This window comes from Rhizobium anhuiense, assembly GCF_003985145.1.
Lineage (GTDB): Bacteria > Pseudomonadota > Alphaproteobacteria > Rhizobiales > Rhizobiaceae > Rhizobium > Rhizobium anhuiense.
The window spans coordinates 1-55609 of the sequence record NZ_ML133545.1; the positions used below are offsets into that span (position 1 = coordinate 1).

Sequence of the window (55609 nt, forward strand, 5' to 3'; positions counted from 1 at the left end):
AGACGATCGAGATCAAGCTGCCGGCAGTGGTCACCTCGGACCTGCGCCTGAACGAACCGCGTTATGCCTCGCTGCCGAATATCATGAAGGCGAAGAAGAAGCCGCTCGACAAGAAGTCTCCTGCCGACTTTGGCGTCTCCACCACACCGCGCCTCAAGGTGTTGAAGACCGAGGAGCCGTCAGGCCGCAAGGCCGGCGTCAAGGTCAAGTCGGTCGCCGAGCTGGTCGACAAGCTCAAGAACGAAGCCGGCGTGCTTTAAGCCAGAACCAGGGAGCCCTTATCATGACCATTCTTCTTCTGGCTGACCACGACAATGCAAGCCTTTCCGACCAGACCGCCAAGGCGTTGACGGCCGCAACCAAGATCGGCGGCGACGTGCATGTGCTGGTCGCCGGCAAGGGCGCCAAGCCCGCTGCCGATGCGGCTGCCAAGCTTGCCGGCGTCTCCAAGGTGCTGCTGGCCGAAAGCGATGCGCTGGCCAACAATCTGGCCGAACCGCTGGCCGACCTGATCGTCTCGCTGGCCGGTAGCTACGACACGATCCTCTCGGCTGCGACGTCGGTCGGCAAGAATGTGCTGCCGCGCGTCGCTGCCCTGCTCGATGTCGCCCAGGTCTCCGAGATCATCGAGGTGATCTCTGCCGATACCTTCAAACGGCCGATCTATGCCGGCAATGCCATCCAGACGGTGCAGGCAACCGATGCCACGAAGGTCATCACCGTGCGCACCGCCTCCTTCGCCTCTGCAGCCGAAGGCGGCTCCGCGCCGATCGAGACGGTTGCAGCGGTTTCCGATCCCGCTCTGTCGCGCTTCGTCGCCGATGCGCTGTCGGCCTCCGACCGTCCGGAACTGACCTCGGCGAAGATCATCATCTCCGGCGGCCGGGCGCTCGGCTCTGCCGAGAAGTTCCGGGAAGTCATCCTGCCGCTCGCCGACAAGCTCGGGGCTGCCGTCGGGGCAAGCCGTGCGGCCGTCGATGCCGGTTATGCGCCGAACGACTGGCAGGTCGGCCAGACCGGCAAGGTGGTGGCGCCGCAGCTCTATATCGCCTGCGGCATATCAGGCGCCATCCAGCATCTGGCCGGGATGAAGGATAGTAAGGTGATCGTCGCCATCAACAAGGACGAGGAGGCGCCGATCTTCCAGGTTGCCGACTACGGACTGGTCGCCGATCTCTTCGACGTCCTACCGGAATTGCAAAAGGCGCTCTGAGCGCGTCAAATGCTTTTCTTTCGCACGTGCGAATGACTGGAAAATTATCTTTTATCGGTCTACTACTGCTGCCGGGCGATCCTTCGTCCGGCAGTATTGCTAGAAAAATGCGGCAGCGCGGGGGCGGATGCCGTGCGGGGGTTTGGAGATGAATGCGGTGTTGAAGAATATTGGTATCATCGGTGCCGGCCAGATGGGTTGTGGCATCGCGCATGTTTCGGCCGCCGCAGGTTACAGGGTTCACATCTACGACCTCTCCCAGGACCGCATCGAATCCGGCCTCGCCACCATTAACGGCAACCTCGCCCGCCTGGTGACCAACGGCAAGATGACCGAAGAGGAACGCAAGTCGACCTTGTCGTTGATATCCGGCTCGTCCGACGTCAATGATCTCGCCCCGTCCGATCTCGTCATCGAAGCCGCCACCGAGGATGAAACCGTCAAGCGCAAGATCTATGCGCAGGTCTGTCCGGTCCTGAAGCCGGAAGCGCTGCTTGCCACCAACACCTCTTCCCTTTCCATCACCCGGCTTGCCGCCGCCACCGACCGGCCCGAACGCTTCATGGGCATACATTTCATGAACCCGGTGCCGGTGATGAAGCTGGTCGAACTGGTGCGCGGCATCGCAACCGATGAAAAGACCTTCTCCGCCGCCAAGGAATTCGTCGGCACGCTGGAAAAGACCATCACCGTTGCCGAGGATTTTCCGGCCTTCATCGTCAACCGCATCCTGCTGCCGATGATCAACGAGGCGATCTACACGCTCTATGAAGGCGTCGGTACGGTCGACGCCATCGATACGGCGATGAAGCTCGGCGCCAACCATCCGATGGGGCCGCTGCAGCTTGCCGATTTCATCGGTCTCGACACCTGCCTGTCGATCATGCAGGTGCTGCATGACGGTCTGGCGGACTCGAAATATCGTCCCTGCCCGTTGCTGGTGAAATATGTCGAGGCCGGCTGGCTCGGACGCAAATCCGGCCGCGGCTTCTATGACTATCGCGGCGAAGTGCCGGTCCCGACGCGTTAAGCGGCCATCACCAGAAAGGGCGAATAGACCGAGCGCCCGCTAAATGCTTTCCTTGCCGGGAACGGGAGGAAACGCCATGTCGACCGAAACACCCATGTTCCTGCTGCAATGCTGCGTCCTTATCGGAATCGCCGGCGTCTTTCTCATGAGAGGAGATGGGGACTCCTGATCAACGTCGTTACGACCCGATCGCACCCTTGATTAGCGCCTTCGCGTCTTCGCTATCCCACGCGGCCGGGCCGTTCATGGCGGAGATCAGGCAGCCCTTGTCGTTGAGCAGCAGCGTCACCGGAAGGCCGAAGGCAAGCCCTTCCTTCTTCAGGCTGTTGAAGACGCCGATCGTATTGTCGCGGTAGAGCTGCAGCGCATCGACGCCGGTTTCAGTCAGGAAGGTCTTCGGCTTCTCATCGTCGCCGGTGTCGATATTGACCGGCACGACTTGGAATTTGTCGCTGCCCATCTCCTTTTCGAGTGCGTTCAGCGCCGGCATTTCCTCGCGGCAGGGCACGCACCAGGTGGCCCAGAGATTGAGAAGCACGGTCTTGCCGGCGAAATGATCGAGCGTCAGCGGCTTGCCATCCGGCCCGTTGAAGGAAACCGCCGTCAGCTTGCGCGGCTCGGTGGCGGCAACCATGGCGGCCACCTGCCCCTTCATCAGCGGTGTGAGGCTGGCTGCGCGTTCCCTGGCAGACTTGCATTCCGCAGAAGCGGTTTCACCACCGCCATTGCCAATCCCCGTCTCCTTCACGTATACCGCTGCCGCACCGGCAACGACACCCGCAACGGCGGCCATCGCGATCCATTTCAGGGATGGCGGCCCGAGGGGTTTTCTTGTCGTCATTTCATTCTCCTGGACATGCATCCTCAAGGCGGACACCTCATGGCCGACGACACCACGGACACCAAATCCTCCAACCAGATGTGGGGCGGTCGCTTCGCCTCCGGCCCGGACGCGATCATGGAGGAGATAAATGCCTCGATCGGTTTCGACAAGAAGCTATTCGCGCAGGATATCCGCGGTTCGATCGCCCACGCGACGATGCTCGCCCATCAGGGGATTATTTCATCAGACGATAAGGACAAGATCGTTCACGGGCTAAACACGATCCTGTCAGAAATCGAAAGCGGCAATTTCGAATTCTCGCGCCAGCTCGAAGACATCCATATGAATGTCGAGGCACGCCTGGCGACGCTGATCGGACCGGCGGCCGGCCGGCTGCACACCGCCCGCTCGCGCAACGATCAGGTGGCGCTCGACTTCCGTCTCTGGGTGAAGGAAGAGCTTGAGAAGACCGAGAAGATGTTGACCGGCCTGATCGCCGCCTTCCTCGACCGCGCCGAAGAGCATGCCGAAAGCGTCATGCCCGGCTTCACCCACTTGCAGACCGCCCAGCCCGTTACCTTCGGCCATCACTGCATGGCCTATGTCGAAATGTTCGGCCGCGATCGCTCCCGCGTGCGCCACGCCATCGAGCATCTGGACGAAAGCCCGATCGGTGCTGCCGCCCTTGCCGGCACCGGCTATCCGATCGACCGCCACATGACGGCCCGGGCGCTCGGTTTCCGCGAGCCGACCCGCAACTCCATCGATACGGTCTCCGACCGCGATTTCGCCATCGAATTCCTGTCGATCGCAGCGATAACAGGCATGCACCTGTCGCGTCTGGCGGAGGAGATCGTCATCTGGTCGACCCCGCAATTCGGTTTTGTCCGTCTCTCCGACGCGTTTTCGACCGGCTCGTCGATCATGCCGCAGAAAAAGAACCCCGATGCAGCCGAACTGGTGCGCGCCAAGACCGGCCGCATCAACGGCTCGCTGGTGGCGCTGCTGACGATCATGAAGGGCCTGCCGCTCGCCTATTCCAAGGACATGCAGGAAGACAAGGAACAGGTCTTCGACGCAGCCGAGAGCCTGGAACTGGCAATCGCGGCCATGACCGGCATGGTGCGCGACCTGACCGTCAACACTGCGCGCATGAAGGCAGCGGCCGGCTCCGGCTATTCGACGGCGACCGATCTTGCCGACTGGCTGGTGCGAGAAGCGGGCCTGCCCTTCCGCGACGCCCATCATGTCACCGGCCGCGCCGTGGCGCTTGCCGAAAGCAAGGGCTGCGATCTTGCCGAACTGCCGCTCGCCGATCTGCAGGCGATCCATTCCGCGATCACCGACAAGGTCTATGACGTGCTGACCGTCGAGGCCTCGGTCGCCAGCCGCAAGAGCTTCGGCGGCACTGCGCCGTCTGAAGTGCGCAGGCAGATCGCCTTCTGGCGCGCCCGCAACTGAAGAGCAAAGGGCGGGCCGAAAAGCCGCCACGCCCTTCCTTCAGGCGCGGAAAGACCTCCAACAATCAGGGTGCACAAGGCGGATAAACTTCGCTATGAAGATGTCCATCATTCGAGATGAATGACGCCAGCACATGCCGCAGAAGAGGATATCCATGCAGAAGAGCTTGCCGCACCTCGTCCGCCTGACGGTGGTTCTCGCCGTCATCGGCCTTGCCGTTGCCGGATGCGGGCGCAAGGGCGACCTCGATCCGCCGAGCGCTGCGGCAACCAAGGAAGGCGACGTTTCCAAGCCGACGAAAAAGCCGGGAACCGTTGATAAGCCCTTCCTTCTCGACCCCCTTCTTTAAGGCATAAGCTCGTGAACCATTTCGAATACCGTGACGGCGTCCTTCATGCCGAGAATGTCTCCGTTCCCGAGATCGCCAAGGCGGTCGGCACGCCGTTTTACATCTATTCCACCGCGACGCTCGAGCGCCATTACCGCGTCTTTTCGGAAGCCTTCGCCGACATGGACTCCATGGTCTGTTATGCGATGAAGGCGAATTCGAACCAGGCGGTGCTGAAGACGCTGGGCCGTCTCGGCGCCGGCATCGACGTCGTCTCCGAGGGCGAGCTGCGCCGCGCGCTTGCCGCCGACATTCCGGCAAACCGCATCATGTTCTCAGGGGTCGGCAAGACTCCGTCCGAGATGGATTTCGCGCTTGAGGCCGGCATCTACTGCTTCAACGTCGAATCCGAGCCTGAGCTCGAAATCCTCAACCAGCGCGCCGTCAGCGCAGGCAAGAAAGCGCCGGTTTCCTTCCGCATCAACCCGGATGTCGATGCGAAGACGCATTCCAAGATCTCGACCGGCAAGAAGGAAAACAAGTTCGGCATCTCCTGGGAGCGCGCCCGCGCCATCTATGCCCATGCCGCCAGGCTGCCGGGCATCGAGGTCACCGGCATCGACATGCATATCGGCAGCCAGATCACCGAGCTCCAGCCCTTCGACGACGCCTTCAAGCTGCTGCACGACCTTGTCGCGACGCTGCGCGCCGACGGCCACACGATCCACCACGTCGATATCGGCGGCGGTCTCGGCATCCCGTATAAGGACGACAACAATCCGCCGCCGCTGCCGGATGCCTATGCGGCAATCGTCAAGAACCAGCTACGCGGCCTGGACTGCAAGATCATCACCGAACCCGGCCGGCTGATCGTCGGCAATGCCGGTATCCTGGTGACCGAAGTCCTCTATGTGAAGGATGGCGGCGAGAAGACCTTCGTCATCGTCGACGGCGCCATGAACGATCTCATCCGCCCGACGCTCTACGAAGCCTATCACGAGATCCGCCCGGTGACGATTTCGGCGGCCAACGCTCCGCGCATTCGCGCCGACGTCGTCGGTCCGGTCTGCGAGACCGGCGACTATCTGGCGCTCGACCGCGAAATGGCGATGCCGAAGCCCGGCGACCTGATGGCCGTCAGCACTGCCGGCGCCTATGGCGCAGTCCAGGCCGGCACCTATAACAGCCGCCTGCTGGTGCCCGAAGTTCTGGTCAAGGGCAGCGATTTCCATACGATTCGCCCGCGCAGAACCTACGCCGAGCTGATCGGCCTCGACTCCGTCCCGGCCTGGCTGGATTAACGCGTCGGCCCGAAAATCGGAATCGATTCTCGGAAAGCACGAAGCGTAGATTCAAAATGCTAGAGCGTCCTTTGTGCGTCCGAAAGGACGCACGGCGCTCTAAAGCATGTCGCGCAAAAGTGCGCAGCGGTTTGCGATCACGACATGCGTGAAACAAAGACTTAAAGCGCCAGGAGCGATCTGAAAGATCGCGACGCGCTTTAAGCAGCCATCACTTTTTGGCGAATAAACGTGAAAAGCCGGTATTACCGGCCGCTCGCCCTCGCCTTCGCCACAAAGAGTGTTATCCTTTCGTTCATGAGCGTATTGCCCCGCAATCGCCGGAAGCGCCCTCTGTTTCAGAACGCCAGATCGCGGAGACCGGACCGATGACAAGCCCCTCAAGGCAGAAGAAAGGTGCGTTTGCGCTCCGTCCTTCGCTTGCCCGGCTGGTGACGACCAAACGTCTGCTGGCGCGCGTGGTGCTGTTTTTCGAGCAGTTGCTGCCGCCTTTGATGCCGGTCCTGGCGGTCGTTGCCTTTTATCTCTGCGCCTCCTGGTTCGGCGTTTTCCGCAGCGTGCCGGACTGGCTGCGCATCCTGCTGCTGATCGCCTTTGCCGCCGCCTTTCTCGCCTCGCTCATCCCCTTCCGCACCCTGCGCTGGCCGAAGGTCGCCGAAGCCGATCGCCTGCTGGAGGAACGCAACGGCCTGCCGCACCAGCCGGTCACCGTCCAGGAAGACGAGCCCGCCTTCGATACGCCCTTCGCCCGGGCGCTCTGGCGCGAGCACCAGACGCGCATGGCCGAAAAGATCGCAGCGCTCGATGCCGGCCTGCCGCGACCTGATATCGCCGCGCATGACCGTTTCGCCCTGCGCGCCATCCCGGCGCTGCTGCTGGTCACTGCCTTCGGTTATTCGCTGTCGATCAACGGCGGCTCGATCAGCGACGCATTGCAGGCGGCACCCGAGCAGGTGGTCAGCGATCCGGCGGTGCGCATCGACGCCTGGGTGACGCCGCCGTCTTATACCGGCCGTGCGCCGATCTATCTGACGGCCGATGGCAGCGAGCAGGCGCCGATCGGCATTCCGCAGTTTTCAGGCCTCACCGTCCGCGTCAGCGGCGGAAAGACGGCCGAAAAAGTGGTGTTCCGCAAGGCCAATGGCGAGGCGCGGGATATATCAGTGCAGGCGGATAGCAAGCCTCAGCAAGCGGCGGCAGCAGGCGGCGAGCAGCCGAATGCCGCACCCGCCAGCCAGGCCCCAGCCAGCCAGGCACTCGTCGCGCAGACGCATGTGATGAAGCTCGAGGAGAATGGCGCACTCGAAGTCAACGGCCGCCGCTGGAGCTTCGACGTGCTTCCCGACAAGGCCCCGGAAATCGCCTTCGACGGCTTGCCGAAGCCCAGCGTCAATGGCGCGCTTGAAATCGGTTTCACCGTCAAGGACGATTACGGCGTCCAGGAAGCGCATGCGGAAATCGTTCCCGTCGACACCGATCCGACGGCGACGCCGCTCTATCCGCTGCCGGAATACCGGCTGGATATCCCCCGCCGCAACGCCCGCGACGCCAAGGGCGTGACCAGCCGGAACCTGAGCGAACATCCGCTTGCCGGCAAACGCGTGCGCATCACGCTCGTCGCCAAGGATGCCGCCGGCCAGACCGGCCGCAGCCCGCCGCATGAGATGATAATGCCGTCGCGGCGCTTTAACGAGCCGCTCGCCGCCGCCGTCGCCGAAGAACGGCAGGTTTTCGCCCTCGACACCCGCAAGATGCCGCAGGCGATCGCGCTGAACGAGGCGCTGACCATCCGTCCCGAGGAGACCATCCCCAAGCTTACCAACTACCTGCTGCTCGAATCCGCCTTGACGCGCATGAAGCTCGCAAAGGGCGAGGATGCGCTGAAAGATACCGCCCAATATCTCTGGGAGATTGCGCTGGGCATGGAGGACGGCGATCTTTCGCTTGCCGAGCGCAAGCTGCGCGAAGCCCAGCAGAACCTCGCCGACGCGTTGGACCGCAACGCCCCGGATGCCGAGATCAAGAAGCTGATGGACGAGCTGCGCAAGGCGATGCAGGACTATATGAGTGAGCTCGCCCAACGCATGCAGAACGCGCCGATGCAGCCGAACCAGAATGCGCAGAACATCCTGCGCCAGCAGGATCTGGAACGGATGATGGATCAGATCGAGAATCTCGCCCGCTCCGGCAATCGTGACGCGGCCCAGCAGATGCTGTCGGAATTGCAGCGGATGATGAACAACCTGCAGGCGGGCCGGCCGCAGCGCGGCCAGCAGAGCCAGGAAAACAGCGAAGCCCGCAAGCAGATCGACAAGCTCGGCGAGATCCTGCGCGACCAGCAGAAGCTGATGGAACAGACCTTCCGGCTCGACCAGCAGCTCAGGGACCGCATGCAGCGCGGCGAGCCTGACATGGGCGAGAGCGATCCGCTGCTCGACGAGATGAACCCCGGAGAGAACGGCGAGCCGCAGGATCAGCAGCAGGGCCAGCAAGGTAAGGAAGGCCAGCAGCCCTCCGACCAGATGACGGCCGAACAGCTACGCGAGGCGCTGAAGCAGCTGCGCGCCCACCAGGATGCACTGGGCAGGCAGCTCGGCGAATTGCAGAAAAGACTCGGCGAGATGGGCATGAAGCCCGGCCCCGGCTTCGGCCAGGCGCAGCGCGAAATGGAAGGTGCCGGCCGTGAACTCGGCCAGGGCCGCGGCCAGCCGGCCATCGAGGGCCAGGGCCGCGCGCTGGAAGCGCTTCGCCAGGGCGCCCGCGACATGATGAACCAGATGATGCAGGCGCAGCAGGGCCAGCAGGGTCAAGGTCCGAACGGCCAGGTGGGCCAGGGCGACCAGAATGGCCGCGACCCGCTCGGCCGGCCGCGGCGGACCCAGGGACCGGATTTCGGCGATAACAGCGTGAAGGTGCCCGACGAAATCGACGTTCAGCGGGCGCGAGAAATCCTCGACGCGATCCGCGAAAAGCTCGGCAACAATCCGCCGCAGGAAATGGAGCGGCGGTATCTCGAACGATTGCTGGATATCCAGTAGGCCTCACGCCACCGGATCTTGGATAGGATGATTTTAGGCCGGACGGCCTAAAATCTGAATCCGGATCTATCAACAAATAGAGCGGGATACCGTTCGAAAACCGCTCACGCCTTCCAGCATCGTCCTCTACGCGACGAGCGCCCGGGCGACCGCCTTGCGGATATCGGGAAGCGCGAACGGTTTGGCGACGACATCGATGATCTTTTCGGCAAGATCGTCGGCCCGTTCGCGCTGTTCGGCATAACCGGTCATCAGCAGGATCTTCAGGCTGGGAAAAGCGTCTTTCGCCTGATGGGCGAGTTCAATACCGTCCATCACAGGCATGCGGATATCTGAAAGCAGCAGATCGTAGACCCCATCCTTGAGCTTTTCCAGGCCCTCGGCCCCGTCGGCCGCCTCATCGGTCTCGTGGCCATCAAGCCGCAGGGCCCGGGCTACAAAAGACCGCAGGGAATCCTCGTCTTCCGTGATCAGAATTCTTGCCATATGTGCATCGCTCCGTGTCAGCCCCGCGACGGAAATCACCAGACTTTCCTTTTCGATCGGTAAAGATGACGAAGCGATGGACGAGATGGTTAACAACCCGTCTCGAACAGTAAGATAGCACCACGGGGCGCGCAAAAGCGCTGCAACATTTAGAGCCTTTCCGGGTTAGATTGCAGCATTCTGCCGGTGCAGGTTTTTGTCAGGGCAGAGGCGATTGGCGACGGGCATACCCCAAGGTACGTCCGAGCCGATCGCCTCTGATCCTGGCGCAAAGATGCCCGGCCCTTCGGGTTGGCTGAGGCGGGCCGGCTGATCGACCGGCCATCCGACTCCGCTTGAGCCAACCGAATGCTGCAATCTAACTCGGAAAGGCTCTAGCTGTCGCTCAGGCGTCCCCGGTGACCACGCCGACGAAGGGCAGTTCGCGAAAGGCATAGGCGACATCCATGCCATAGCCGACGACAAAATAGTCAGGGCATTCGAAGCCGACATAATCGGCCTCCAGCTTTTCCTTGCGCTTCACGCGCTTGTCGAGCAGCACGGCGATGGTGACGTTGCGCGCCCCGCGCTCGAAGAGCAATTCCTTGGCAAAGAGCAACGTCCGGCCGGATTCGAGGATATCGTCGATCAGCAGGACATCGCGGCCATGCACGTCGCTGTCGATATCCTTGACGATGCGCACGCCCTGCGAAACCGTACCGATGCCGTAGCTCGACAGCGTGATGAACTCGACCTCCGGGGCAAGCCCGGTGTCATGCAGGGCGCGGATCAGGTCGGCGGCAAAGATGAAGGACCCCTTGAGCACGGCGATGACCAGCAGGTCCTTGGTCGGGCCGTCGGCGATCTCGCGCGCCATCGAATGATTGCGCTCGGCGATCTGCTCGGCGGTGAAAAGCGGCTCGATGTTTTTTCCGCGCACGACAGGCATAAGGGCTTGCTCCATGAAAAGAAGGGTAAGCCGTTAGCACATATGCGAGCCTGAAACAGCCTCGCCAGCCATGAAATTAACGGGATTGGCGCGACCCGTGGCAAGAAAACCGGCCATTCCATGCCCGGCGCGCTCTATGGCAGGAAGGACAGCCGGACCTCCGGCATCTTTCCGCCGGCATGCTGGACGCGCGCCGAGAAGCCCCGGCTTTGGCCGCTATAGATGACATCGGCCGGCGGGTTGATGACAACGCTTGCGGTCAGCCGCTCGTCGGTCACGAGGTCGGCACGGATCGGCTGCACCGTCTGCGTCGTGCCGCTGTCGTTTTCGATGATGCCGTTGATGACGAGCACCCGCATGCCGTTCGCATCACGCGGCGTCACCGTGACATGGCTGAAATGCAGCGGCACGCCGGAATAGGCTCGCTCGCCGGAAAGGCCGGAAAAACCGCCCGCGAGCCCGAAGACGAGCACGATGAGCCCCAGCACCAGTGCTGCGAAGCTGCGCATCGACGCGCGCTGCAGCCAGGATTCCACTGTCTGCAGAATGGAAGCGGCCATCGCCGGCAGGAGCGGCGGCTGTGCGGCCTGTGCCGCAGCCATGCGTTTGCGGTTGTCGTTAGGGGTCCTGGCAGTGTATTCCCGAGGCCGCACTTTGCCGAGGGTGACGAATTCGGCGTCGGAGATATCGGCAGCACGCGCCGAGCGGTACTGGCGGCTGGCGGGTTCGGGCGGCAGGAAATCATAGGCCTGGCTCGGTGTCCGGCGGCTGAAGGAGGATGCTTCCATGGTGGCTGCCTCGCAGATGTCCACATGGTTTCGATGCCAGGGGAAATCTTGGCATTGAAACGAATCCCGCTCAGTCGTAAATTTTAATGGTTAATGCTTCGCAAAGATTGCCATCAAACGGGCGTCTTTCCGGCAAAATTTACCGGCTGTTAACGGTGTTGGTTAACAAGTCACGCGGTGAAACCCACAACAGACTGAGCTGCCCGTTGATCCACTTCGAGAATGTCGGTTTGCGCTATGGCATGGGCCCGGAAATCCTCCGGGACCTGACCTTCGACATTCCGAAGAAATCCTTCCAGTTTCTGACGGGGCCATCGGGCGCCGGCAAGACCTCGCTGCTGCGGCTGCTCTTCATGTCGCTGCAGCCGACACGCGGCCTGATCCGCATGTTCGGGCGCGACATTTCCGAAATCCCCCGGCCCGAGCTGCCGTTGTTGCGCCGTCGCGTCGGCATCGTCTTCCAGGATTTCCGCCTCCTCGATCATCTCACCACCTATGAGAATGTCGCTTTGCCCTTACGGGTGCGCGGCAAGGATGAGAGCTCCTACAAGACCGACGTCCTGGAACTGTTGAAATGGGTCGGTCTTGGCGAACGCATCAACGTGCTGCCGCCCGTGCTCTCCGGCGGCGAGAAGCAGCGCGCCGCCATCGCCCGGGCGCTGATGGACCGGCCGGAGGTGCTGCTTGCCGACGAACCCACCGGCAATGTCGACCCGCCCATGGCCAAGCGCCTGCTCAATCTTTTCCTCGAGCTGAACCGCCTCGGCACCGCGGTCGTTATAGCCACCCATGACCTGGCGCTGATGGAGCAGGTGGAGGCCCGCCGCATGATCCTCTCGGGGGGGCATCTCGATATCTATGACTGAGCCCCCATCCGGAAACCGAGACAAGGCGCCTGGTAAGGCGGAGCAGAAGCGACCGGAAATGCGCGTGCGCCCGACCGCGCCGATCCTGCCGCCATCCAACATCCAGGGCAGCGCGTTGATGGTGGTGATATCGATCATGGCCTTTCTCGCCTGCCTGACGCTCGGCGGCGTCAGCATGGTGCGCTCGACGGCGGCAAGCTGGGAGAGCCAGATCTCCCGCGAGATCACCATCCAGATCAAGCCGGACGACAATCTCGACATGGAAAAGGCGCTGACCCAGGCGCGCGACCTGGCGCTGACTTTCGTCGGCACCAAGAGCGGCCAGATCGTCGACGAGGCGGCGACCGCCCGCCTGCTCGAGCCCTGGCTCGGCCCCGGCCTCGATCTCAAGGATCTGCCCGTCCCTCGCCTCGTCATCATCACCATCGACGAGAGCAATCCACCGGATTTCGATTCGATGCGGTCGCTGCTGAAGGACAGTATCCCGCAGGCCACCCTCGACGACCACCGCACCTGGGTCGACCGGCTGGTGTCCATGGCCCACACAACTGTCATGATCGGCACCGGTATCCTGCTCCTGGTCTTCACGGCGATGGTGCTCACCGTCGTCTTCGCCACGCGTGGCGCGCTGTCGGGTAACCGTCACGTCGTCGAAGTGCTGCATTTCGTCGGCGCCGAAAGCTCCTTCGTCGCCACTGAATTCCAGAAGCATTTCCTGAAGATCAGCCTCAAGGGCTCGGCAATCGGCAGCGCGCTTGCCGCGCTGTTCTTTGCCAGCGCCGGGTTCTGGCAGAGCCGCACCCTCGCCACCCCCGAAACCGACCAGGCGACCGCGCTCTTCGGCACCTTCTCGGTCGGTGTGCTTGGTTATGCCGGCATCTTCGCGACGATGATCGTCATCGCGCTCCTGACCACCTTCACCGCTCGCCTGACCGTCATGCGGACGATCTACGAAATCGATACACTGCGCTCGGACCCGACACGCACCGACGGCATCGCAAGTTGATCGTGACCATGCCGTTTTACCACGAAAGCGTCTGTTCTGCGCCGCAATCAGCGTATAATCACGATTCATGACCATGGGACATACGACACCCAACCCGACTCAGCAGGACCCGGAGCTTGACCGCCCGGCGGGTGTGCCGCCGCGGCGCGGGCCGATCCGCCGCCTGCTGCGCTGGGGCGGCTTTGCCTGCGTGCTGGCAATGGCCCTGGTGTTCGGCGGTTTCCTGCGTTTTGCCGATTCCGTGACGACGCTGAAGCCGCCGGCCGAGCCGAAGGCGGATGCGATCGTCGTCCTGACCGGTGGCTACCAGCGTATCGACCAGGCCGTGGAACTGCTGCAGAAGGGTGCCGGCAAGCGCTTGCTCATTTCCGGCGTTCACCCGACGACGACGCCGGCGCAGATCCGCAGGATGACCCAGGGCTCGGCCGATCTCTTCTCCTGCTGCGTCGATATCGGCTATGATGCGATCGACACGATCGGCAATGCCGAGGAAGCTTCGAACTGGATCCATGCCAAGGGATACCGGAGCGTTTTGATCGTCACCAACAACTACCACATGCCGCGAAGCCTCGCGGAGCTCTCCTATGTCGATCCCGACATCGACTTCATCGCTTATCCCGTGGTCAATTCGGATTTGAAGAGCCGCAACTGGTTCACCGACCCGAATGCGATGCGCGTCATGCTTGCCGAATATGTGAAAGTGCTGCTGACCGGCGCCCGCAACATCACCGGCTTCGGCCGTCACACCGGGCTGCGCTCGGCAAATGCGTCCGGCCCGCAATAGACGCGCCGCGCGTCGAGCCGAATTCGCGCGACGCGCTTTAAGCCTTGTTTTATGCAAGTCGTTGTCCCAAAACCGCTGCGCAGTTTTGGGCGACATGCACGAGCCTTTTGCATGAGGGCGTCATCAAACGCTTTTTATGACAGACAATATCGTGTAGGCCGGTCGCGTGAGCATGCCTCGGGAAAGTTTCATGATCGCCCTGCGTTCCGTTCTCTTCAATACGATCTTCTACGCCAACCTCATCATCCGGATGATCGTGCTCTCGCCATATTATTTCGTGGTGCCGCGCAAGATCGCCTATGCGATCCCGAAGAACTGGGCCCGCTCCAACCACTGGCTGATGCGGGTGATCGTCGGTACGACCTTCGAGATCGAGGGGCTGGAGAACCTGCCGGGTGACAGTTACATCCTGGCGCCGAAGCACCAGTCCTTCTGGGATACCTACGCGCTGCTGCCCTGGCTGAAGGACCCGGTCTATATCCTGAAGCGCGAACTGATGTGGATTCCGCTCTTCGGCTGGTATGCGAAGAAACAGCGCATGATCCCGGTCGACCGCGGCGCCCGCGGCAAGGTGATGGTGGAAGTGCTGAAACGCACCAAGGACGAGCTTTCCACCGGCCGGCAGCTGATCATCTATCCCGAGGGCACTCGCCGCCCGCCAGGCGCCGAACCGGTCTACAAATACGGCATCGCCCGCATGTACCGCGATCTCGGCATCCCGGTCGTTCCGGTCGCCATGCATCCCGGTCTCTTCTGGCCGCGGCGTAGCATTCGTCGTTATCCCGGCCATTTCAAGGTGAGGATCCTGCCGCCGATCATGCCGGGAATGGATCCGGACGCCTTTTTCGCCCAGCTGATCGAGGTATCGGAGCGGGCAAGCGATGAGCTTCTGCTCGAAACCGTCGAACGAAATCCGCATCTGCCGCTGCCGCCGACGGCGATCGAAAGGCTGGCGGAGCTGCGCAAACTGAACGCCGCGACCGTCTAGATTAAGATCAGGCGGCGCGCAGCCGTTCCACCTCGTGGACGACCTGCTCCAGCCAATGGTCGCGAATGCCCATCTGCTTCAGATGCGTCAGCGTGTTGAAGACATAGGCATCATTCGGACCGGACTGGCCTTTTGCTTCGTTCACCACCCGTGCCGCGGCACGCGCATCGAGGGCGCCGGCATATTGCTCATGGTCGCGGTCGATGATGTAGGCGACCGCTTCCACCCGGCGCCGGCCGGCAAGCTGCAGCCGCACCCGGCGCTCCAGGTAGACATTGGTGACCAGCTCGCGGGCGCGGAGATAATCGATCACCTCATCCCATTTTTCCGCGGAAATGCGGAAAGCCATGCCGCGGCAGGCGCCACCCCTGTCGAGGCCGAGAACCAGGCCAGGATTGTCGCGTGTGCCGCGATGGACAAAGGAACGGACACAGAGTGAACGCCTGTAGCCATAGACCAGAGCCTCTGCCCGCTCCATGAACTCGAAGCCCGGATTCCACATCAGTGAACCGTAGCCAAATACCCAAAATTCGTCCATATCGCACGCCAAGACCGGGAATCACATTCGCGATTCACCATTGGAGAACATCATGGCAGCGTCAAGCCGATCCGGCAGCAGCCAATCCGGCAGCGGCAAGAAATTCTGGTTGCTGGGTGGAGGCGTCCTCCTGGCGATCGCGCTTTATACCGGCGGCTGGTTCTATGCAGCGTCGGCGCTGAAGACCACGGTGTTGAAGGCGATCGCGCCGGGCGGAGAGGCTGGCGTCAGCGGCGAATGCTCCGATATCGAATTCCGCGGCTATCCCTTCCGCATCGGCCTGTTCTGCTCCAGGATCGACGTCGACGACAACGTCAACGGTGTCTCCGCCACCTTCGGCGCGCTGCGCTCGGCAGCCCAAGTCTATGCGCCCGGCAATATCGTGTGGGAGCTCGATTCGCCGGCCGAGATCCGCACCGGCAACGGCCTTTCGATCTCGGCCCAATGGACGAACCTGCAATCGAGCCTTGCGACCAGGCTCAGGGGCATCGACCGCAGCTCGACCGTCATCGAGGGGCTGAAGGCGATGGCGGTCTCCTCTTTCACCGGCCAGACCATCAGCTTCGATGCGGCCCGCACCGAAATCCATCTGCGTCAGAACGGCGCCGATCTCGACGGCGCGATCTCCGTGCAGGATGCGAACACGGCGATCAAGGATTGGCCGCAGATCTTCCCGAAACTGTCGGCCAGCATTGACCTGACCGTCGCCGGCAAGGCCGGACTGATCGACGGCAGCGACCCGAATGGCCTCAATGGCGCCACCGGTGAACTGCGCCGCATCGTCGCCGACATCGGCGACGGCAAGGTGATGACGCTCACCGGCCCCTTCTCCTTCGACGAGCAGGGCTTCCTTTCGGGAAAATTCAAGCTGGAGATCGAACAGCTCGGTCCCTGGAGCGACAGCCTGAAGCAGGCCTTTCCCGACCTCGCCTCGACCGTCAACACGGCGACGAAGCTCTTGAAGGCGCTTGCCGCCGGCAGCGACAAGGTCTCGGTCGATCTCGTCGTCGATCGTGGCAACGCCACCGTCAGCGGCTTCATCCCGCTCGGCCGGATTCCGCCGATCTGACCTATCTCGCCTTTCAGGCTATCGGCTTGATGAAGAAGACCTCCGGCACCGATTGCAGGCCTGGCAGCTCGATCGCACCGGTTTCAGTAAATCCGTTGCGGCGATGCCAGTCCTGGGGGCCTGCTTTCATCGCATTCGCTCGACGTCATCAGCAGACGGGCGCCTTCGCCACGCATCGCCTCTTCCCAGGCGAGAAACAGCGCGGTGCCGACGCCCGACCGGCGATGGCCGGGCAGGACGCGGATCATTTCCATATAGGGAACCCTGCCCCAGAAGCGGGAGAAGCGCAGAAAGCCGACGATCTCGCTGCCCTCCTTGGCAACGAGGTATTCGCCGAGCGTCACGCAGCGCGATACCCATGCTTCACCGGAACTGGCATCTTCGCGAACCAGCCAATCGGTATCCGCGTGGCTCGCGTTCGCCACTTCCACCATCGCGGGGCTACTTCTTATCAAGCGCGTGGGGGCGGCCGAAATCAGGCGCGTCGACATCCTGGCCGGCCTGGACGATCGAGCGGCGGATGGCGCGCGTGCGGGTGAAGAGTTCGAAAATCTTGTCGCCCTCGCCCCAGCGGATGGCGCGCTGCAAATAGGCGAGATCCTCCGAGAAACGCGCCAGCATTTCGAGGATCGCATCGCGATTGTGCAGGCAGACGTCGCGCCACATGGTCGGATCGGAGGCGGCAAGGCGGGTGAAATCACGAAAACCCGAGGCGGAATATTTGATGACCTCGGACTCCGTCACCGTCTCCAGATCGTCGGCAGTGCCGACGATATTATAGGCGATGATATGCGGCAGGTGCGAAACGATGGCGAGCACCTTGTCGTGATGCTCGGCATCCATCTCATCGACCTTCGAGCCCAGCGCTTCCCAGAAGCTGCGCAGCCGCTTCAGCGCCACCTCGTCGGTACCGGCGACCGGCGTGAAGATGCACCAGCGGCCTTCGAAGAGGCCGGGAAAGCCGGCATCCGGGCCGGATTTTTCGGTACCGGCCAGCGGATGGCCGGGGATGAAATGCACATTATCAGGCATATGCGGCAGCATCTGTGCGATGACCGAGGCCTTGGTGGAGCCGACATCGGTGACGACAGCCCCGGGCTTCAGGCTTCCCGCAATCTCCTTCGCCACGCTTTCCGAAGCGCCGACCGGCACCGAGACGATCACCAGATCGGCATCCTTGACGGCATCCTGCGACGACGTCGTGTAGCGGTCGCCAAGGCCGAGTTCTTCCGCACGCTTCAGCGTATCGGCGCTGCGGGTGGCGACGACGATCTCCCTTGCAAGGCCGAGCCGTCTGATATCGTAGGCAAGCGAAGAGCCGATCAGGCCGATGCCGATCAGCGCGATCCGATCGAACTGCACGCTCATGACTGATGTCCCATAAATTCGCTGAGCGCGGCAATGACGCCGCGGTTGGCCTCTTCGGGACCGATGCTCATGCGCAACGCATTGGCGAAGCCATAGCCGCGGACGGCACGCAGGATGTAGCCGCGGCTCGTCAGGAACTCGTCGGCATCGGCGGCGCGCTTGCCGTCGATCTCGGGGAAATGGATGAGGACGAAATTGGCGACCGACGGCGTCACCTTCAGCCCGATCGCTTCGAGCGCCCGGGTGAGCGTCTCCACCCACATCTGATTGAAGGAGACGGCCTGCTGGACGAAGGCTTGGTCGCGGATGGCCGCGGCGCCGGCGGCGATTGCCGGCGCGTTCAAATTGAACGGCCCGCGCACGCGGTTCAGCGCGTCGACGATCTCGGCGGGCGCATACATCCAGCCGACACGCAGCGCCGCAAGACCATAGGCCTTCGAGAAGGTGCGGGTCATCACCACGTTGGCATTGGAGGACACGACCTCGATGCCGGCTTCATAATCGTTGCGGCGCACATATTCGGCATAGGCAGCATCGAGCACGAGGACGACATGTTTCGGCAGCCCGGCCTGCAGGCGGCGGATCTCGCTGACGGGAACATAGGTGCCTGTGGGATTGCCGGGATTGGCGATGAAGACGATCTTCGTCTTCTCCGTCACCGCGGCAAGGATCACATCGACATCGACGGTACAGTCCTTTTCCCTGACGACGACAGGCACGGCACCCGCGCCCAGGATCTGGATCTTGTAGACGAGGAACCCGTGCTCGGTGATGATGCCCTCGTCGCCGGCGCCGAGATAGACATGGCAGAGCAGGCCGAGCAATTCGTCCGAACCGTTGCCGCAAAGGATGTTTGCCGGATTGAGACCATGCACGGCGGCGATCGCCTCGCGCAGCTCGACCGCCTGCCCGTCGGGATAACGCGCCAGAGTGTCGGCAGCCGCCTTGAACGCCTCGATTGCCTTCGGGCTGGCGCCGAGCGGCGTTTCGTTGGACGAAAGCTTGTAGACGCGGGCAACGCCCGGCGCATGTTCCTTACCCGGCACATAGGCTGCGATATCGAGAATACCGGGACGCGGAACGGGCTTGCTCATCTCAACGCTCATGGGTCGACCTTGGAATTGCCGGAAATCCGGGCTGAAAAACACCAAGTGGCATTAAAGCGGAATGCGATTGTTGTCGAGAGGTATGGGCGTGACGCAAGCAGCCTGAGAAGGCTGAGAGCGGCGTCAGCGGTTGCGTGTGGTCGGCACGCCATGCGGTGCGAGAACCGGCACGAAGACGCGGCGGGAAGCCCGCGCTGCAACCGGCAGCCCCTGATAAAGCCGCTTCTGCGCCTCGACGATGATGACGCCCGAGAAGGCCGGCCACAGCGTTCGGCCGATCCGCTCGAAGGCACGGCGAAGGCGCAGAATGGTCCTGAGCTTCGAAGGTGGGAAGAACAGCGCTTCAGCCGTCGCGCCCGGCGTGAAATTCGTCTCGCGCAGCAGATGCGTCAGCTGGCCGCGCGAATAGGGCCGGCCCGAACCGAAGGGTGTATGCTCCATGCGCGCCCAGACGCCGCGCCGGTTCGGCACGACGATAACAAGCCGTCCGCCCGGCGCCAGCACCCGCCAGAGCTCCTTCAGCGTCTCGCGCGGACTTTCGGCGAATTCCAGCGAATGCACCATCAGCACCCGGTCGATCGAGGAATCCGGCAGCGGCAACTCCTCGTCAAAGACAAGCGTCGTCGACGAGAGCGAGCCCATCGGCCAGTTCACCGCGCCCTGCCCGGCCGGCATGAAGGCGAAGGTGCGCTCGGTATCGGCCTGGAAACGGTCGAGGAAGGGCACGGCATAGCCGAGACCGACCAGACGCTCCTGCGGCAGCCGCACCCAGAGCGAGGATAGCGCCATGGCGATCGACTGCTCGGCAAGACGTCCGAGCTCGGAATGATAGAACTGGCGTAGGTCGACGATATCGGCGTGCATTGCGACAAATGTTATCAGCGGGCGGTTGGACTTCAAGGCCGGAACCTCTACATTCCCGCGAGACTCCTGAGACAAGGGATTATTGAACGATGAAACCTTTGGAATTAGACGTTTTTCTCTGCCGCACCGACAATTTCGGCGTTCTCGTGCACGATCCGGAGACAGGCTTGACCGCGGCGATCGATGCGCCGGAGGAGGCGCCGATCCTGGAAGCGGCGACTCGCCGCGGCTGGAAAATCAGCCATATCTTCACCACCCACCACCACACCGACCATGTTAGTGCCAACCTGGCGCTGAAGGAGCAGTTTGGCTGCGAGATCATCGGCCCGATCAACGAGGCCGTCGCCATTCCCGGCCTCGACCGGACGATGGCCGATGGCGACAGCTTCCTTTTCGGCGATCACACGGTCAAGGTCATCGAGACTCCAGGCCACACCGCCGGCCATATCTGCTATCACTTCGTCGACGACAAGCTGCTCTTTGCCGCCGACACATTGTTTGCGCTCGGCTGCGGCCGGCTGTTCGAACGCCCGGCCGCCGACATGTGGCATTCCCTGCAGAAGCTCGCCGTGCTGCCCGATGAGACCGCCGTCTATTTCGGCCATGAATACACCTTGTCCAATGCCCGCTTCGCGCTGACGGTCGATCCGGACAACGAGCGCCTGAAGAGCCGCGCCGCCGAGGTCGAGGCCCTTCGTGCCGACGGCAAATTCACCATTCCGACGACGCTGGGACTGGAAAAGGAGACCAACCCGTTCCTGCGCGCCGCCGATCCGGCGATCCGCCGCAATCTGATCATGGAAGGCAAGACCAACGAGGAGGTCTTTGCCGAGATCCGCAAGCGCAAGGACAATTTCTGATGTCGCCTCAGGACATCATCCGCGAACTCGGCATGCAGCCGCATCCCGAGGGTGGCTGGTATGTGCAGACGTTTCGCGATACGGCGGGCGGAGAACGCGGCCACTCGACGGCGATCTATTACCTGCTGACCGGGGGCCAGCGCTCGCGCTGGCATCGCGTCCATGACGCGGTTGAGGTCTGGCATTATTACGCCGGCGCGCCGCTCTTCCTGCATCGTTCGGAAGACGGAACCGCAAGCGAGACCCTGACGCTCGGAACGAACCTGTCCGCCGGCGAGCGGCCGCAGGCGATCGTTCCCGCCAATTGCTGGCAATCGGCCGAAACCCTCGGCGATTTCACCCTGGTCGGCTGCACCGTCTCGCCCGGCTTCGAATTTTCGAGCTTCGAGATGGCGCCACCCGATTGGAAGCCCGGCGCTAGAGCATGATGCCGAAAAGTGTGAGCGGCTTTCGGACGACATCATGCTCTAACTATATAATTTAGAACAGGATTCAGAATTTAGGCCAACCGGGCGTAAAATCTGAATCCTGTTTTAAGGCCTACTCTGCCGCAGACTGCGCCGGAACCTTGCGGCGGAACATGTCCTGGGCGGCCAGCACCGCCCCGCCGGTAACGAGCAGGCAGGCAAGAGCAATGCGCCAGCTCGGCTCGGCAAATCCGAACAGCAGCAGGATCAGCGTCGAAAGCAGAGGCGCGGCATAACTTGCCGCGCCGAGGATCTGAATGTCGCCGTTCTTGACGCCGTGATCCCATGCATAGAAGGCAGCACCGACCGGAAAAAGCCCGAGCCCGGCGACGGCAACCCATTCGAAACCCGTGGCCGGCCAGACGGTCGTCTCCAGGCCGAGATGGCAGAAGAACGACAGGATGGATGTCGCAAGGCAAAAGCCGGTGACGACATCCGTGGAGACGGCATCGAAACGCCGCGTCAGCAGCGAATAGCCGGACCATGTGAAGGCGCACAGAAAGGCGGCCCCGTAGCCGACGGCATAGGCGCCGTCGAAATCGATGCCATTGCGGCCGACGATCAGGAAGGTGCCGCAAAGCCCGGCAAGCGCACCCGCCAGATGATACCAGCGCATCCGTTCGCCCGGCAGCAGCGCCGAACCGACGACGATCAACAGCGGCCAGAGATAGGCGACCAGCCCCGCCTCCACCGCCGGTGCGTTGCGGAGCGCGGTGAAATAGAGGAAATGATAACCGAACAGCCCTGCAATACCCGTTATCCAGACCTTGGCCGGCTGCTTCAGCAGCGCCAGCCGCGCGGGGTTGAGGACAAGCACCACGAGGCCGGGGATGCTGCCGATCGCAAAGCAGATGGCCGCAAGCTGGAACGGCGGCATCTTGCCGGAGGCGGCCGTGAACAACGCCAGGAACGACCACATCAGGATGGCCGTAAAACCGATCAACGTCGCGCGAAGCCTCACCCGTCCCCCTTCACGGAGACAGAAGCTCCGTCAGCTGTCGCTGCCGTATTTGACGGCAGTGATCGTCACCATTCCATATTCGGTTGGAATACGCACATAGACGGGAGCGTATACATTTGCCGCGTCCGACTTGGCAAACCAGATTTCCATGCGGTTGCTCTTGCTGAGATAGTCGATGTCCTTGCGGCCCTTCTTGTAGCCGGAGCGCGGCACGAAGCGCACGCCGCAGACAACCGCCTTGCCTTTGAAGCCGTTGGTCGAAAAATCCTCGTCGCCCTTCGGCGAAAGCACCAGATCCATGCGCGTCTCGCCGTCGAAGATCGGCAGCGTCTGCGAGCAGACCTTGGTATCGCCGGTGAAGACCAGGCCGGAGATCGGATCGAGCACCGATCGCATGTCGCGCGGCGTGACGTCGATCCAGTTCTTCGGACGCTTCGGCGCCGGTGTCGTCGTCGCCGAAACGATGTTGCCGTCGCGGTAACTGACCTCGTAGACGCGGGCCTTCTTGCCGCTCTTGTAGTAGAGCGAATATTTCTGCGCCTGCAATCTGTCATTGCGCACGACACCGCTCACGCTGGTCTTGGCCGAAATCGTCGTGACGAGATCGGCAAGGCCGGCAGAATTGATACTGCCGGCGATCTTGTAGCTGTGATCGTCCTCGATCTGCGTCAGGAAGGCCGCGCGCGCGATCGGCAAGCCGGCGAGCGTCACCCGGTATTCCGTCCGATGTTGGATTTCGGCCGCCGATGCCGGTATGGCAAGCAGCGCGGCGATGGCCGAAATGAAAATCCGTCTGCCCGAATGAGCCATGAATCAAGCCTTGTCTTGGCGCGCGCTGGCAGCCTTGTTAAGCGCTCTATACTCCTGCCGTGAAGGGAAGAAAACAGCAGCTTTTTGACAGAATTGCGGGAAAGGCCAAGGTTTGGCTTGACGCAAGCAGCCTGTCTGACTATAGAACCGCAACTTTCCAATCATGCCTGTTGGATTGCGCGCCTGGTTTTGCCGGGAATGTCAATTCGATGGCCCGACAAAAACAAGAATAGGTGTTCCATGTCCCGCGTGTGCGAATTGACCGGCAAGGCCGTCCTGACTGGTAACAATGTCAGCCATGCCAACAACAAGACCAAGCGCCGGTTCCTGCCGAACCTGTGCCAGGTCACGCTGATTTCCGACGCTCTCAACCAGCGTTATCGTCTTCGCGTTTCGGCTGCTGCCCTTCGCTCCGTCGAGCATCGTGGCGGCCTCGATGCCTTCCTGCTGAAGGCTGGTGAAAACGAACTCTCGATGCGCGCGCGCCTGCTGCGCCGTCAGATCGTGAAGAAGACCGCCGAAGCCGCTGCTGCGTAAGCTTCTGCCTTTCTTTCATACGGCTTCAAAAGGCTTGAACGGATAATACCGGACAAGCCTTTTGCTTTGTCGGTTTACTCCTCCAACTGGTGGCATCACCCAGGATAAAAAAATGCTGAAGACCCGCTATACCATCGCCTATGTCGCGCTGATGACGCTCGTCGTCGTCGCCTCCAACTTCCTCGTCCAGTTTCCGCTGAACGCCGAAGTCGCCGGCATCAACCTTGCCGACATCCTGACCTGGGGCGCCTTTTCCTATCCGATCGCCTTCCTGATCACCGATCTGACCAACCGCCAGTTCGGCCCGCAGGCGGCCCGTAAGGTCGTCTTTGCCGGCTTCGTCGTTGGCGTGACGCTCTCCTTCTTCACCTCGGTTCCGCGCATCGCCATCGCCTCCGGCTCGGCCTATCTCGCCGGCCAGTTGCTCGATATCGCCGTCTTCAACCGCCTTCGCCGCCAGGCCTGGTGGCGCGCGCCGCTGGTCGGCTCGCTGATCGGCTCGGCGCTCGATACGGTGATGTTCTTCTCGCTGTCCTTCGCCGCGTTCTTCGTCTTCCTCGGCCCGAACGATCCTTTCGCGCTGGAAGCAGCTCCCGTCCTGGGCGTCTTCGCCACGGAGGCTCCACGCTGGATTTCCTGGGCGATCGGCGATTTCGCCGTGAAGATGATCGTCGGCCTCGTCATGCTGCTGCCCTATGGCGCGCTGATGAACGTACTGCGGCCGATGCAGGCCGCCCGCGCCAGCTAATCACCGACGCCGCCGGACCGCACCGGCGGCGATCGCCGGATGCAGCAGAGCCTCTGCAACCAGATCGTCGATATCTCGTGACGAATTGAGCCGCAACACCGGCGCTGTCTGCGTTTCCAGCCATTGCTCATGCGCCGCAAGACTGCGGCGTTCCGGACCGGCTGTGTCGTAACTCGCCGCCCACTGCAGGAATTCCCCGCTTTTAACTTCCATGTCGCCACCGGGCCCGATCCTGTTTCCATACCGGGCAATCTCCCGCGCATGGATTCGCGCCATCCGCAGTTCCGGCTCGATCCTGAGAAATACGATCAGCTCGTAAAGCGGCTCCACTGGCCCGCCCCATTTCAGCGCCGATCCGGAGAGAACCCAGCCGTCATGCCGTGCGGTTTCATCAAGGAGCAGCCGGATACGCTCGTCGGCATTCCTCGGCGTCGTGAACGGCGGATCGGTCGGCATCCAGAAGAAATCGTCGGTGTCGAGATGGGCGATATCGAGCCTTTCGGCAAGCGCACGGCCGAGCGATGTCGTACCGGAACCGGACGCGCCCATGACATGAATATGCACCATGAATCTCCCTCCGAAGACGGATCCCCGATTGCGCGGGATAGCCGAGGCATATGACATCAGTCTGACGCTCTAGCATTTTCAATCCTCGCATCGCGCTTTCCGAAAATCGATTCCGATTTCGGGCCGGTGGCTAGGATCAATTCCGCTTCTGGGAACTCGGCGCTACCCACGCGGCTTCTTCCGAAAGCCGGAATTCCAGCATCAGGTTGCGCTGCAGGATCGAATGATTGTCGTCCGACACCAGGATGATATGGGTCGTGCCGTCGGCCGCCTGAAAGGCATCGAGCCCTTCCATATTGTCGATCTGCGAGTTGAAATTACCTTCCAGCAGCAAGTCGCCGCTGACGACGGCGCCGGGCTTGATATCGGCGCCCTTGATGCGCCGAAGGCGCATGCCGATGCCTTCGGCCATGTTGAAGCGGCGTTCCAGCAGCAGCAGGTCGCCGTTCGGCAGGAAGGCGCCGTCGGTGACGTCGAAGCTGCCATCCCGCTCGACCGAGAAACGCCCTTTCAGCGGCCCGCTGAGAATGGCCGCCAGCCGGTTGCCGTCGCTGTCGAGACCGCGCTCGGAGACGATGACCACGCCGCCCTTCAGCGGGCTCGATGCCGGCGCCACCGTGATGGTCTCGATGCCGCGATTGTCGCTCAACATCTTCCGCGGGATAAGGATCGGCAAAGTGGCGATCGCGCTCGAATCGGCGAAGCCGGGGTCGGGATAGACATCGACGCGATGGCGCTGCTCGAAGGAGACCAGAATCCGGTCACCGTCCAGCGCCAGGCCCTCGGCATCCATATATCCCTTGCCCTCGAAGCTCAGCCCGGCGCTGTTCTTCATCGGCGTGATCTCGACATCCAAAAGGCCGGAAAGCCTGCCCTTGACGTCGCGCTCGATGCTGCCGGTCAGCCATTGGCCGGTATCGAGCACGACGACGAAATGTTTTTGGTCCGGCCGGAAACGGATGGAGGAGAGCGAACCGAACAGCGCGCGGCTGGACACCATCTCCAGCCCGCCGAGAAATTCCATCGATCCGAATTTCGTCTCTGAAGAGCCGATCCTGAAGTCCGATATTTGCCGGCTAATGACCGGCACCTCGTCAGCAGCCCAGGATGGAAAGGCGCCTGTGGCGATACAGAGGGCAATCGACGCCGCACCGCAGAGACGCTTGATCGTCATGCCGGGTATTTCCTTTGAGCGACATCAGCCGGCACGGCGCAGCCGGCCGCCACGCGGCTGGACGGATTGATCTTCGAATAGCGAGGCAAGCTGCTCGGTCATTGCACCGGCAAGCTCGTCCGCATCGACGATCGTCACGGCGCGGCGATAGTAGCGCGTCACGTCGTGACCGATGCCGATCGCCAGCAATTCCACAGGCGAGCGCGTCTCGATCCGTTCGATGACGGCGCGCAGGTGCCGCTCCAGATAATTGCCCGGATTGACCGACAGCGTCGAATCGTCCACCGGCGCCCCGTCCGAGATCATCATCAGGATGCGGCGCTGCTCGCGGCGTGCGAGCAGGCGATTGTGTGCCCAGATCAGCGCCTCGCCGTCGATATTTTCCTTGAGCAGACCCTCGCGCATCATCAGCCCGAGATTGGCGCGGGCGCGCCGCCACGGCGCGTCGGCCGACTTGTAGATGATGTGGCGCAGGTCGTTGAGGCGGCCCGGCGTCTGCGGCTTGCCGCCGGCAAGCCAGCTTTCACGCGCCTGCCCGCCCTTCCAGGCCTTCGTCGTAAAGCCCAGGATCTCGACCTTGACGCCGCAGCGCTCCAGCGTGCGGGCGAGAATATCGGCGCAGGTGGCGGCAACCGTGATCGGCCGGCCGCGCATCGAGCCCGAATTGTCGATGAGCAGGGTGACGACAGTGTCGCGGAACTGCGTGTCGCGCTCCATCTTGAAGGACAGCGCCTGCATCGGATCGATGATGATGCGCTGCAGCCGGGCCGGATCGAGATAGCCCTCTTCCAGATCGAAATCCCAGGAACGGTTCTGCTGCGCCATCAGCCGGCGCTGCAGCCGGTTGGCGAGCCGCCCGACCGCGCCCTGCAGATGCGCCAGCTGCTTGTCGAGGAAAGCGCGCAGGCGCTCCAACTCGGCGGCATCGCAGAGCTCCTCGGCGGTGATGATCTCGTCGAACTCTTCGGTATAGACGTGATAATCGACCTTCTCGTTGAAATCGGCAAAAGGCGTGTTCGGACGGCGGGTTTCGCCCGGCGTTTCCGAATCGTCCTCGCCCTCTTCCATCATGTCGTCGTCGGAAATCTCGGCGCCTTCGGTCTCGCCGTCCTCCATCTGCTCGTCGGCGACTTCGCTGTCCTCGACGGGGGCGGCATCGGTGCCGGCATCCTCGTCGACCTCGTCCTGATCCTGCTCGTCGCCGTTCGGCTGGTCTTCCTGCTCCGACTGGTCGTCATTGTCGGCTTCGCTGTCGTCGTCGCCATACTCCTCGGCCATTTCCATGGCCGACAGCATGTTGCGGATGACCTTGGCGAAGGCCTGCTGGTCGTTGATCGAGTTCGACAGGTTGTCGAGCTCGGTCCCTGCCTTGTCCTCGATGAAGCCGCGCCAGAGATCGAGCACCTTGCCGGCAGAGGCCGGCGGGCGCTGGCCGGTCAGCTTCTCGCGCACCATCATCGCCACGGCTTCGCCGACCGGTGCGTCTTCCTGACGCTCGATGCCGGTAAAATTCGCCTTGGAATATTTCTCCTCGGTCATCGAGCGCAGGTTCGACGCCACGCCCTCCATGCGCAGCGCGCCGATCGATTCGACGCGCGCCTGCTCGACCGCATCGAAGATCGCCCGGGCGTCCGAGCCCTGCGGCGCCATCGTCGCATGCACCTTCTCGTCATGGCAGGCGAGGCGCAGCGCCATGGAATCGCCGAGCCCGCGGGTGACCGCCAGCTCATGCGCCGTCGGCCGCTTGGAAAGCTCCGGCAGCCGGATGCGCTCGCCGGTCATCCCCGGCCGTTCGTTGGCGAAGGTCACCTCGACATCGCCGTCGCCGGCGATCGAGCGCACGCAGCCGGTTATCGCCCGGCGCAATGGCTCGACGTCGACAGGCGCGCCGGGTTTTGCTTTCGAATTGTCACCGCGAGCTGCCATGATCGGTCGATCTCAAGCTCCGAGAACGATATTGGCGGCACTTTCCTTCAGCTCGACGCCGAAGGCGCGCTGATAGTGCTCGGCGACCAGCGGCCGCTCCAGCTCGTCGCACTTGTTGAGGAAGGTGACGCGGAAGGCGAAGGCGAGATCGCCGAAGATCTCGGCGTTTTCAGCCCAGGTGATGACCGTGCGCGGGCTCATGACGGTGGAGAGATCGCCGTTCATGAAGGCGGCGCGCGTCAGATCGGCAACCCGAACCATCTTCGAAACCGTCTCGCGGCCGTTCTTGTCCTTGCCGAAGCTCTTCACCTTGGCCGCGACGATATTCACTTCGTGATCATGCGGCAGGTAGTTCAGCGTCGTCACGATCGACCAGCGGTCCATCTGCGCCTGGTTGATCTGCTGCGTGCCGTGATAGAGGCCGGTCGTGTCGCCAAGGCCGATCGTGTTCGCCGTCGCAAACAGGCGGAAGGCAGGGTGCGGCCGAATGACGCGGCTCTGGTCGAGCAGCGTCAGGCGGCCGGAGGATTCGAGCACGCGCTGGATGACGAACATCACGTCGGGACGGCCGGCATCATATTCGTCGAAGACGAGTGCGACATTGTGCTGATAGGCCCAGGGCAGGATGCCGTCCTTGAATTCGGTGACCTGCAGCCCGTCCTTGACGACGATCGCATCCTTGCCGACGAGATCGATACGGCTGACATGGCTGTCGAGATTGATGCGCACGCAGGGCCAGTTGAGGCGCGCCGCCACCTGCTCGATATGCGAGGACTTGCCCGTGCCGTGATAGCCGGAGATCATCACGCGGCGGTTATGCGCGAAGCCTGCGAGAATGGCGAGCGTCGTGTCGCGGTCGAACAGGTAGTCGGGGTCGAGGTCCGGCACATAGGCGTCGCCCTTGCTGTAGGCGGGAACGCGGATGTCGGAATCGATACCGTAGGCCTCGCGGACCGAAACGGTGGTATCGGGCAGTTCTGATATATCCAGGTCGATCTTGCTCATCATGTCTCCAAGGCGGGTGATGCCACCCGGCCATACTGTCTCAGGCCATGTCGCAACCCGGACGCCGCGATTTTATTCCACGCCCGTCCAGGTCGGAACGTCGGCGATACTTCTCCGGGACTGAAACGAAACCTCGGCGGGATGATGACCGCGTGCGAGCATTCTTGAAAGAGTCCCGGACAAGAAACGCCGCGTCCGGAAGGTCGGCGGAGGCGATGTCGGGAAAACGCACAAATATGAGCCGCGTTTGCCTGCGGCCTCAGCCGATTTGGACCATACCCGATTGAAGCCCAAGAGCAAGGATGGGAATTAACAAAAACCGTTCTGCTTCAACAATTGATAGGCCTGGATGACGGCGCGGAAACGCTCCTCCGAGCCGCGGTCGCCGCCATTGGCATCCGGATGGTGTTTCTTGACCAGTTCCTTGTAGCGGCTCTTGATCTCCGCCGACGTCGCATTGGCGTCGAGGCCCATCGTTTCGAAGGCTTTGCTTTCCAGCGATTTCAGTTTGCGGGCCTGGGGAAAACGCGGTCCGCTGCCCTTGCCGCCGCCTTCCTTGACGAAGCCAAAGGGATCGCGAACGCGGGTATAGGCGCCGGAGCGGACCTCCGAATGCAGCGGACTGTCCTTCGCCGCCTTGTTGACGCCGACGGTCCATGTCGGCCGGTGGCCGGTGATTGCCTCTTTCTGATATCGCGCGATCTCACCGTCGGAAAGACCGGAGAAATAATTGTAGCCTTTGTTGTAGTCCTTGACGTGCTCGAAGCAGAACAAAAAGAACTGGCCTTCCGCATTGCGTCCGACAGGAGCGCGATGCGTGCCTTTCTTGTCGCAGCCGTCCCACTGACAGGTAGGCGGTGCCTGCTCTGGCTCCGGCTCCCGTTTGCGGCGTGTTCGGATGCGATCGAAATATTTGGAATCAAGTCTCATGACGGCGCTAATTATGGTCCTGCCGCGAAGCGACAACAAGAATTGACAAATGGGAATGTTACTGGCTTGGTGGGAACCCTTTTCGCGAAGCTGCAAGACCGGATGATGACCCTGCGAACCCGCATTGAAGAAAAACTGGTCGAAGCCTTCGCGCCCGAACGCCTGAGCGTCATCGACGAAAGCCATCTGCATGCCGGCCATCAGCCTGATATCACGGGCACCGGCGAAACCCATATGCGGGTGAGAATCGTTTCGGCCAAATTTACCGGCATGTCGCGGCTGGCGCGCCACCGGGCAATCACCGACCTGTTGAAACCGGAGCTGGATGCCGGACTGCACGCGCTGGCCGTAGAACCGGCAGCACCTGACGAACCGACCCGCTGGTAGCGGCAGCAAAGCTTATATAGGCATTGGCGGCCGGCAATCCTACAGCGCCGCGCATCTTTTCAGATGCGCAAGGGATACTGTAGCAATTTGAATGGATCAGGCTGGCTTTGCGCCGTCTTCCCCGGCCGGGCGGATACGCAGCTTGGTGATGCGGTTCTTCTCCCGCTTCATGACGATGAAACGCTTGCCATGAAAGGTGAAGGCCTGGCGCTCTTCCGGGATGGTCATCGATTCGTGGATGACGAGGCCGGCGATCGTCGTTGCCTCCTCGTCGGGCAGGTTCCAGTCGAGCGCGCGGTTCAAGTCGCGAATCGGTACGCCGCCGTCGACGACGACGGAACCGTCGGCCTCCTGACGCACGCCCTGTATTTCGATATCGTGCTCATCGGAAATGTCGCCGACGATTTCCTCGAGAATATCCTCCAGCGTGACGATGCCCTGCACCTCGCCATATTCGTCGACGACGACGGCGAAATGCTGCTTGCGGCGCAGGAAAGCGTTGAGCTGATCCTCGAGGTTGGTGCTGTCGGGCACGAACCACGGCTTCTGCGCGATTTTCACGATATCGAGGTTCTGCGGCTCCATGTTCGGCTCGGCAAGCGCCCGCAGCAGATCCTTGGCGTGCACGACACCGATGATGTTGTCGATCGTGCCGCGCCACAACGGCATGCGCGTATAGGGGCTTTCGAGAATGGCGCGCACCACCGCTTCCGGCGGATCGTCGGCATTGATCGCCCGCATCGCCGTGCGGTGGACCATGATGTCGGACAGTTCGAGCTCGCTGAGATCGAGCACGCCACCGAGGCGGTCACGGTCGGCCTTCACCACCGATCCCTCGCGGTGCAACAGGTCGACGGCGCCGCGCAGTTCCTCATGGGCCGTCAGCATCGAGGTCTCTCGTGACAGATTGATACCGAACAGCGAAAGAATCCGGCGAACGATCGCATTGACGAAGGAGGAAGCCGGGCCGACGACGATGACGAAGAGCCTGGCCGGGATAGCGATGGCGAGTGCGAAGCGGTCGGGCGTCGAAATCGCCCAGCTCTTCGGCAGCACTTCGGCGAAGATGACCAGGATAACGGTCATCGCCAGCGTCGCCAGCGCCACGCCGGAACTGCCGAACAGCCCGAGAAAGAGGCTGGTGGCGATCGAGGATGACAGGATGTTGGCGAGATTGTTGCCGATGAGCAGCGCCCCGATCAGCCGGTCGCGCCGCTCGATCAGCTGCCGGACAAGGCCGGCGCGTTCGTCGCCATTGACTTCAAGCGTATGGATACGGCTGCGCGAAACGGCGGTCAGCGCGGTCTCCGAGCCGGAAAAGAAGGCGGACATGAGCACGAGCGCCGTGATCGAAAGGATCTCCGGCCAATATGTCGCGAGAAATGCCAGAGCGCCTTCGACCGACATCAGGGATGCTTTTCCCGGAGAAAGCTGATCACTTCGGACGCCGGAACATCGTCGGCGACGAAGGACTGGCCGATGCCCCGTGTCAGGATGAAGGTGAGCTTGCCGCTTTTGACTTTCTTGTCCTGCGCAATCGCATCCATCAGCGATTCCGCCGGCGGCAGGTCGCCCGGAATATCGGACATGCGGGTCGGCAAGCCGACCTCCTTCAGATGCCGTTCGACGCGCCGGGCGTCGTCCGGGCTTGCAAGGTTCATGCGTGCGGAGAATTCGTGCGCCAGCACCATGCCGATCGAAACACCCTCGCCGTGCACGAGGCGCGAGCTGTCATAGGCGGTCGCCGCTTCGAGCGCATGGCCGAAAGTATGGCCGAGATTGAGCAGCGCCCGTTGACCGTTCTCGCGCTCGTCGGCAACGACGACATCGGCCTTCGCCTGGCAGCTCTTGGCAATCGCCTCGATACGCGCGGGGCCGCCTGTAAAAACCGACGTCCAGTTCGCTTCCAGCCAGGCGAAGAAATCCGGCTTGTCGATCAGCCCGTATTTCGCCACTTCGGCGTAACCTGCGCGGAATTCGCGCTCGCTCAGCGTATCCAGCACATCGGTATCGGCCAGCACCAGATCCGGCTGGTGGAAGACCCCGATCAGATTCTTGCCATGGCGGGAATTGATGCCGGTCTTGCCGCCGACCGAGGAATCGACCTGCGACAGCAGCGAGGTCGGCACCTGGACGAAACGCACGCCGCGCCGGACGATGCCGGCGGCAAATCCCGAGAGATCGCCGATGACGCCTCCGCCGAGCGCGATGACGCAATCATTACGTTCGACGCGAGCCTCCAGCACCTTGTCGCAGGCCGTGATGAGATGTTTGAAGCTCTTGGTCTTCTCGCCCGCTGGCAGGACGACCTCAGCCGACACGATGCCCGCTTGATTCAGGCTTGCGACGAGAGCCTCGAGATAGAGCGGAGCGACATTTTCGTCAGTGACGACAGCCGCCTTGCGGCCCTTGAGGCGAGAGGCGATCTCGGCGCCTGCCCGTGCAATCAGCCCCGGCCCGATCAGGATGTCGTAGGCGCGCTCGCCGAGCGGCACATGCACCGTTCGGATCGTGGAGGCGGAGGGTATCGCATTCATGACGCTGCACTTTCCTTCTGAGCTTCGATCATGGCCTTCAGCACCTCGTCGGCCATGATTTCCTTGCGCACGTCGCGCGAAAGCACGGTGATATCTGCCTGCGCGTAGATCGGATAACGCGCGTTCATCAGGTTTTCGAGCGTCTGCTTGGGATTTTCGGTCTTCAGCAGCGGCCGCGTGTCGCGTTTGTTGACCCGCTCCCACAACACGTCGAGATCCGCCTTCAGCCAGACCGACAGGCCGCCCTTCTTGATATGTTTGCGCGTCCGCTCGTTGATGAAGGCGCCGCCGCCGGTAGAGACGACACGCGGCCCGCTTTTCAGCAGCCGCTTCATCACCCGCGTTTCCAGCGCCCGGAACTCTTCCTCGCCATAGGCGGCGAAAAGTTCGGGGATCGTCATCCGCGACACACGCTCGATCTCGAGGTCGCTGTCGACGAAGGGAATGGCCAGCTGGCTGGCGACGATGCGCCCGACGGCGGATTTGCCAGCGCCCATCAGCCCGACAAGGATCAGATTACGTGAACCGAGCGCGGCGCGAGCTCTGTCTTTCAGGCTGTCAGCAACGGTCAGCAGTGGTTCACTCATCGGTCCATTCACACTTTGTTTGCAAACGGTATCGACAAATGCAGATGGAGCGTCAAGTCGCGGACAAGGGAATCATGGCTTGAATACCGCTTCTTGCACTTGCAGACAGGCTTCCTATAACAGAAGCAGAGCATGAAGGAGTTGCCGGATGCCGACCCTGTTCCGTTTCCTGTTCGTCTGCGCGATCCTCGCCGGGACGGTCTACGGAGCGATGCTGGCGCTTGTGACCTTCGTGGAGCCGCAGCAGCGCGACGTGACGATCCGCATTCCGTCCGAGCGGGTCAATCCGCCCGCCACGGGCGCCATCGACACGACCAGGAAGTGACCGACATGGTGGATTTCGGCCGCGTCCACGTGGAATCCTTCCTGGAGATGATGAGCGCCGAGCGGGGTGCCGCCGCCAATACGCTGCAATCCTATGAGCGCGACCTCGATGACGTCAGCTCCTTCCTGAACGGCCGCAGCGTGCGGCTGACCGAAGCCGCCTCCGCCGATCTCGCCGCCTATCTCTCCTCGCTCGCCCAAAAGGGCTTCAAACCCTCTTCCCAGGCGCGCCGGCTTGCCGCCATGCGGCAATTCTACAAGTTCCTCTATGCCGAGGGCCTGAGGACCGACGACCCCACCGGCATTCTCGACGCGCCGAAGAAAGGCCGTCCGCTGCCGAAGACGATGGGCGTCGAGGAGGTCGGCAGGCTGCTTTCCCAAGCTGAGACCGAGGCGGAAGATCCGGCTCCGGGCCAGCTGCAGCGCCTGCGCATGCTGGCGCTGCTGGAGCTTCTCTATGCCACCGGCATGCGCGTCAGCGAACTCGTTTCGCTTCCTGCCCGCGTGCTCGATCAGGAAGGCCGGTTCCTGATGATCCGCGGCAAGGGCAACAAGGAGCGGCTGGTGCCACTGTCGCAATCGGCAATCACAGCCTTGAAATCCTATGGGCGCCTGCTGGCGACCGAAAACGCCGCGGCAAACGAGCCGCAGGAAAGCGCCTGGCTGTTTCCCGCCGCCTCGAAGGAGGGATACCTGCCGCGCCAGGTTTTCGCCCGCGACCTCAAGAACCTGGCGATCCGCGCCGGCCTGACGCCGTCGCTGATCTCGCCGCATGTCATGCGCCACGCCTTTGCCAGCCACCTGCTGGCCAACGGCGCCGATCTGCGCGTCGTGCAGGAACTGCTCGGCCATTCGGACATTTCGACTACGCAGATCTACACACATGTCCTGGAAGAGAGGCTGCAGCAGCTCGTCCAGACGCATCACCCCCTTGCCAAACAGGCGAAAAAGCACGAATAGGACCGGCGACATGGGGCGGAGCCAGGAAAACGCCCCGGGCACAAGGAACGGAAACGCACCTCATGCACAATTATCTCGACTTCGAAAAGCCGATCTCCGACCTCGAAGGCAAGATCATCGAGCTGAAGAAGCTCGCAACGGAAGACGAGAGCATCGACACCACCGATGAAATCGGCAGGCTGGAGGTTCGCGTCCGTGAGGCGATCGTCGAAATCTACTCCAAGCTCAACGCCTGGCAGAAGACCCAGGTTGCCCGCCATCCGCAGCGCCCGCATTTCGTCGATTATGCCAAGACGCTGTTCCAGGAATTCACACCGCTTGCCGGCGACCGCAAGTTTTCCGAAGATGCCGCGATCCAGGCGGGCCTTGCCCGTTTCCGCGGCCAGCCGGTCGCCGTCATCGGCCAGGAAAAGGGCAACGACACCAAGAGCCGCATCAAGCACAATTTCGGCAGCCCCCGTCCGGAAGGCTACCGCAAGGCGATCCGCATCCTTGAAATGGCCGATCGTTTCGGCCTGCCGGTGATTTCGCTGGTGGATACGGCAGGCGCCTATCCCGGCGTCGGCGCCGAAGAACGCGGCCAGGCCGAGGCGATCGCCCGCTCGACGGAAATGTGCCTCGGCGTCAAGGTTCCGCTCGTTTCCGTCGTCATCGGCGAAGGCGGCTCGGGCGGCGCGATTGCCATCGCCACCGGCAACCGCGTCTATATGCTCGAGCATTCGATCTACAGCGTCATCTCGCCGGAAGGCGCCGCCTCGATCCTCTGGCGCGATTCCACCCGCGCCCGGGAAGCGGCGACCAACATGAAGATCACCGCCGAAGACCTGAAATCGCTCGGCGTCATCGACGGCATCATTTCCGAGCCGCTCGGCGGCGCGCATCGTGATCCCGACAGCGTCATTGCCGCGACCGGCGATGTGATCGCCAATGCTCTGGCCGAAATGGCGTCGCGCTCCGGCGAGCAGTTGCGCAACGATCGTCGCCAGAAATTCCTCGCCATGGGCCGCAATCTCTAACTCAACTTCGGCTCTTCACCGATTGGGGCCAAATCTTGGCCACATTGATGTTATCTCTAACTTTCGCGCTTGCGGGGATGTTCGTGGCAAGTCATAGGCTGGTAGGGATTTATAAAGTATAAGCCGCCTATGATTCCTTCCAATGCCCGGACTCCATAGGCGGGACCGGATCGCACTATCTTTATGGGCTAGTTTGGATGCGCATACGTCATTTTGCCTATATTTCCCTCATGGCGCTGGCTCTGTCCGGCTGCAATGACGCGTTGGAAACCGCGCAGGTCGATCTTTCCAAGGTCAAGAACAAGGTGGAGCAGCCGCTTCCCCCACATATCCTCACCGCCATGGCCGCCAAGGGCATGGACCGCAATTCGCCGATCATGATCCGCATCTTCAAGGAAGAAGGTGCCATGGAGATCTGGAAGGCGAAGACCGACAACCGTTTCGACAAGGTCGCCGATTACAAGATCTGCGCCTGGTCCGGCCGTCTCGGCCCGAAGGTAAAGACCGGCGACCGGCAGGCGCCGGAAGGTTTCTACGAGCTGACGCGCGCCAACCTGAACCCCAATTCGAAATATTATCTGGCGATCAACACCGGCTTCCCGAACCGCTACGACGCGGCGAACGGCCGCAGCGGCTCCGATCTGATGATCCACGGCGCCTGCTCGTCCTCCGGCTGCTATTCGATGACCGACCAGCAGGTGCTGGAGATCTACGCCTTCGCCCGCGACGCCTTCAAGGGCGGCCAGGCAACGGTGCAACTGCAGGCCTTCCCCTTCCGCATGACCGCGGAAAACATGGTCAAGCATCGCCTCGACAGCAATTACGACTTCTGGAAGATGCTGAAGGTCGGCTACGACAATTTCGAAGTCACCAAGCGCCCGCCTGAGGTGAACGTCTGCGAGAAGAAATACGTCTTCAATCAGCAGGCAACCGACGGCAGCGCCTTCAATGCCGCCGGCAAGTGCCCTGCTATGTCGACACCGCCGGCGCTGACGGCGGCCCTTGCCTCCTACGGCAAGACCTATGATGCCGACTATGCCAAGGCGATGAGCAAATATGACGGCATGGCCTGGTACGATCCCACGGAAGCCGAGCGCAAGGCCGTGGTCGCCAAGCTGCGTAAGGGCCGCGAACTCGCTTACGCCCCGACCGGCACCTCGCTGGAAGCCGGCCGCATGGTCAAGGTCGCCGAACTCGAAGACCTGATGGCCAAGCGCACCGCGCAGGGCCTTGCCGCCAAGAGCGCGCCGGGCGCCACGCCGGCAGCGCCTGCCGGGCCGCAGGCAATCTCCGCCCAGCCGCAGGAAACGGCCATCGCTGCCGCCACACCGGCGGTCGTGCCGGTGCCGATGCAGAATCCGCTGGCCTTTACCGCGCCCGAACCGCAAGAAACGGCAGACGCCGCGGCAAAGAAGCCGTTCTGGAAATTCTGGGCGAGGAACTGAACGGCTTGAACCCCGTTCTCTACGATCTTCGCGGCCTGAAATGCCCATTCCCCGTGATCAAGACACGCAAGAAGCTTGCCGCCATGGCAAGCGGTGCACTCATTCGCGTCGACACGACAGATCCGCTGGCTGTGATCGACATGCCGCATTTCTGCAATGAGGAAGGCCACGAGCTGGTCGAGACGGAAAAGACCGAAAGCGGCCATCGCTTCCTGATCCGCAAGCGCTAAAACGCGTCGTTATCGCAACACCGCTGCCGAGTTTTTCGCGACATGCTCTAAATTCGCATGCCGGGGATAGCAAGCGGATTGTCGGACAGCGCCGCGCGGTCGGGCATGTCGATGCGCGGCTTGCCTAGGAAGGCGTCGAAGAGGTCCTTCACGAAGGCTTCCGGCAGATCCCGGGTGATCAGCACCATGCGCGTGCGCCGGTCTTCTCCCGGCCAGGCAGGCAGCCGCACCGGCGGATGGAAGATGCTCTGCACCCCATGCAGCACCAGCGGCCGATCCGGCCGGTCGGAGACCGACACGATCGCCTTCATCCTCAAAAGCTTCTCGCCATGGGCCGAACGCAGGAGATCGATGAACATGTCGAGCGCCATCGGATCGATCGGCTTCTCCTCGATGATCGAGAAAGAGCGGATCGAGGCATCGTGACGATTGACGTCGTGCGGGTCCTGATCCGCATGCCCGTGATGATGATGGTGGTGGTGCCCATGGTGATCGCCATCATGATCCTGATCGCCATCACGATTGTCATCGTGATTGTGATGATGATGCGCCTCATGCGCATCCTCGTCCTGCAGCCAGCGGCCGACATCGGCGATCTTCGTCGCCGGATCGTAAAGCCCGTTCACCAGCACTGCGGCACTGCCCGCCTCGGCACTGTCGGCATCCATAATCGCCGCCCGAGGATTGAGCGCCCGCAGGCGCTTTTCCAGCCCGTCGGTTGCCTCGGCCATCGCCTTTTTCGAGACGATCAGCCGGTCGGCGACCGCTGCCTGCTTGCGCGCTTCCTCATGATTGTCGAGCGTCTGCAGGCCATTCACGGCATCCACGACGGTCACGACGCCATCGAGTTCGAAATTTGTAGCGATGACCGGATTTCCCATGATCGCCTGCATGACGGGTGCGGGATCGGCAAGGCCCGTCGTCTCGATGACGACGCGTTTCACCGGCTTGACGCGGCCCGTCTGCACGGCATCCATCAGGTTCGCCAGCGTATCCACCAGCTCGCCGCGCACGGTGCAGCACAGGCAGCCATCGGACAGTTCGATGATCGAATCGCCGGAGCTTTCGACCAGGAGATGGTCGATACCGACATCGCCGAATTCGTTGATGATGACGGCCGCATCCTTCATCACCGGGTCTTTGAGGATACGGTTGAGCAGCGTCGATTTGCCGGCGCCGAGAAAGCCGGTCAGGATGGTGACCGGAATCCTGTCGTTGAGCGCGCTCATGTCATTTTACCTTGAAGCTTAAAAGGATGTCGGGCGCGGCATCGGCACCGGCACGTTGGCGATCGCGCTTGCGGTATCGCCCCGCGCCATCTTTTCCGGCTGCGCGGCCGGCTGAGGGTCCTGGCCCGGAATGAGGCCGGCGAAGACGAATCGCGGATCGTGGTCCATTTCCAGGATATAGGGCGACTGCACCCTCATCCGGCCGACCTCGTCGCGCGTTTCGCTGCGCACCTTGGCGCCCTTGGCGCTGCAGATATCGGCGGTGATGTCGGTAACCTGATCCTGTCCCGGGCCGTAGGGCCGCAGCGAACCCAGCGTGTCATTGCCGGGAAACTGCGCGGTGAACCCCTTCTGCAAAAGGTTCGCCGTCGCATCGGCGCGCGCCGCAAGACTGTCGGTGCCGAGCACGACGGAGACGAGAGTGCGGCCGTTACGCGTCGCCGAACCGATCTGGTTGAAGCCCGAGGCGCAAATGAAGCCGGTCTTCATGCCATCGGCGCCGGCGAAGCGGCCGATCAGCATGTTGAGGCTCGGTACATTCTGCTGGCCGGTGGTGAAGCCCTCCAGCGAGAAATAACCGGCATATTGCGGAAAATCGCGGCGCAACGCCACGGTCAGCACCGCGAGGTCGCGCGCCGTCGTATATTGGCCCTTGCCGGGCAGGCCGTTCGGATTGACGAAATGCGAATCCGTCATGCCGAGCTTCAGCGCCTCGCCGTTCATCCGCGTCACGAAGCCTTCCTGCGTACCGCCGATGGCTTCCGCGACCGCGACGGCGATGTCGTTGGCCGATTTCACCATCAGGATCTTCAGCGCGCTGTCGAGCGTCAGCTTCTGGCCCGGCTTGAAATACATCTTGGCAGCCGGCTGCGCGGCGGCGCGCTTGCTCATGACGATAGGCGTATCGAGGCTGATCTGACCGGCGCGGATCGCGTCGAACACGGTATAGACGGTCATCAGTTTGGTCAGCGAGGCTGGATACCACTTGCGGAAGGCTTCTTCATGCTCGAGCACGCGGCCGGTCTGCACGTCGACGAGAATATGCGGATTGGCCTGGGCAAGCGGAACGAAGGCAAGAAAGCTAGTTGTCGCAGCGACGATGAAGCTCAACGGTCGCAGCGCTGCAAACAAACGGAAGTGGCTCGTCGACACAGTTCGTCCTTCGGATATCAGGAAAATCTCGAAACCTTCCCCTATTTAGCCTATATGGCTATGACATGGCAAAGGTCATTGACTAAGTAATTTCCAAAAGCCTCACACCCCAGCTTCACACCGTTGTGATGCGGTGAAAGATTGTCGGGATTTCATAACAGGAACGCGAATATGCCGATTTTGAACAGAGCCGCGGAGTTGCAGGACGAAGTCGCCGAATGGCGCCGCCACATCCACGCCCGGCCCGAACTCCTCTTCGCGGTGGAAAACACGGCTGCCTTCGTCGCCGAAAAACTCAAGGAATTCGGCGTCGACGAGATCGTCACCGGCATCGGCCGCACCGGCGTCGTCGGCCTGATCAAGGGCAAGGGTGAAGGCCGCCGCACGGTCGGCCTGCGCGCCGACATGGACGCCTTGCCGCTGACCGAGATCACCGGAAAACCCTGGGCCTCGAAGACGCCGGGCAAGATGCATGCCTGCGGCCATGACGGCCACACCGCCATGCTGCTCGGCGCTGCGAAATACCTGGCCGAGACCCGCAACTTCAACGGCAATGTCGCCGTCATCTTCCAGCCCGCCGAAGAAGGCGGCGGCGGCGGCAATCTGATGGTCAAGGACGGCATGATGGAGCGCTTCGCGATTGAAGAGGTCTATGGCATGCACAATCTGCCGGGCCTGCCCGTCGGCCAGTTCGCCATCCGCAAGGGCGCGATCATGGCGGCGACCGACGAATTCACCGTCACCATCAAGGGCCGCGGCGGCCACGCCGCCCAGCCGCACCGGACGATCGACCCGATCGCCATCGGTGCCCAGATCGTCGCCAACCTGCAGATGATCGCCTCACGCAGCGCCGATCCGCTGCGCTCTGTGGTCGTCTCGGTGACCAAGTTCAACGCCGGTTTTGCCCATAACGTCATTCCGAACGATGCCACCTTCGCCGGGACGGTCCGCACCCTCGACCCCGAGGTGCGCACACTCGCCGAGACACGGTTCCGGCAGATCGTCGAGGGCCTGGTCGCAGCCCACGGCGCCGAGGCCGACATCAGCTTCCACCGCAATTATCCGGTTACTGTCAACCACCCCGACGAGACAGAGCATGCGGTCGCCACCGCCAGTGCCATCGCTGGTGAAGGCAATGTCAACGCCGAGATCGATCCGATGATGGGCGGCGAGGATTTCTCCTACATGCTGAACGCCCGCCCCGGCGCCTTCATCTTCATCGGCAATGGCGACAGCGCCGGCCTCCACAACCCGGCCTACGACTTCAACGACGAAGCCATCGCCCACGGCATCTCCTATTGGGTCCGCCTCGCCGAACAACGCCTCGGCGCTTAGCAACAATTAAGGCTTGGCTTCCCGCCAAGCCTTTTGTATGCATGGCGTGCAAGTGGTCCCGTAGCTCAGCAGGATAGAGCACCAGATTCCTAATCTGGGGGTCGCGCGTTCGAATCGCGCCGGGATCACCAGTCAAACAGATGCTTATCTCCCTTGAAAGAACGCACGTTCCTGTGGAATCGCTCGAAAGGTCTGTCCCCACAAGCGCTGTTTTGTCCCTGACGCTTCAATAGATTTGTCCCTGAGATCAAAACCTGTTTTTCTCGTTCCAGGTCTTTGATTAATTTCTCGGTGGTGGGAAGCCATATGGCTCAGCCGACGGCCGCCTCCTTGAATTGCATCACCGCTGCGGCTTCGATGTTGATGCGCCTACTCGTGCAGTAGGGAGCTTGGTTTGAAGGCTGATCCTTGCTGGACTCCCGCCTTGACCCGATCTGCTCTCCCAGGACAGGGATTTCGACGGACGCTCGTCGATGATTGGAACCGCACTGAGCGCGGCATCGAGGCTCATTTTGGATAGGCGTATGGCAGCGCCGGTTAATCCACCGGCGCGATTTGGGTGCGATGGAAACTCGATCACGCTTATGCTACCGAGCCGTCATGGATAAAGAGGATTTCGATATGCTCTTTAATGAGCGCGTGGCTGGCCGCTTAGCTCGGCTTGGCTTCGTGTCGAAGGGCAAGACGCTGTACTTCCAAGAGAAGCACTTTACAATTGCGCTCGTCCGGCTGGGTGGCCGGATGAGCAGTCCCGGGTCAATCTCGCATATTCTCTGTTTTCGGCACTCGTTTCTGCGGGACAGGACCGAACGGATTCCGAGCAAGTTCCCCACAGAAGTGTTCGATTATCCCTATAAGTTCAAGCCGCTCGAAGATGCCGATAAGGAATTGGTCTATCGGCCTCAGAATCTGAATTATGATTACGAGCGCTTTCATTGGGAGAGCGCTGATGAACGATCAGTCTGTCAAGAGCTTGATCGAATAGCGGCTCATATCGAGAACCGATTTCTTCCGTGGGCTAAGACCCTGACGCCCGCGACGGCGAGGTTAGAAATCACGCAGTTTGGTGAGAAGGCGTGGTGCGAGCAAATGTGGATCGCAGACTACGCTGCTGCGGCTGAATGACCGCTATCCGTCAAACTACGACATAGCGTTTTCGCGAAAATCCTAATATTCGCGACAGAAAGATGATCGGTAGGAACGCTTCGGGATGACGTCAGACTGAAGTCCTATAACCTGTTGATTTGCACTGAGAAGTGACCCGGCATTTGCGCCGAGAATTGACCCGTCTCTTAGGTATGTTTCGGGTCGGTGGTTGCCGTCAAGTTTTTGCTTTTCTCCTTTGTAGTTTTGGGCCCATGAGCTGAGCTGTTCTTGAATCGGAAGCTGTCGTTTCCGGTTTCGAGGATGTGGCAGTGATGCGTCAGGCGATCGAGCAGCGCGGTGGTCATCTTGGCGTCGCCGAAGACGCTGGCCCATTCGCTGAAGCTCAGGTTGGTGGTGATGATGACGCTGGTTCTCTCGTAGAGCTTACTCAACAAGTGGAAGAGCAGTGCGCCGCCTGATGCGCTGAATGGCAGGTAGCCAAGCTCGTCCAGGATAACGAGGTCGGAGTGTATGAGGCGATTGGCGATTTGACCGGACCGTCCTTGGGCCTTCTCCTGCTCGAGAGCGTTGACCAGTTCGACGGTCGAGAAGAACCGAACCCGCTTATGATGATGCTCGATGGCTTGAACGCCGATCGCCGTGGCGACATGCGTTTTACCTCTGCCGGGTCCGCCAACCAGAACGATGTTGTTAGCCTCGCCGAGGAAGTCGCAGCGATGAAGCTGGCGCACGAGCTCTTCGTTGATCTCGCTGCTGTCAGATCACGGTAGGCGGGAAAGCGTGCCGTCTTGAGCTGATAGGCTCTCGATCTGACCTCCCTTTCTGCCGTCTCCGCTTTGAGGAGCTGCGACAGGACCGGAATCGCGGCCTCGAAAGCCGGCGCTCCCTGTTCGGTCAGTTCCCCGACAGCCTGGGCCATACCGTGCATCTTCAATTGCCGCAGCATGATCACGATCGCGCCGCTTGCTGGGTTATGACGCATGGCGAATCTCCGTCTTTCTCAGGGTGTCGTAGCGTTCGACATTGGCCTTTGGTTCATTGGTGAGTGTCAGTGCTTGCGGCGCATCTATGGTCGGCGGCGTGAAGGATTTGCCGTTAACGAGGCGATGCAACAAGTTCAGCACATGCGTCTTGGTCGGAACGCCGGACTTCAGCGCCATGTCGACGGCCGAGAGGACGGCTTGTTCATCGTGCTGCAGGACGAGCGCCAGGATATCGACCATCTCACGGTCTCCGCCGGGCTTCTTTAGCAGGTGCTGCTGCAAGGTTTTGAAGGCCTCGGGAAGCTCGGTGAATGGAGCACCGTTGCGCAGAGCGCCGGGTTTGCGTTGCACGACCGCGAGATAATGTCGCCAGTCATAAACCGTCTGTCCCGGCCGATCATGGGAGCGGTCGATAATACGCTGGTGTTCGCAGATGATCAGGCCTTCGGCGACGACGACGACACGATCCGGATAGACCCGCAGGCTCACCGGTCGATTGGCGAAGGACGCCGGAACGCTGTAGCGGTTGCGCTCCAGATGCACGAGGCAGGTCGGCGAGACACGTTTGGTGTATTCGACAAATCCATCAAATGGACGGGAGACCGGCATGAGAGTCCGTGCTTCCTCCGCCCAGATATCGGCGATGGTGCCGCGCATTTGGCCGTGTGGCGTCTTCGCCCAGAACTCTTTGCAACGTTGCTCCAGCCACTCGTTGAGGGCCTCCAGCGATGGAAAGCGCGGCATGGGTTGCCAAAGGCGATGACGAGCGTCCTGGACGTTCTTCTCGACCTGCCCCTTTTCCCAGCCTGACGCCGGATTGCAGAACTCCGGTTCGAACAGATAGTGGCTGGCCATCGCCAGGAAGCGGCCGTTGACGTCGCGCTCCTTGGCGCGGCCGACCTTGTCAATCGCCGTCTTCATGTTGTCGTAGATGCCGCGCCGGGGGACGCCACCGAAGACGCGAAATGCGTGATTGTGGGCGTCGAACAGCATCTCGTGCGTCTGCAGGAGATAGGCCCGGACGATAAAGGCCCTGGAGTAGCTCAGCTTCGTATGGGCCACCTGCAGCTTGGTGCGCTCATTGCCGATGATGGCCCAATCTTCCGACCAATCGAACTGGAACGCTTCACCGGGTTCGAATGCCAAAGGCACGAATGTTCCGCGTCCCGACCTCTGAAGTTCTCTCTGCCGGTCGGCTCTCCAATCCCGAGCAAAAGCGGCGACACGGCAATAGGAACCCTCGTAGCCCAAGCTCAGCAGGTCGGCATGGAGCTGCTTGAGAGTCCGCTTCTGTTTGCGGGATTTGTTCGCTTCCGTCTTCAGCCAGGCCGATAGTCTATCGGCAAAGGGGTCAAGCTTGCTCGGGCGGGCCGGGACCTTGAACTTTGGCTCCACGCCATCAAGACCGAGATATTTGCGGATGGTATTCCGGGACAGGCCGATCCTGCGGCAAATCTCCCGGATCGATAAATGCTCTCTAAGATGCCAGCGTCGGATCACGCTCAATAACGCCATGTCGATCACTCCATAGCTCCCGCTGAAAACACGCGGAGCAAGGTTCAAAACATCGGTCAATTCTCGATGAAAATATCTCGCAATGCCGGATCACTTCTCAGTGCAAATCAACAGCAATACAATCAATGGCCGCCTATCTCCTCTGGGACAAACCTACCGAACCGCTCCATCCTGCGGACATGCAAGAACGCAATAATGATGTCATGAGAAACCGGCCTTTGATCGGTAATAGCCAGGCCAAGTGTCGCGTTGAGGCCGCACGACCGAACTCTTCGGATGCAGAAATTGGCGATCGATTGGATTCGTTCAATTGGCTAGTTTTTCGACATCGGCGTCGATCTACGGTCAGTCAGCTCAAAATGGACGATCGCGTCTCAGCACAGACTGCCCCATCGAAAAAACACTCCGGCTAGAACCGCTGGATCAGGACGATCAACGAATATATTTGCAATCAGTGTTGAGCCGGTCGCAAATCTGCGCACATCGGAGCATGCTATCGCAAAGTGGATACAACCACGCTAGCGAATTAGCCGTCCTAAACTGAAAACAGTCTCTGCAATAACCGCGCGCAGCGTCGGCCCTGATGGTCAGCCATGCGAAGTCCTTGGCACGGCTGCCTCGGCATCCCAGCCCGTAAAGAATGGCACGCTTCTTGCGTTGTTTGGCGTAGTGCCGAGCATACTCGGCGGAAGCCCGCGAATGCCCACAATCGGAAGGTGGACGAGTTCCCGGACATCGAGAATAGGCTGATCGACGGCCAGGAGCAGATGACAACATATTCGATCGTTCTAGGACGCGAACGCCATGTCTTTCAGGATCTGAAATCGGTATTGGCTTGCGCTTCGCCATTGAAATCAGGTGACGTGCTGGCCGGGATCGCCGCGTCAAGCAACGAGCGGCGGGTGGCCGCCCGCTATCTGCTTGCGGATATGCCTCTCAAAACCTTCCTGGAGGATCTCGTCATCCCATACGAGATCGACGAGGTCAGCCGACTGATCGTCGACCGCCATGATTGGACGGCATTCGCGCCGATATCTCATATGACGGTCGGCGAGTTTCGCGATTGGCTTCTCTCCTATGACGCGACCGCCGAAAGACTGCTTGCCATTGCACCGGGCCTCACCCCCGAGATGGTCGCGGCGGTCTCCAAGATCATGCGCAACCATGATCTGATCACCGTCGCCGGCAAATGCAGGGTGGTCACGGCCTTTCGTTCCACGATCGGTCTGCCCGGCCGGCTGTCGAGCCGTCTTCAGCCCAATCATCCCACCGATGATCCTGAAGGTGTCGCCGGCTCGACGCTCGACGGACTTCTTTATGGGATCGGCGATGCGGTGATCGGCATCAACCCGGCTACCGACAATCTCGAGGCATGCACAAGATTGATGGTTCTTTTCGACCGGCTGCGCGAACAGTTCGATATCCCGACCCAATCCTGCGTGTTGACCCATGTCACCACGTCAATCAAGGCGATCGAGGCTGGAGCGCCGCTCGATCTGGTGTTCCAGTCAATCGCCGGCTCGGAAGCCGCCAATAAGGGTTTCGGCATCGACCTCGCCCTCCTGAGGGAAGGCCAGCAGGCGGCACTTTCCATGAAGCGCGGCACGGTCGGCAACAATGTCATGTATCTGGAGACCGGCCAGGGCAGCGCCCTCTCGGCCGACGCCCATCATGGCGTGGACGAACAGACGGTGGAGGCGCGGGCCTATGCCGTTGCACGTGAGCTCGATCCGTTGCTCGTCAATACCGTGGTCGGCTTCATTGGCCCCGAATATCTTTTCGACGCCAAGCAAATTATCCGCGCCGGGCTCGAAGACCATTTCTGCGGCAAACTGCTTGGCGTGCCGATGGGGGTCGACGTTTGCTACACGAACCATGCGGAAGCCGACCAGGACGATATGGACAATCTGATGGTGCTGCTGACTGTCGCGGGTGTCAGCTTTCTGATCGCGGTGCCCGGCGCCGACGACGTCATGCTCAATTATCAGAGCCTTTCCTACCACGATATTGTCGGCCTCAGGCACCAGTTCAATCGTCCGCCGGCTCCGGAGTTCGAAGCCTGGCTTCATCGCATGGGCATGCTTGATCACACGGGTCGTCTTGCGCCTGCCAGCGCCTCGGGCGCCTTCTTCCGCAATCTCTTGAGCTACAGGGCATCCGCATGACTCCCTTCGAACGCGATCCGTTTGCGCGGTTCCGCAACGCCACACGCGCCCGCATTGGGCTTGGAAGAGCAGGCGACGCCTTGCCGACATCGGCAATTCTCGACTTCCAGCTTGCCCATGCCCGGGCGCGGGATGCCGTGCATGGGCAAGTGGATTTTGTCGCCCTTGCCAAGCAGCTTGCTCCCGTGCCGACGATCCGGATTCGGTCTCGCGCCAAAGACCGGACGATCTATCTGGCGCGCCCGGATCTCGGCCGTCAGACCAACGCAGCCGATCTCCCGAGCCCAGGCGATCGTTATGATATCGCCTTCATCATTGCCGACGGACTTTCGGCCTCGGCGGTCGAGCACCACGCGGTGCCGCTGTTTAACGCATGCATGAAGCGTCTCGGGGCCTTCAGCGTCGCCCCGGTGATATTGGGCGAGCAGGCGCGGGTGGCATTTGGCGATGAAGCGGCGGCGGCGTTTGGTGCGGAAGTTGCCATCGTGCTGATCGGCGAGAGGCCGGGACTAAGCGTGCCTGACAGCCTCGGCGCCTACATCACCTTCCGACCGCAATCGGGACGGCGCGACAGCGAGCGCAACTGTATTTCCAATATTCATGCCGACGGGCTCAGCTACGAGGTCGCGGCCGACAAGATCGTCTGGATCGTCCGGGAGGCGCTGCGACTGCAGCTGACCGGTGTCGATCTCAAGGAAAATGCCGAAGGCGCCATAGAAGCGCTGCCACACCAAGAAGCATAAAGTTCAATCTACAAAACAGGGGAACAATCATGTCAAATTCTCAACCGACGCTCGCCAAGAGCCTGACCGGGCTGCACTTATGGGGACTTGCAGTCGGCCTCGTCATCTCCGGCGAATATTTCGGCTGGAGCTATGGCTGGGCGGCGGCCGGCACACTCGGCTTCTTGATCACCACGATTCTGATCGCCGTCATGTACACCACCTTCATTTTCTCCTTCACGGAGTTGACAACGGCTATTCCGCATGCGGGTGGGCCGTTTGCCTATGCGCTCAGGGCCTTCGGCCCGCTCGGCGGCTTCGTTGCGGGCTTTGCAACACTGGTGGAATTCGTCTTCGCGCCTCCGGCCATCGCGCTTGCGATCGGCGCCTATCTCAATGTGCAGTTTCCGGGGCTCGATCCGAAACTGGCGGCCGTCGGCGCCTATCTCATCTTCATGGCGCTCAATATCGTCGGCGTCACCATCGCCGCGACATTCGAGCTCTTCATTACCATCCTAGCCATTATTGAACTCCTGGTCTTTATGGGTGTCGTTCTGCCCGGCTTCTCCGTCGCCAACTTCGCGGCCAATGGCTGGGCTGGCGCCCCTGAATTATCGGTTGGCGCCATTGGAGGCATCTTTGCCGCGATTCCGTTCGCCATCTGGTTCTTCCTGGCGATCGAAGGTGCGGCAATGGCTGCAGAGGAAACCAAAAATCCCACCCGCACCGTGCCGATCGCCTATATCGCAGGGATTCTCACTCTCGTATTCCTGGCTTTCGGCACGATGATCTTCGCGGGAGGTGTTGGCGACTGGCGTACGCTGTCCAACATCAACGATCCGTTGCCGCAGGCGATGAAGGCTGTCGTCGGAGAATCCTCCGGCTGGCTGCACATGCTCGTCTGGATCGGCCTGTTCGGCCTGATCGCATCGTTCCATGGCATCATCATGGGGTATTCCAGGCAGATCTTTGCGCTGGGTCGCGCAGGCTACCTGCCGGAAGTTCTCGCGAAGATTCACCCGAAATTCCGCACGCCCTACCTTGCTATCCTCGCAGGCGGCGTTGTCGGCATTGCCGCGATCTTCTCCGACAACCTGATCCAGATCGGCGGCTTGCCGCTGACTGCCAATATCGTCACGATGTCGGTGTTCGGCGCGATCATCATGTACATCGTCTCCATGGCATCGCTGTTCAAACTTCGTCGGACCGAGCCCGAGCTTGCCCGGCCGTTCAAGGCCTGGGGCTATCCGGTTATCCCGGCCATTGCCCTTGGGCTTGCGCTGGTCGCGCTGGCGGCGATGATCTACTACAACTTCCTGATCTTCTTGATCTTCCTGGCGATGGGCGCGGTAGCGTTCGGTATCTGGCGCTTGCTGTCCGGCGGCGTCGCCAAGGAAGCGGCCGCTTCCGCGTAACAAGGCTCTCCGGCCCGATCATCAAGCAGGCAACGGGACGAGCCTGTTTCGATCGATATCAACGATCCCCCACCGACATTTGGCGGGGGAATTCGAGCACAAAGCCCAGCCCGCTCGCAAAATTCTTAATTTCCTCCTCGAGATAAGCTCGCGCCAAGCCGCTTTCGCCGTCGTTGGTTACCGCACCTCACGATGGACCCGCCGCGTCCTCACCGCCTGCCGCGCGCCTAATCCCAGCAGCGCCGCCACGATCCAGCCACCGATAAAACCGATCGCGCCCCAGACAAGCCCGGCAAAACTGACCGGCACGCCGGGCACGAAATCACGCCAGGTATTGGCGAAGACGACGTCATCGGCATTGCCCAGCAGCACGAAGGGCTTGGCGACGGGTGCGGCGGTACCGAGGTGGAGCTGCTGCGACAGCAGCGTTTCGTAGCGCGTGATCGTGCTGCGCATCGAGACGCCGCGGTCGCGCAGGAAATCATCGGACGATTGCGCATAGGCGTTCAGCGCTTGCTGGCGATCGAGATGGTGTTCGGCCGCCTGGGCATTGAAATCCTCGACGATGACGCGCAATTCGTCGATCGCCCCGCCGATCCGCTGGCGGTATTGCTGCGCAAATTCCGGCGCCTGCGAAAACACCGTGCCGCCGGCAAGCCCGGCGACAATAGCGATGATTCTTGCAATCGGACCCATGATTGATGCCTCCGGCTGTCCCCTGCGCTAACGATCCGCGGCCGTAAAGGTTTCTGCCTTCGACACAATCGGTAACGCTATGTGATTGAACCGACGGCGCTTCCGGCGAGTTGATGCCCTGACCAACCCAGAATGACCAACTCAGAAAGAGAGACTTGTCATGAAACAGATTATCCTTGCCTGCACGCTCACTGCTGCATCCATCTTTTCCGCAATGCCGTCCCAGGCGGCAAGTGTAACCATCACCACGGACGACGCGCGTCCCACCTACCGTCATGCGGAACGGCCCTATTACCGCCATCACATGAGGCCGCGCCACGTCTCCCAGGATTGCTTCACCAAGACGGAAAAAATCCGCCGTCACGGCCATACGGTCGTCAAGGAAACCCGAATCTGCCGATAAGGCAAATCCCTACGGGAAAGCCCGGCTGATCTTCGCAGCCGGGCTTTTCATCTGATCTCGCCTCGATCTCGCAGATGAGGAACTTTCGCAATATCAGCCGCGTTTATTGCGAAACGGGAGTGTTCATCATGCGTATCAAGATGATTCTTTTGGCCATCGCCTATGTCGCCGTCAGCGCCGTGCTGCTGGCCATCGCCTACCAGCCGCAGGGGTCGGGCGCCATGCAGAAGACGGATCGTCTGGCCGGCTCGTCCTTCCTCGTCGAACGCTTCGCCGGTTGACCAGCTGAGCGCGGCCCTACCGGTGACGACGTGATAGTCCTCGTCCGGGATGTTTGGCCCCGGAGCGAGCTTTCGGTTTAATGCGTGCCGTCAAGTGACAATCCACCAAGCGGGCCGCCAAGCAGGATTCGGTTCTGCACCGAATGCACGCCCTCGACCGCCTTGGCGACCACGGTTGCCCGTTCGATCTCGCCGACCGTGCCGACAGTGCCGGTGAGCACGATGTGGTCGTTTTCCATCGTCACCTCGACATCAGACGCATCAATCCCGCCGGCAATCGCCAGCGCATTGGCGACATCCGCCTCAACAGATGCACGATTGGCGATTTCCGCTTCCATCTCGGGCTCGAGCCCGTGAAATGTCTGCTCCTTGAAAACCATGATCCATTCCTCCGTGAAACCTGCTTAGCAAACGCCGTTCGACGGAGTTGGTTTCAGCGCCGCTACCACTGCACGCGATAGCGGAGATTGATGCTGCCGGTCTCACCTCCCGAAAACGGATTGTTCACCGAGGCATCGAGATTGAGGTTCGGCAGGATGGCCTGGTTGACCGCCACCGTGCTCGAGAAGTCGCCGCTGGCATTGCTGACGCCTGTGCCCGCCGAAAGCGACGTTCCCGTCCAGGGATGGATCAGTTTCAGCGCCTGCGATGCCGTCACCGAGGCCTGCCTGATATCGACCGCATCAAATTGAACGCTGATGGACCGGCTCGATTGCATATCGAGCGAATCGGACAGGATCCAGCTGCGCGAGCGGCTCAGCGTCAGCGCGCCGCTGCCGCGCAGCGTATCGACGCTGACCTTCGCGCCCTGCTGCGATTGGCCCGCTGGCGTGACGGCCGTCTTTACGATCCTGCCCCAGAGCATTGCCTGTTCGGAATCGGGCAGCGGCGCGCCGCCTTTGGTCGAGGCAAGGGCTATGTCGGCGCCGGCGCTCGTTTCCCATTCCGCCGGCAGGCGAAAACCCAAGGTCGCCTTGTAGGACCGGTCCGAAAGCTTGGCCGGCGACCAGATCACCAGATCATCAGCTCTCGCTGCAACGGTGAGCGAGAGCAGGATGGCGAAAAGAATGCATGCTATTTTGAATGTCGTCATGAAGTTAAGAACGTTTTGACCTGACACGGGGCCGCCGTGCCGAAACCGACGCAACAGCGGACATGAAGCGCTCGCAGCCGAACGCGATGGGGGATCACGGCAAGCCGTCCATCCCGGTTTCATCCTCGATTTAATGTTGGCCGAAAAGGCCGGCGGCACGCGTGCCAGTTCTTCGATGGACGCCGCAGCGCCCCGAATTGCCATGCGACCGTGACCGGCCGCAGCGGAATCGCGATTCCGCCAGCAATGTTAGAAGGATCACATCTACCTGCGGCTCTGTAAACCCCTTATGGGCTGAAATCTGCTGCACCGCACACTTGCCGCCCCTTCCAAACCCTAGTAGAGCCTGAGCCTACGAGAGAAATTTTCGCGAAATTTCACATGATGACCGGCAAAAGCGCGCCGCGGCGCCTCAGCATCTTCGGTTCGACGGGTTCGATCGGCCAGAATACACTCAATGTCGTCGAGCACCTGGGCGGACGGGAGAATTTCGAAATCTCCGTGCTGACCGGCAACGGCAATATAGAATTGCTGGCCCGACAGGCGAAATCATCCGGCGCGCGGCTGGCGGTAACGGCAAACGACCGGCACTACGAATCACTGAAAAGCGAACTTTCCGGCAGCGGCATCGCCGTCGCCTCGGGAAAATCCGGCCTGATGGAAGCGGCTGAGCGCGAAGCCGACTGGGTGATGGCGGCAATCGTCGGCACCGCAGGCCTGGCGCCGACGCTTGCAGCTGCGCGCCGCGGCGCCGATATCGCCCTTGCCAACAAGGAATGCCTGGTATCGGCGGGCGATCTCTTTATCGCAGCCGTTCGCCAGGGCGGCGGCAGGCTGCTTCCTGTCGACAGCGAGCACAATGCCATCTTCCAGGTGTTGGAGGAAACCCAGCGCCACGCGGTCGAGCGCGTCATCCTGACGGCGTCGGGTGGTCCCTTCCGCACCGCCTCGCTGCGGCAGATGGCCGATGTGACGGTGGAAAGCGCGCGCGCCCACCCGAACTGGTCGATGGGGTTGAAGATCTCGATCGACAGCGCCTCGATGTTCAACAAGGCGCTGGAGATGATCGAAGCTCGACACCTTTTCGGTCTCAGGCCCGAACAGATCGAAGTCATCCTCCATCCGCAATCGATCATCCATTCCATGGTCGGCTATACGGATGGGTCGGTGCTGGCGCAACTCGGCGCACCGGATATGCGCACCGCCATCGGTTATGCCCTGTCCTTTCCGCGCCGGCCGAACCTGCCGATCGAGCGGCTGGATTTCGCCAAGCTCGCCAGGCTGGATTTCGAGGCGCCGGATGAGGTGCGGTTTCCCGCGTTGCGGCTGGCGCGCCTGGCGATGACGCGCGGCGGCGTTCAGGGTGCGGTGCTGAACGGCGCCAAGGAAGTGGCGCTTGAAGCCTTCATCGAGGGGCGGCTGCCCTTCCTTGCCATGGCCGAGATCACCGAGAGGGTCATGGACGATCTCGCCGGCCTGCCGCCGGCTGCCGGCATGGACGATGTCTTCGCCGCCGACAGGCAGGCCCGGCAGAGAGCGGCGGAGCTCATGACACCGGCGATCGCCGTGTGAAATGCCCACGGGCCGTTCGCCGAGAGGCCGCCCGCTTATCCCTGGCGGCCGCCATTACCGCAACCGGTTGCCGCCCTCGTCGAACAATCTGCAATCCGACGGTTCGAACAGCAGGCTCACCTGCTCACCCGCTGCGATGCTGACCGGTGACCGATGCTCGACGGTGAGCGACTGGCCATCGGCAAGCTGGCAATAGAGATATTGCGTTCCGCCGAGATACTCCGAAAAATCGACCCTGGCCGTCAGGCTGCCCGAAAGGTCGGATGCCACCTTCAGATGCTCCGGCCGCAGGCCGAGCGTCACCGCGGCGCCAACCGGCCTGTCTGCCGGCGGCAAGCCGCTGCCGATGCGCCGGCCTGCGACTTCGACCAGACCGCCCTCACCCCAGCGGGCGTTCAAAAGGTTCATCCGAGGCGAGCCGATGAAGCCCGCGACGAAGGTATTCGAGGGATTTTCGTAGATTTCCCGGGGCGTCCCGGCCTGTTCGACACGGCCATCGCGCAGCACGACGATCTTGTCGGCGAGCGTCATCGCCTCGGTCTGGTCGTGCGTGACATAGATCATCGTGTTGCCGAGTTCGCGGTGAAGGCGGGCGATCTCGATGCGCATCGAAACGCGCAGTTCCGCATCGAGATTGGACAGCGGTTCGTCGAACAGGAAGACATCGGGCTTGCGCACGATCGCACGGCCGATCGCCACGCGCTGCCGCTGACCGCCGGAAAGCTGTCCCGGCCGCCGGTCGAGAAGATGATCGATCTTCAGGATCGCGGACGCGGCCTTGACACGCGTCTCTATCTCGGCGGCTTGCGTGCGCGCCATCTTCAAGCCGAAGGCCAGATTCTCCCGCACGCTCATATGCGGATAGAGCGCGTAGGACTGGAAGACCATGGCGATGCCGCGCTCGGATGGATCGAGATCGGTGACAACACGTCCCTTGATTTCGACCTCCCCGTCGGTCACGTCTTCCAAGCCGGCGATCATGCGAAGAAGCGTCGATTTTCCGCAGCCGGACGGCCCGACGAAGACGACGAATTCGCCCTCGGCGATCGTCAGGTCGATGCCGTGAACCACCTGCAGACTGCCATAGCTTTTTCGCACGTCCTGGAGCACGACGCTCTTGTTACCCATATCCTTCGTCATCCCCAAACGGCCTATTTGTCCGACTGGACCCAGACGAGCATCTCTCCGGGCGCGCGGTTGTCCCAGAGATGATAGGGCACGAAACGCGCGGTGGCGACCTGCCTTTCGGCCGGCGCTTTGCGGTAGAGCGGCGTTCCCCAATTCGATGTTTCCTCGCGCTCGACCTGGAGATCGAGGGCGACGGCATCGTTGAGATCCTTCAGCACCACGGTTTCGGCGGCCGGAAGCTCGCGGGGCAGGACGATGGCGTTGAGGTCTTCGCCATTGTCTGTGGTTTCGACGCAATAGACGAGCGGGCCGCGCATCAATGCGACCCGGCCGGCATCCTGACGCACCTTCGGATTGGCATATTGCGGGCGAAGCGAAAGCGGCAGGTAGAGGGCGACACGATCGCCGTCGGCCCATTCACGATCGATCCTGATATATCCGTCCTGCATATTGGCGTTGAGATCGAGCATCGTTCCGTTGATGCTGAGGGTGGCGCCCTCCGCCCAGTCCGGGATGCGCAGCGACAGCGCGAAGCGCGCCGGCCTCTCCAGCCGGGTGGTAAAGGCGACCGCGCCCTCCCACGGGTAGTTGGTCACCTGCTCGAACTCCACGTTGGCGCCGTTGGCAAGCTTCAGCCGCGCGGTGCTCTCGCCATAGAGATGCACGGCGATCTCGTTGTCGGCAACGGCGTACATATAGGAGCCGATCGAGGTCACCAGCCGGGCAATGTTGGGCGGGCAGCAGGGGCAATGGTGCCACTTCCAGCGGTGGTGCTTGCCGGCACTTTCGAGCGGATTGTCATAGAAGAACGTCTTGCCGTCGGTCGAAAGCCCCGGCAGCGCGCCGTTGTAAAGCGCCTGCTCCATGATATCGGCATAGCGCCGATCCGGACCGCGGCCGAGCATTCGGCTTGCCCAGAACACCAGGCCGACCGAAGCGCAGGTCTCGGCATAGGCGGTGGCATTGGGCAGGTCGTAATAGTCGGTGAAGCCTTCGTTGGAGGCTGCCGGGCCGATGCCGCCGGTAATGTACATCTGCTTGGTGGTCAGATCGTCCCAGAGCGTTTCCAGCGCCGCCGTCAGGCTGTCGTCCTTGTATTCGGTGGCGATGTCGGCCATGCCCGAATAGAGGTACATGGCGCGCACCGCATGGCCGACGACCTTCGTCTGCGCACGCACCGGCTGGTGCGCCTGCGCATATTCATAGGTCTTCTGGTGGTATTCGGAGACATTGCGGCCGTCGCGGCTTGCCTCGGCGGTGAAGAAATGCGGCTCGGTGCCGCGTTCGTCGATGAAATATTTCGACAGGTCGAGATATTTCTTCTCGCCGGTCACGCGGGCGAGCTTGACCAGTGCCA

Annotated in this window: 55 protein-coding genes, 1 tRNA gene and 3 pseudogenes (1 of these 59 cut by a window edge); 31 read left to right on the top strand and 28 right to left on the bottom strand. The window is 61.6% G+C overall.

The genetic code is table 11. From position 1 onward, the window contains the following. From EEQ99_RS32930 to EEQ99_RS32940, 3 genes and pseudogenes are all read left to right on the top strand, one after another. Positions 1-260: pseudogene (locus EEQ99_RS32930) on the top strand (electron transfer flavoprotein subunit beta/FixA family protein); the annotation flags it as partial. A gap of 23 nt (positions 261-283) precedes the next feature. Continuing rightward, a complete protein-coding gene (locus tag EEQ99_RS32935; protein ID WP_127431850.1) occupies positions 284-1213 on the top strand; it encodes an electron transfer flavoprotein subunit alpha/FixB family protein in 930 nt (309 codons plus the stop codon). A gap of 148 nt (positions 1214-1361) precedes the next feature. After that, positions 1362-2243 carry a 3-hydroxybutyryl-CoA dehydrogenase gene (locus EEQ99_RS32940; RefSeq protein WP_028756415.1) on the top strand — a complete coding sequence of 294 codons (882 nt, stop codon included), beginning with the start codon at positions 1362-1364 and terminating at the stop codon, positions 2241-2243. A gap of 178 nt (positions 2244-2421) precedes the next feature. Here EEQ99_RS32940 and tlpA read toward each other — a convergent pair whose 3' ends face one another. Then, complete coding sequence (gene tlpA, locus EEQ99_RS32945) at positions 2422-3084, bottom strand: thiol:disulfide interchange protein TlpA (protein ID WP_047615868.1); 663 nt, start codon at positions 3082-3084, stop codon at positions 2422-2424. Positions 3085-3123: 39 nt separating this feature from the next. On the opposite strand from tlpA, the gene argH reads away from it, so the two are divergent. From argH to EEQ99_RS32965, 4 genes are all read left to right on the top strand, one after another. Continuing rightward, on the top strand, positions 3124-4527 hold the full coding sequence (argH, locus tag EEQ99_RS32950; RefSeq protein ID WP_028756417.1) for an argininosuccinate lyase: 1404 nt from the start codon (positions 3124-3126) through the stop codon (positions 4525-4527). 154 nt (positions 4528-4681) lie between these two features. Next, positions 4682-4876: an LPS translocon maturation chaperone LptM gene (lptM, locus tag EEQ99_RS32955; RefSeq protein WP_028756418.1), complete on the top strand. Its 195-nt coding sequence runs from the start codon at positions 4682-4684 to the stop codon at positions 4874-4876. An 11-nt stretch (positions 4877-4887) separates the two neighbouring features. After that, the gene (lysA, locus tag EEQ99_RS32960) at positions 4888-6156 is read left to right on the top strand and encodes a diaminopimelate decarboxylase (RefSeq protein WP_028756419.1); all 1269 of its coding nucleotides are present in this window, start codon (positions 4888-4890) and stop codon (positions 6154-6156) included. 368 nt (positions 6157-6524) lie between these two features. Further along, the gene (locus tag EEQ99_RS32965; RefSeq protein WP_063476295.1) at positions 6525-9194 is read left to right on the top strand and encodes a TIGR02302 family protein; all 2670 of its coding nucleotides are present in this window, start codon (positions 6525-6527) and stop codon (positions 9192-9194) included. 126 nt (positions 9195-9320) lie between these two features. On the opposite strand, the gene EEQ99_RS32970 is transcribed toward EEQ99_RS32965, so the two are convergent. The 3 genes from EEQ99_RS32970 to EEQ99_RS32980 all read right to left on the bottom strand — a co-directional run bounded on the left by EEQ99_RS32970 (position 9321) and on the right by EEQ99_RS32980 (position 11396). Further along, positions 9321-9680, bottom strand: coding sequence for a response regulator (locus EEQ99_RS32970; RefSeq protein ID WP_018495840.1), 360 nt, complete (start codon positions 9678-9680; stop codon positions 9321-9323). Positions 9681-10065: 385 nt separating this feature from the next. Continuing rightward, positions 10066-10608: a hypoxanthine phosphoribosyltransferase gene (hpt, locus tag EEQ99_RS32975; protein WP_028756421.1), complete on the bottom strand. Its 543-nt coding sequence runs from the start codon at positions 10606-10608 to the stop codon at positions 10066-10068. 134 nt (positions 10609-10742) lie between these two features. Beyond that, positions 10743-11396, bottom strand: coding sequence for a membrane protein (locus EEQ99_RS32980; RefSeq protein ID WP_047616119.1), 654 nt, complete (start codon positions 11394-11396; stop codon positions 10743-10745). A gap of 206 nt (positions 11397-11602) precedes the next feature. Between EEQ99_RS32980 and ftsE the strand changes: the two genes are divergently transcribed. The 4 genes from ftsE to EEQ99_RS33000 all read left to right on the top strand — a co-directional run bounded on the left by ftsE (position 11603) and on the right by EEQ99_RS33000 (position 15040). Further along, positions 11603-12262, top strand: coding sequence for a cell division ATP-binding protein FtsE (ftsE, locus tag EEQ99_RS32985; protein WP_003567051.1), 660 nt, complete (start codon positions 11603-11605; stop codon positions 12260-12262). After that, positions 12255-13268, top strand: coding sequence for a cell division protein FtsX (locus EEQ99_RS32990; protein ID WP_028756423.1), 1014 nt, complete (start codon positions 12255-12257; stop codon positions 13266-13268). Before ftsE ends, EEQ99_RS32990 begins: the two co-directional genes overlap by 8 nt. A gap of 67 nt (positions 13269-13335) precedes the next feature. Beyond that, positions 13336-14052, top strand: a complete 717-nt coding sequence (locus EEQ99_RS32995; protein ID WP_028756424.1) for a YdcF family protein — start codon at positions 13336-13338, stop codon at positions 14050-14052. Positions 14053-14242: 190 nt separating this feature from the next. Beyond that, positions 14243-15040 carry a lysophospholipid acyltransferase family protein gene (locus EEQ99_RS33000; RefSeq protein WP_047615877.1) on the top strand — a complete coding sequence of 266 codons (798 nt, stop codon included), beginning with the start codon at positions 14243-14245 and terminating at the stop codon, positions 15038-15040. Between the two features lie 7 nt (positions 15041-15047). Here the strand turns inward: EEQ99_RS33000 and EEQ99_RS33005 are convergent, their stop codons facing one another. Continuing rightward, positions 15048-15578, bottom strand: coding sequence for a gamma-glutamylcyclotransferase (locus EEQ99_RS33005; RefSeq protein ID WP_047615472.1), 531 nt, complete (start codon positions 15576-15578; stop codon positions 15048-15050). A gap of 52 nt (positions 15579-15630) precedes the next feature. On the opposite strand from EEQ99_RS33005, the gene EEQ99_RS33010 reads away from it, so the two are divergent. Continuing rightward, on the top strand, positions 15631-16647 hold the full coding sequence (locus EEQ99_RS33010; RefSeq protein ID WP_047615879.1) for a DUF2125 domain-containing protein: 1017 nt from the start codon (positions 15631-15633) through the stop codon (positions 16645-16647). A gap of 13 nt (positions 16648-16660) precedes the next feature. Here the strand turns inward: EEQ99_RS33010 and EEQ99_RS33015 are convergent. From EEQ99_RS33015 to EEQ99_RS33030, 4 genes and pseudogenes are all read right to left on the bottom strand, one after another. Beyond that, positions 16661-17081: pseudogene (locus EEQ99_RS33015) on the bottom strand (GNAT family N-acetyltransferase). A gap of 7 nt (positions 17082-17088) precedes the next feature. Next, on the bottom strand, positions 17089-18015 hold the full coding sequence (locus EEQ99_RS33020; protein WP_028756429.1) for a prephenate/arogenate dehydrogenase family protein: 927 nt from the start codon (positions 18013-18015) through the stop codon (positions 17089-17091). Next, positions 18012-19109 carry a histidinol-phosphate transaminase gene (hisC, locus tag EEQ99_RS33025; RefSeq protein WP_174824525.1) on the bottom strand — a complete coding sequence of 366 codons (1098 nt, stop codon included), beginning with the start codon at positions 19107-19109 and terminating at the stop codon, positions 18012-18014. The genes EEQ99_RS33020 and hisC overlap by 4 nt, the downstream gene beginning before the upstream one ends. A 135-nt stretch (positions 19110-19244) precedes the next feature. After that, a complete protein-coding gene (locus tag EEQ99_RS33030; protein ID WP_028756431.1) occupies positions 19245-20021 on the bottom strand; it encodes a class I SAM-dependent methyltransferase in 777 nt (258 codons plus the stop codon). A 53-nt stretch (positions 20022-20074) separates the two neighbouring features. Here EEQ99_RS33030 and gloB point away from each other — a divergent pair, with 53 nt between their 5' ends. Both gloB and EEQ99_RS33040 read left to right on the top strand, forming a co-directional pair. Further along, positions 20075-20845, top strand: a complete 771-nt coding sequence (gene gloB / locus EEQ99_RS33035) for a hydroxyacylglutathione hydrolase (protein WP_028756432.1) — start codon at positions 20075-20077, stop codon at positions 20843-20845. Next, positions 20845-21273 carry a cupin domain-containing protein gene (locus EEQ99_RS33040; protein WP_047615477.1) on the top strand — a complete coding sequence of 143 codons (429 nt, stop codon included), beginning with the start codon at positions 20845-20847 and terminating at the stop codon, positions 21271-21273. Before gloB ends, EEQ99_RS33040 begins: the two co-directional genes overlap by 1 nt. A gap of 112 nt (positions 21274-21385) precedes the next feature. Here the strand turns inward: EEQ99_RS33040 and yddG are convergent, their stop codons facing one another. Then, entirely contained in the window at positions 21386-22273 is an 888-nt protein-coding gene (gene yddG / locus EEQ99_RS33045) for an aromatic amino acid exporter YddG (RefSeq protein WP_047615891.1), read from the bottom strand. 30 nt (positions 22274-22303) lie between these two features. Beyond that, entirely contained in the window at positions 22304-23083 is a 780-nt protein-coding gene (locus tag EEQ99_RS33050) for a DUF3108 domain-containing protein (RefSeq protein ID WP_028756435.1), read from the bottom strand. Between the two features lie 240 nt (positions 23084-23323). On the opposite strand from EEQ99_RS33050, the gene rpmB reads away from it, so the two are divergent. Together rpmB and EEQ99_RS33060 are read left to right on the top strand one after the other, a co-directional pair. Next, positions 23324-23620 (top strand): 50S ribosomal protein L28, encoded by a 297-nt coding sequence (gene rpmB / locus EEQ99_RS33055; protein WP_028756436.1) that lies wholly within the window; start codon positions 23324-23326, stop codon positions 23618-23620. A gap of 112 nt (positions 23621-23732) precedes the next feature. Continuing rightward, positions 23733-24368 carry a VUT family protein gene (locus tag EEQ99_RS33060; protein WP_017962311.1) on the top strand — a complete coding sequence of 212 codons (636 nt, stop codon included), beginning with the start codon at positions 23733-23735 and terminating at the stop codon, positions 24366-24368. Here EEQ99_RS33060 and EEQ99_RS33065 read toward each other — a convergent pair whose 3' ends face one another. The 5 genes from EEQ99_RS33065 to EEQ99_RS33085 form a co-directional block, all read right to left on the bottom strand. Beyond that, positions 24369-24935, bottom strand: a complete 567-nt coding sequence (locus EEQ99_RS33065; RefSeq protein ID WP_127431852.1) for an ATP-binding protein — start codon at positions 24933-24935, stop codon at positions 24369-24371. Positions 24936-25071: 136 nt separating this feature from the next. Next, positions 25072-26109 (bottom strand): esterase-like activity of phytase family protein, encoded by a 1038-nt coding sequence (locus EEQ99_RS33070; RefSeq protein ID WP_028756439.1) that lies wholly within the window; start codon positions 26107-26109, stop codon positions 25072-25074. A 24-nt stretch (positions 26110-26133) separates the two neighbouring features. Continuing rightward, on the bottom strand, positions 26134-28035 hold the full coding sequence (gene cobT, locus EEQ99_RS33075) for a cobaltochelatase subunit CobT (protein WP_047615893.1): 1902 nt from the start codon (positions 28033-28035) through the stop codon (positions 26134-26136). 12 nt (positions 28036-28047) lie between these two features. After that, on the bottom strand, positions 28048-29040 hold the full coding sequence (gene cobS / locus EEQ99_RS33080; RefSeq protein WP_047615895.1) for a cobaltochelatase subunit CobS: 993 nt from the start codon (positions 29038-29040) through the stop codon (positions 28048-28050). 309 nt (positions 29041-29349) lie between these two features. Further along, positions 29350-29970 (bottom strand): J domain-containing protein, encoded by a 621-nt coding sequence (locus EEQ99_RS33085; RefSeq protein WP_028756442.1) that lies wholly within the window; start codon positions 29968-29970, stop codon positions 29350-29352. A 102-nt stretch (positions 29971-30072) separates the two neighbouring features. Between EEQ99_RS33085 and EEQ99_RS33090 the strand changes: the two genes are divergently transcribed. Beyond that, positions 30073-30357 carry a BolA family protein gene (locus EEQ99_RS33090; protein ID WP_028756443.1) on the top strand — a complete coding sequence of 95 codons (285 nt, stop codon included), beginning with the start codon at positions 30073-30075 and terminating at the stop codon, positions 30355-30357. Positions 30358-30453: 96 nt separating this feature from the next. Here EEQ99_RS33090 and EEQ99_RS33095 read toward each other — a convergent pair whose 3' ends face one another. From EEQ99_RS33095 to EEQ99_RS33105, 3 genes are read right to left on the bottom strand one after another with little or no spacing between them, the layout of a single operon-like run. Next, a complete protein-coding gene (locus EEQ99_RS33095; protein ID WP_028756444.1) occupies positions 30454-31764 on the bottom strand; it encodes an HlyC/CorC family transporter in 1311 nt (436 codons plus the stop codon). Further along, complete coding sequence (aroB, locus tag EEQ99_RS33100) at positions 31764-32894, bottom strand: 3-dehydroquinate synthase (RefSeq protein WP_127431853.1); 1131 nt, start codon at positions 32892-32894, stop codon at positions 31764-31766. The genes EEQ99_RS33095 and aroB overlap by 1 nt, the downstream gene beginning before the upstream one ends. After that, positions 32891-33481, bottom strand: coding sequence for a shikimate kinase (locus EEQ99_RS33105; protein WP_028756446.1), 591 nt, complete (start codon positions 33479-33481; stop codon positions 32891-32893). The genes aroB and EEQ99_RS33105 overlap by 4 nt, the downstream gene beginning before the upstream one ends. Positions 33482-33629: 148 nt before the next feature. On the opposite strand from EEQ99_RS33105, the gene EEQ99_RS33110 reads away from it, so the two are divergent. The 5 genes from EEQ99_RS33110 to EEQ99_RS33130 all read left to right on the top strand — a co-directional run bounded on the left by EEQ99_RS33110 (position 33630) and on the right by EEQ99_RS33130 (position 37456). After that, the gene (locus tag EEQ99_RS33110) at positions 33630-33806 is read left to right on the top strand and encodes a hypothetical protein (protein ID WP_012759201.1); all 177 of its coding nucleotides are present in this window, start codon (positions 33630-33632) and stop codon (positions 33804-33806) included. A 5-nt stretch (positions 33807-33811) separates the two neighbouring features. After that, positions 33812-34765 (top strand): site-specific tyrosine recombinase XerD, encoded by a 954-nt coding sequence (gene xerD / locus EEQ99_RS33115; protein ID WP_127431854.1) that lies wholly within the window; start codon positions 33812-33814, stop codon positions 34763-34765. Positions 34766-34827: 62 nt separating this feature from the next. Beyond that, positions 34828-35781: an acetyl-CoA carboxylase carboxyltransferase subunit alpha gene (locus EEQ99_RS33120; protein ID WP_028756449.1), complete on the top strand. Its 954-nt coding sequence runs from the start codon at positions 34828-34830 to the stop codon at positions 35779-35781. A gap of 197 nt (positions 35782-35978) precedes the next feature. Beyond that, a complete protein-coding gene (locus EEQ99_RS33125) occupies positions 35979-37226 on the top strand; it encodes a L,D-transpeptidase family protein (RefSeq protein WP_028756450.1) in 1248 nt (415 codons plus the stop codon). 5 nt (positions 37227-37231) lie between these two features. Continuing rightward, positions 37232-37456, top strand: coding sequence for a sulfurtransferase TusA family protein (locus EEQ99_RS33130; RefSeq protein ID WP_028756451.1), 225 nt, complete (start codon positions 37232-37234; stop codon positions 37454-37456). Between the two features lie 47 nt (positions 37457-37503). On the opposite strand, the gene EEQ99_RS33135 is transcribed toward EEQ99_RS33130, so the two are convergent. Then, positions 37504-38685, bottom strand: a complete 1182-nt coding sequence (locus EEQ99_RS33135) for a CobW family GTP-binding protein (protein WP_028756452.1) — start codon at positions 38683-38685, stop codon at positions 37504-37506. Between the two features lie 18 nt (positions 38686-38703). Next, the gene (locus EEQ99_RS33140; RefSeq protein WP_028756453.1) at positions 38704-39837 is read right to left on the bottom strand and encodes a D-alanyl-D-alanine carboxypeptidase family protein; all 1134 of its coding nucleotides are present in this window, start codon (positions 39835-39837) and stop codon (positions 38704-38706) included. A gap of 171 nt (positions 39838-40008) precedes the next feature. On the opposite strand from EEQ99_RS33140, the gene EEQ99_RS33145 reads away from it, so the two are divergent. From EEQ99_RS33145 to EEQ99_RS33155, 3 genes are all read left to right on the top strand, one after another. Next, complete coding sequence (locus tag EEQ99_RS33145; protein WP_028756454.1) at positions 40009-41172, top strand: M20 aminoacylase family protein; 1164 nt, start codon at positions 40009-40011, stop codon at positions 41170-41172. A gap of 54 nt (positions 41173-41226) precedes the next feature. After that, positions 41227-41303 (top strand) — tRNA-Arg (locus EEQ99_RS33150). A 469-nt stretch (positions 41304-41772) separates the two neighbouring features. Then, positions 41773-42297, top strand: coding sequence for a hypothetical protein (locus EEQ99_RS33155; RefSeq protein WP_127431855.1), 525 nt, complete (start codon positions 41773-41775; stop codon positions 42295-42297). A 167-nt stretch (positions 42298-42464) separates the two neighbouring features. Here the strand turns inward: EEQ99_RS33155 and istB are convergent. Both istB and istA read right to left on the bottom strand, forming a co-directional pair. Further along, positions 42465-43261 (bottom strand): annotated as a pseudogene (gene istB / locus EEQ99_RS33160) (IS21-like element helper ATPase IstB). Further along, complete coding sequence (gene istA / locus EEQ99_RS33165) at positions 43251-44777, bottom strand: IS21 family transposase (protein WP_127431856.1); 1527 nt, start codon at positions 44775-44777, stop codon at positions 43251-43253. Before istA ends, istB begins: the two are co-directional and overlap by 11 nt. A 716-nt stretch (positions 44778-45493) precedes the next feature. Here istA and EEQ99_RS33170 point away from each other — a divergent pair. Genes EEQ99_RS33170 through eat form a run of 3 tightly spaced genes read left to right on the top strand, consistent with a single transcriptional unit; the run spans position 45494 to position 49079 of the window. Continuing rightward, positions 45494-46942, top strand: a complete 1449-nt coding sequence (locus tag EEQ99_RS33170; protein WP_127431857.1) for an ethanolamine ammonia-lyase subunit EutB — start codon at positions 45494-45496, stop codon at positions 46940-46942. After that, the gene (gene eutC, locus EEQ99_RS33175; RefSeq protein WP_028756456.1) at positions 46939-47685 is read left to right on the top strand and encodes an ethanolamine ammonia-lyase subunit EutC; all 747 of its coding nucleotides are present in this window, start codon (positions 46939-46941) and stop codon (positions 47683-47685) included. The genes EEQ99_RS33170 and eutC overlap by 4 nt, the downstream gene beginning before the upstream one ends. Before the next feature lie 29 nt (positions 47686-47714). Further along, entirely contained in the window at positions 47715-49079 is a 1365-nt protein-coding gene (eat, locus tag EEQ99_RS33180) for an ethanolamine permease (protein ID WP_164736002.1), read from the top strand. 177 nt (positions 49080-49256) lie between these two features. Here eat and EEQ99_RS33185 read toward each other — a convergent pair whose 3' ends face one another. Continuing rightward, positions 49257-49775: a DUF2937 family protein gene (locus EEQ99_RS33185; RefSeq protein WP_063476277.1), complete on the bottom strand. Its 519-nt coding sequence runs from the start codon at positions 49773-49775 to the stop codon at positions 49257-49259. A 160-nt stretch (positions 49776-49935) separates the two neighbouring features. Between EEQ99_RS33185 and EEQ99_RS33190 the strand changes: the two genes are divergently transcribed. Both EEQ99_RS33190 and EEQ99_RS34830 read left to right on the top strand, forming a co-directional pair. Further along, a complete protein-coding gene (locus EEQ99_RS33190) occupies positions 49936-50178 on the top strand; it encodes a hypothetical protein (RefSeq protein ID WP_018482748.1) in 243 nt (80 codons plus the stop codon). Positions 50179-50306: 128 nt separating this feature from the next. Next, entirely contained in the window at positions 50307-50459 is a 153-nt protein-coding gene (locus EEQ99_RS34830) for a hypothetical protein (RefSeq protein ID WP_164736003.1), read from the top strand. Between the two features lie 77 nt (positions 50460-50536). On the opposite strand, the gene EEQ99_RS33195 is transcribed toward EEQ99_RS34830, so the two are convergent. Both EEQ99_RS33195 and EEQ99_RS33200 read right to left on the bottom strand, forming a co-directional pair. Continuing rightward, the gene (locus tag EEQ99_RS33195) at positions 50537-50839 is read right to left on the bottom strand and encodes a BON domain-containing protein (RefSeq protein WP_028756459.1); all 303 of its coding nucleotides are present in this window, start codon (positions 50837-50839) and stop codon (positions 50537-50539) included. Between the two features lie 62 nt (positions 50840-50901). Next, a complete protein-coding gene (locus EEQ99_RS33200) occupies positions 50902-51552 on the bottom strand; it encodes a hypothetical protein (RefSeq protein WP_047615501.1) in 651 nt (216 codons plus the stop codon). Positions 51553-51933: 381 nt separating this feature from the next. On the opposite strand from EEQ99_RS33200, the gene dxr reads away from it, so the two are divergent. Further along, entirely contained in the window at positions 51934-53124 is a 1191-nt protein-coding gene (dxr, locus tag EEQ99_RS33205; RefSeq protein WP_028756461.1) for a 1-deoxy-D-xylulose-5-phosphate reductoisomerase, read from the top strand. A 54-nt stretch (positions 53125-53178) separates the two neighbouring features. Here the strand turns inward: dxr and EEQ99_RS33210 are convergent, their stop codons facing one another. Both EEQ99_RS33210 and EEQ99_RS33215 read right to left on the bottom strand, forming a co-directional pair. Next, positions 53179-54252, bottom strand: a complete 1074-nt coding sequence (locus EEQ99_RS33210) for an ABC transporter ATP-binding protein (protein WP_174824527.1) — start codon at positions 54250-54252, stop codon at positions 53179-53181. A gap of 23 nt (positions 54253-54275) precedes the next feature. Further along, a protein-coding gene (locus EEQ99_RS33215; protein ID WP_127431859.1) for a glycoside hydrolase family 127 protein crosses the window boundary here: on the bottom strand, positions 54276-55609 show its 3' portion. 589 nt of this gene lie beyond the right edge of the window; the window shows 1334 of its 1923 coding nt (coding positions 590-1923); the start codon falls outside the window, past its right edge — the gene reads right to left on this strand; its stop codon occupies positions 54276-54278.

Excerpts from the sequence above, each read along its gene's own strand:
- EEQ99_RS32935 (WP_127431850.1), top strand. The coding sequence starts at position 284 with ATGACCATTCTTCTTCTGGCTGACCACGACAATGCAAGCCTTTCCGAC.
- EEQ99_RS32940 (WP_028756415.1), top strand. The coding sequence starts at position 1,362 with ATGAATGCGGTGTTGAAGAATATTGGTATCATCGGTGCCGGCCAGATG.
- tlpA (WP_047615868.1), bottom strand. The coding sequence starts at position 3,084 with ATGACGACAAGAAAACCCCTCGGGCCGCCATCCCTGAAATGGATCGCG.
- argH (WP_028756417.1), top strand. The coding sequence starts at position 3,124 with ATGGCCGACGACACCACGGACACCAAATCCTCCAACCAGATGTGGGGC.
- lptM (WP_028756418.1), top strand. The coding sequence starts at position 4,682 with ATGCAGAAGAGCTTGCCGCACCTCGTCCGCCTGACGGTGGTTCTCGCC.
- EEQ99_RS32965 (WP_063476295.1), top strand. The coding sequence starts at position 6,525 with ATGACAAGCCCCTCAAGGCAGAAGAAAGGTGCGTTTGCGCTCCGTCCT.
- EEQ99_RS32970 (WP_018495840.1), bottom strand. The coding sequence starts at position 9,680 with ATGGCAAGAATTCTGATCACGGAAGACGAGGATTCCCTGCGGTCTTTT.
- hpt (WP_028756421.1), bottom strand. The coding sequence starts at position 10,608 with ATGCCTGTCGTGCGCGGAAAAAACATCGAGCCGCTTTTCACCGCCGAG.
- EEQ99_RS32980 (WP_047616119.1), bottom strand. The coding sequence starts at position 11,396 with ATGGAAGCATCCTCCTTCAGCCGCCGGACACCGAGCCAGGCCTATGAT.
- EEQ99_RS32990 (WP_028756423.1), top strand. The coding sequence starts at position 12,255 with ATGACTGAGCCCCCATCCGGAAACCGAGACAAGGCGCCTGGTAAGGCG.
- EEQ99_RS32995 (WP_028756424.1), top strand. The coding sequence starts at position 13,336 with ATGACCATGGGACATACGACACCCAACCCGACTCAGCAGGACCCGGAG.
- EEQ99_RS33000 (WP_047615877.1), top strand. The coding sequence starts at position 14,243 with ATGATCGCCCTGCGTTCCGTTCTCTTCAATACGATCTTCTACGCCAAC.
- EEQ99_RS33005 (WP_047615472.1), bottom strand. The coding sequence starts at position 15,578 with ATGGACGAATTTTGGGTATTTGGCTACGGTTCACTGATGTGGAATCCG.
- EEQ99_RS33010 (WP_047615879.1), top strand. The coding sequence starts at position 15,631 with ATGGCAGCGTCAAGCCGATCCGGCAGCAGCCAATCCGGCAGCGGCAAG.
- EEQ99_RS33020 (WP_028756429.1), bottom strand. The coding sequence starts at position 18,015 with ATGAGCGTGCAGTTCGATCGGATCGCGCTGATCGGCATCGGCCTGATC.
- hisC (WP_174824525.1), bottom strand. The coding sequence starts at position 19,109 with ATGAGCAAGCCCGTTCCGCGTCCCGGTATTCTCGATATCGCAGCCTAT.
- gloB (WP_028756432.1), top strand. The coding sequence starts at position 20,075 with ATGAAACCTTTGGAATTAGACGTTTTTCTCTGCCGCACCGACAATTTC.
- EEQ99_RS33040 (WP_047615477.1), top strand. The coding sequence starts at position 20,845 with ATGTCGCCTCAGGACATCATCCGCGAACTCGGCATGCAGCCGCATCCC.
- EEQ99_RS33050 (WP_028756435.1), bottom strand. The coding sequence starts at position 23,083 with ATGGCTCATTCGGGCAGACGGATTTTCATTTCGGCCATCGCCGCGCTG.
- rpmB (WP_028756436.1), top strand. The coding sequence starts at position 23,324 with ATGTCCCGCGTGTGCGAATTGACCGGCAAGGCCGTCCTGACTGGTAAC.
- EEQ99_RS33060 (WP_017962311.1), top strand. The coding sequence starts at position 23,733 with ATGCTGAAGACCCGCTATACCATCGCCTATGTCGCGCTGATGACGCTC.
- EEQ99_RS33065 (WP_127431852.1), bottom strand. The coding sequence starts at position 24,935 with ATGGTGCATATTCATGTCATGGGCGCGTCCGGTTCCGGTACGACATCG.
- EEQ99_RS33070 (WP_028756439.1), bottom strand. The coding sequence starts at position 26,109 with ATGACGATCAAGCGTCTCTGCGGTGCGGCGTCGATTGCCCTCTGTATC.
- cobT (WP_047615893.1), bottom strand. The coding sequence starts at position 28,035 with ATGGCAGCTCGCGGTGACAATTCGAAAGCAAAACCCGGCGCGCCTGTC.
- cobS (WP_047615895.1), bottom strand. The coding sequence starts at position 29,040 with ATGAGCAAGATCGACCTGGATATATCAGAACTGCCCGATACCACCGTT.
- EEQ99_RS33085 (WP_028756442.1), bottom strand. The coding sequence starts at position 29,970 with ATGAGACTTGATTCCAAATATTTCGATCGCATCCGAACACGCCGCAAA.
- EEQ99_RS33090 (WP_028756443.1), top strand. The coding sequence starts at position 30,073 with ATGATGACCCTGCGAACCCGCATTGAAGAAAAACTGGTCGAAGCCTTC.
- EEQ99_RS33095 (WP_028756444.1), bottom strand. The coding sequence starts at position 31,764 with ATGTCGGTCGAAGGCGCTCTGGCATTTCTCGCGACATATTGGCCGGAG.
- aroB (WP_127431853.1), bottom strand. The coding sequence starts at position 32,894 with ATGAATGCGATACCCTCCGCCTCCACGATCCGAACGGTGCATGTGCCG.
- EEQ99_RS33105 (WP_028756446.1), bottom strand. The coding sequence starts at position 33,481 with ATGAGTGAACCACTGCTGACCGTTGCTGACAGCCTGAAAGACAGAGCT.
- EEQ99_RS33110 (WP_012759201.1), top strand. The coding sequence starts at position 33,630 with ATGCCGACCCTGTTCCGTTTCCTGTTCGTCTGCGCGATCCTCGCCGGG.
- xerD (WP_127431854.1), top strand. The coding sequence starts at position 33,812 with ATGGTGGATTTCGGCCGCGTCCACGTGGAATCCTTCCTGGAGATGATG.
- EEQ99_RS33120 (WP_028756449.1), top strand. The coding sequence starts at position 34,828 with ATGCACAATTATCTCGACTTCGAAAAGCCGATCTCCGACCTCGAAGGC.
- EEQ99_RS33125 (WP_028756450.1), top strand. The coding sequence starts at position 35,979 with ATGCGCATACGTCATTTTGCCTATATTTCCCTCATGGCGCTGGCTCTG.
- EEQ99_RS33135 (WP_028756452.1), bottom strand. The coding sequence starts at position 38,685 with ATGAGCGCGCTCAACGACAGGATTCCGGTCACCATCCTGACCGGCTTT.
- EEQ99_RS33145 (WP_028756454.1), top strand. The coding sequence starts at position 40,009 with ATGCCGATTTTGAACAGAGCCGCGGAGTTGCAGGACGAAGTCGCCGAA.
- EEQ99_RS33155 (WP_127431855.1), top strand. The coding sequence starts at position 41,773 with ATGGATAAAGAGGATTTCGATATGCTCTTTAATGAGCGCGTGGCTGGC.
- istA (WP_127431856.1), bottom strand. The coding sequence starts at position 44,777 with ATGGCGTTATTGAGCGTGATCCGACGCTGGCATCTTAGAGAGCATTTA.
- eutC (WP_028756456.1), top strand. The coding sequence starts at position 46,939 with ATGACTCCCTTCGAACGCGATCCGTTTGCGCGGTTCCGCAACGCCACA.
- eat (WP_164736002.1), top strand. The coding sequence starts at position 47,715 with ATGTCAAATTCTCAACCGACGCTCGCCAAGAGCCTGACCGGGCTGCAC.
- EEQ99_RS33185 (WP_063476277.1), bottom strand. The coding sequence starts at position 49,775 with ATGGGTCCGATTGCAAGAATCATCGCTATTGTCGCCGGGCTTGCCGGC.
- EEQ99_RS33190 (WP_018482748.1), top strand. The coding sequence starts at position 49,936 with ATGAAACAGATTATCCTTGCCTGCACGCTCACTGCTGCATCCATCTTT.
- EEQ99_RS34830 (WP_164736003.1), top strand. The coding sequence starts at position 50,307 with ATGCGTATCAAGATGATTCTTTTGGCCATCGCCTATGTCGCCGTCAGC.
- EEQ99_RS33195 (WP_028756459.1), bottom strand. The coding sequence starts at position 50,839 with ATGGTTTTCAAGGAGCAGACATTTCACGGGCTCGAGCCCGAGATGGAA.
- EEQ99_RS33200 (WP_047615501.1), bottom strand. The coding sequence starts at position 51,552 with ATGACGACATTCAAAATAGCATGCATTCTTTTCGCCATCCTGCTCTCG.
- dxr (WP_028756461.1), top strand. The coding sequence starts at position 51,934 with ATGATGACCGGCAAAAGCGCGCCGCGGCGCCTCAGCATCTTCGGTTCG.
- EEQ99_RS33210 (WP_174824527.1), bottom strand. The coding sequence starts at position 54,252 with ATGGGTAACAAGAGCGTCGTGCTCCAGGACGTGCGAAAAAGCTATGGC.